The sequence below is a fragment of the Flavobacterium sp. F52 genome (genome assembly GCF_000278705.1).
GTDB classification, from domain to species: Bacteria; Bacteroidota; Bacteroidia; order Flavobacteriales; family Flavobacteriaceae; genus Flavobacterium; species Flavobacterium anhuiense.
Map to the genome: position 1 here is coordinate 57,672 of NZ_AKZQ01000040.1, position 40,556 is coordinate 98,227.

38 protein-coding genes (1 of these 38 only partly in view) are annotated in these 40,556 nt (G+C 32.6%); 18 read left to right on the forward strand and 20 right to left on the reverse strand.

All coding sequences use genetic code 11. The features are described 5' to 3' along the window. From FF52_RS23250 to FF52_RS21565, 3 genes are all read right to left on the reverse strand, one after another. On the reverse strand, positions 1-106 hold the start of the coding sequence (locus tag FF52_RS23250) for a DUF3667 domain-containing protein (RefSeq protein ID WP_008468947.1). Its footprint begins 629 nt before the window's first position; the window shows 106 of its 735 coding nt (coding positions 1-106); its start codon is at positions 104-106; its stop codon lies off the left edge, out of view. A 102-nt stretch (positions 107-208) separates the two neighbouring features. After that, positions 209-997, reverse strand: a complete 789-nt coding sequence (locus FF52_RS21560; RefSeq protein WP_008468948.1) for an anti-sigma factor domain-containing protein — start codon at positions 995-997, stop codon at positions 209-211. Further along, the gene (locus FF52_RS21565; RefSeq protein WP_008468949.1) at positions 997-1,527 is read right to left on the reverse strand and encodes an RNA polymerase sigma factor; all 531 of its coding nucleotides are present in this window, start codon (positions 1,525-1,527) and stop codon (positions 997-999) included. Before FF52_RS21565 ends, FF52_RS21560 begins: the two co-directional genes overlap by 1 nt. A 787-nt stretch (positions 1,528-2,314) precedes the next feature. On the opposite strand from FF52_RS21565, the gene FF52_RS21570 reads away from it, so the two are divergent. Continuing rightward, positions 2,315-2,902 carry a glutathione peroxidase gene (locus FF52_RS21570; RefSeq protein ID WP_008468950.1) on the forward strand — a complete coding sequence of 196 codons (588 nt, stop codon included), beginning with the start codon at positions 2,315-2,317 and terminating at the stop codon, positions 2,900-2,902. A 146-nt stretch (positions 2,903-3,048) separates the two neighbouring features. Here the strand turns inward: FF52_RS21570 and FF52_RS21575 are convergent, their stop codons facing one another. Together FF52_RS21575 and FF52_RS21580 are read right to left on the reverse strand one after the other, a co-directional pair. Then, on the reverse strand, positions 3,049-3,546 hold the full coding sequence (locus FF52_RS21575) for a GNAT family N-acetyltransferase (RefSeq protein ID WP_008468951.1): 498 nt from the start codon (positions 3,544-3,546) through the stop codon (positions 3,049-3,051). A gap of 15 nt (positions 3,547-3,561) precedes the next feature. Continuing rightward, on the reverse strand, positions 3,562-4,737 hold the full coding sequence (locus tag FF52_RS21580) for a thioredoxin family protein (protein ID WP_008468952.1): 1,176 nt from the start codon (positions 4,735-4,737) through the stop codon (positions 3,562-3,564). 177 nt (positions 4,738-4,914) lie between these two features. On the opposite strand from FF52_RS21580, the gene menD reads away from it, so the two are divergent. From menD to FF52_RS21620, 8 genes are all read left to right on the forward strand, one after another. Continuing rightward, entirely contained in the window at positions 4,915-6,576 is a 1,662-nt protein-coding gene (gene menD, locus FF52_RS21585) for a 2-succinyl-5-enolpyruvyl-6-hydroxy-3-cyclohexene-1-carboxylic-acid synthase (RefSeq protein ID WP_008468953.1), read from the forward strand. Between the two features lie 84 nt (positions 6,577-6,660). Next, positions 6,661-7,002, forward strand: coding sequence for a DUF2853 family protein (locus FF52_RS21590; RefSeq protein WP_008468955.1), 342 nt, complete (start codon positions 6,661-6,663; stop codon positions 7,000-7,002). A gap of 172 nt (positions 7,003-7,174) precedes the next feature. After that, positions 7,175-8,029 (forward strand): S1 RNA-binding domain-containing protein, encoded by an 855-nt coding sequence (locus FF52_RS21595; protein WP_008468957.1) that lies wholly within the window; start codon positions 7,175-7,177, stop codon positions 8,027-8,029. Positions 8,030-8,837: 808 nt separating this feature from the next. Continuing rightward, positions 8,838-9,671 carry a 1,4-dihydroxy-2-naphthoyl-CoA synthase gene (locus FF52_RS21600; RefSeq protein WP_008468959.1) on the forward strand — a complete coding sequence of 278 codons (834 nt, stop codon included), beginning with the start codon at positions 8,838-8,840 and terminating at the stop codon, positions 9,669-9,671. Positions 9,672-9,765: 94 nt separating this feature from the next. Beyond that, entirely contained in the window at positions 9,766-10,728 is a 963-nt protein-coding gene (gene menA, locus FF52_RS21605) for a 1,4-dihydroxy-2-naphthoate octaprenyltransferase (RefSeq protein WP_008468961.1), read from the forward strand. Positions 10,729-10,759: 31 nt separating this feature from the next. Next, the gene (locus FF52_RS21610; protein ID WP_008468963.1) at positions 10,760-11,437 is read left to right on the forward strand and encodes a metal-dependent hydrolase; all 678 of its coding nucleotides are present in this window, start codon (positions 10,760-10,762) and stop codon (positions 11,435-11,437) included. A 212-nt stretch (positions 11,438-11,649) separates the two neighbouring features. Beyond that, positions 11,650-12,888 (forward strand): tetratricopeptide repeat protein, encoded by a 1,239-nt coding sequence (locus tag FF52_RS21615; protein ID WP_008468965.1) that lies wholly within the window; start codon positions 11,650-11,652, stop codon positions 12,886-12,888. A gap of 122 nt (positions 12,889-13,010) precedes the next feature. Further along, on the forward strand, positions 13,011-14,051 hold the full coding sequence (locus FF52_RS21620; RefSeq protein ID WP_008468967.1) for an o-succinylbenzoate synthase: 1,041 nt from the start codon (positions 13,011-13,013) through the stop codon (positions 14,049-14,051). A 98-nt stretch (positions 14,052-14,149) separates the two neighbouring features. On the opposite strand, the gene FF52_RS21625 is transcribed toward FF52_RS21620, so the two are convergent. Further along, positions 14,150-14,674, reverse strand: coding sequence for a hypothetical protein (locus FF52_RS21625; protein WP_008468968.1), 525 nt, complete (start codon positions 14,672-14,674; stop codon positions 14,150-14,152). A gap of 259 nt (positions 14,675-14,933) precedes the next feature. On the opposite strand from FF52_RS21625, the gene FF52_RS21630 reads away from it, so the two are divergent. Then, a complete protein-coding gene (locus FF52_RS21630; protein ID WP_008468969.1) occupies positions 14,934-15,407 on the forward strand; it encodes a CYTH domain-containing protein in 474 nt (157 codons plus the stop codon). 1 nt (position 15,408) lies between these two features. Next, positions 15,409-16,377, forward strand: a complete 969-nt coding sequence (locus tag FF52_RS21635; RefSeq protein WP_008468970.1) for a YpdA family putative bacillithiol disulfide reductase — start codon at positions 15,409-15,411, stop codon at positions 16,375-16,377. Positions 16,378-16,484: 107 nt separating this feature from the next. Here FF52_RS21635 and FF52_RS21640 read toward each other — a convergent pair whose 3' ends face one another. Both FF52_RS21640 and msrA read right to left on the reverse strand, forming a co-directional pair. Continuing rightward, positions 16,485-18,053, reverse strand: coding sequence for a protein adenylyltransferase SelO (locus FF52_RS21640; RefSeq protein WP_008468971.1), 1,569 nt, complete (start codon positions 18,051-18,053; stop codon positions 16,485-16,487). Positions 18,054-18,231: 178 nt separating this feature from the next. Then, positions 18,232-18,765 (reverse strand): peptide-methionine (S)-S-oxide reductase MsrA, encoded by a 534-nt coding sequence (msrA, locus tag FF52_RS21645; RefSeq protein WP_008468972.1) that lies wholly within the window; start codon positions 18,763-18,765, stop codon positions 18,232-18,234. Between the two features lie 184 nt (positions 18,766-18,949). Between msrA and FF52_RS21650 the strand changes: the two genes are divergently transcribed. Beyond that, complete coding sequence (locus FF52_RS21650) at positions 18,950-20,437, forward strand: aminotransferase class V-fold PLP-dependent enzyme (RefSeq protein ID WP_035692158.1); 1,488 nt, start codon at positions 18,950-18,952, stop codon at positions 20,435-20,437. A 233-nt stretch (positions 20,438-20,670) separates the two neighbouring features. Here the strand turns inward: FF52_RS21650 and FF52_RS21655 are convergent, their stop codons facing one another. The 5 genes from FF52_RS21655 to FF52_RS21675 are packed head-to-tail and all read right to left on the reverse strand — an operon-like array spanning position 20,671 to position 23,553. Next, entirely contained in the window at positions 20,671-21,138 is a 468-nt protein-coding gene (locus tag FF52_RS21655; RefSeq protein ID WP_008468974.1) for a nuclear transport factor 2 family protein, read from the reverse strand. Between the two features lie 47 nt (positions 21,139-21,185). Next, positions 21,186-21,710, reverse strand: coding sequence for a hypothetical protein (locus FF52_RS21660; RefSeq protein ID WP_008468976.1), 525 nt, complete (start codon positions 21,708-21,710; stop codon positions 21,186-21,188). 12 nt (positions 21,711-21,722) lie between these two features. After that, positions 21,723-22,199: a hypothetical protein gene (locus FF52_RS21665; RefSeq protein ID WP_008468977.1), complete on the reverse strand. Its 477-nt coding sequence runs from the start codon at positions 22,197-22,199 to the stop codon at positions 21,723-21,725. A 6-nt stretch (positions 22,200-22,205) separates the two neighbouring features. Then, positions 22,206-22,883, reverse strand: a complete 678-nt coding sequence (locus tag FF52_RS21670) for a peptidoglycan DD-metalloendopeptidase family protein (protein ID WP_008468978.1) — start codon at positions 22,881-22,883, stop codon at positions 22,206-22,208. 4 nt (positions 22,884-22,887) lie between these two features. Next, on the reverse strand, positions 22,888-23,553 hold the full coding sequence (locus tag FF52_RS21675) for a spermidine synthase (protein WP_008468979.1): 666 nt from the start codon (positions 23,551-23,553) through the stop codon (positions 22,888-22,890). A 64-nt stretch (positions 23,554-23,617) separates the two neighbouring features. Between FF52_RS21675 and FF52_RS21680 the strand changes: the two genes are divergently transcribed. Beyond that, positions 23,618-24,169: a 1-acyl-sn-glycerol-3-phosphate acyltransferase gene (locus FF52_RS21680; RefSeq protein WP_035692161.1), complete on the forward strand. Its 552-nt coding sequence runs from the start codon at positions 23,618-23,620 to the stop codon at positions 24,167-24,169. 84 nt (positions 24,170-24,253) lie between these two features. On the opposite strand, the gene FF52_RS21685 is transcribed toward FF52_RS21680, so the two are convergent. Then, a complete protein-coding gene (locus FF52_RS21685; protein WP_008468981.1) occupies positions 24,254-24,709 on the reverse strand; it encodes a helix-turn-helix domain-containing protein in 456 nt (151 codons plus the stop codon). A 312-nt stretch (positions 24,710-25,021) separates the two neighbouring features. Here FF52_RS21685 and FF52_RS21690 point away from each other — a divergent pair, with 312 nt between their 5' ends. From FF52_RS21690 to FF52_RS21705, 4 genes are all read left to right on the forward strand, one after another. After that, positions 25,022-26,176 carry a M14 metallopeptidase family protein gene (locus tag FF52_RS21690; RefSeq protein ID WP_008468983.1) on the forward strand — a complete coding sequence of 385 codons (1,155 nt, stop codon included), beginning with the start codon at positions 25,022-25,024 and terminating at the stop codon, positions 26,174-26,176. A gap of 77 nt (positions 26,177-26,253) precedes the next feature. Continuing rightward, positions 26,254-26,733 (forward strand): Lrp/AsnC family transcriptional regulator, encoded by a 480-nt coding sequence (locus FF52_RS21695; RefSeq protein ID WP_008468989.1) that lies wholly within the window; start codon positions 26,254-26,256, stop codon positions 26,731-26,733. 91 nt (positions 26,734-26,824) lie between these two features. After that, complete coding sequence (locus FF52_RS21700) at positions 26,825-29,410, forward strand: phosphoenolpyruvate carboxylase (RefSeq protein WP_008468990.1); 2,586 nt, start codon at positions 26,825-26,827, stop codon at positions 29,408-29,410. A gap of 9 nt (positions 29,411-29,419) precedes the next feature. Next, positions 29,420-29,935 (forward strand): DinB family protein, encoded by a 516-nt coding sequence (locus FF52_RS21705; RefSeq protein ID WP_008468991.1) that lies wholly within the window; start codon positions 29,420-29,422, stop codon positions 29,933-29,935. Between the two features lie 102 nt (positions 29,936-30,037). Here the strand turns inward: FF52_RS21705 and recQ are convergent, their stop codons facing one another. From recQ to aroB, 5 genes are all read right to left on the reverse strand, one after another. Continuing rightward, positions 30,038-32,344 (reverse strand): DNA helicase RecQ, encoded by a 2,307-nt coding sequence (gene recQ / locus FF52_RS21710; protein WP_008468992.1) that lies wholly within the window; start codon positions 32,342-32,344, stop codon positions 30,038-30,040. Positions 32,345-32,488: 144 nt separating this feature from the next. Further along, positions 32,489-32,902: a hypothetical protein gene (locus FF52_RS21715; protein ID WP_008468993.1), complete on the reverse strand. Its 414-nt coding sequence runs from the start codon at positions 32,900-32,902 to the stop codon at positions 32,489-32,491. Positions 32,903-32,910: 8 nt separating this feature from the next. Then, positions 32,911-33,879: a deoxyhypusine synthase family protein gene (locus tag FF52_RS21720; protein WP_008468994.1), complete on the reverse strand. Its 969-nt coding sequence runs from the start codon at positions 33,877-33,879 to the stop codon at positions 32,911-32,913. Between the two features lie 101 nt (positions 33,880-33,980). Continuing rightward, complete coding sequence (locus FF52_RS21725) at positions 33,981-35,384, reverse strand: decarboxylase (protein WP_008468995.1); 1,404 nt, start codon at positions 35,382-35,384, stop codon at positions 33,981-33,983. A 303-nt stretch (positions 35,385-35,687) separates the two neighbouring features. Beyond that, entirely contained in the window at positions 35,688-36,755 is a 1,068-nt protein-coding gene (aroB, locus tag FF52_RS21730; protein WP_008468997.1) for a 3-dehydroquinate synthase, read from the reverse strand. A 246-nt stretch (positions 36,756-37,001) separates the two neighbouring features. Here aroB and FF52_RS21735 point away from each other — a divergent pair, with 246 nt between their 5' ends. Continuing rightward, positions 37,002-38,171, forward strand: coding sequence for a proline dehydrogenase family protein (locus FF52_RS21735; protein ID WP_008468999.1), 1,170 nt, complete (start codon positions 37,002-37,004; stop codon positions 38,169-38,171). 154 nt (positions 38,172-38,325) lie between these two features. On the opposite strand, the gene FF52_RS21740 is transcribed toward FF52_RS21735, so the two are convergent. Continuing rightward, on the reverse strand, positions 38,326-40,110 hold the full coding sequence (locus FF52_RS21740) for an ABC transporter ATP-binding protein (protein ID WP_008469001.1): 1,785 nt from the start codon (positions 40,108-40,110) through the stop codon (positions 38,326-38,328). Between the last annotated feature and the right edge of the window lie 446 nt (positions 40,111-40,556).

Here is a 40,556-nt window from a genome sequence, read left to right on the forward strand (position 1 = left end):
GCCACAAAAAATGAGCATTTATTTTATGCGTTTCTGCAGGTTGTCCGCAATTGTTGCAATAATGACCTTTGAAAATCTGATGACAATTTTTACACATTATCTCCATATAATTCTCTGATTAATTGTTTTGGAATTTATCAAATTAAAAATAACAAAAAACGCATATTAAATCTAATATGCGTTTTAGCTTTTTATGAAAGATTAAATTTTAAACTTTCCCTAAAGTATAAAGCTGTTCCATTGTTGGAGTCAAACTTCCACCGGCTGGTTCCAAAGTAATTCCGAAAGCTTCTGCTGAGTCGGTTTGGCTGACAGTAAAGATTTTCTGAGAATTTCCCTCAAAATTATCCAGCAAACCAATACTTGTTGGTGTAAGAACAGGACTTAATTTTAAAGACCAAACCTGATAAACCATTCCCTTTGGCGGAGTAGGCAATCCAGCCGCATCGATATACGTCGTTTTGGTTTCCTTATTCCAATATACTTTTGCATAAGATTTTGGCGATACTGCCTGACCGCCGAGTGTTACTCCAGTGTTTTTAATATCTCTTACAATGCTTAAGTTTTTCTCGGTCTGTTTATTCTGCTGATTTAAAAAAGCATATTCACGCTCAATTTTATTCTTTTCATTTCCAACAGTAGAGATAGCTTCTTTTGTTTTAGTCAATTCTAAAGTCTGATATCCTAAACCTAGCAATAATAATACTGCTGCAGCCCAGCCCCCATATTGAGACCAGTTTGAAGCAGGTTTCATGTCGACTACTTTTCCGTGTTTAAGTTCAAGACGAGCTTTAATTTTTTCGAAATTTTCTACAGAATGAAATGGAGAAAAACTCGAAGAAAGCGCTATTACAGCTTTTTCTATAGAAATAATTTCGTGATCTACTTCAGGATTCTTTTTAGCCAGTTCAGCAATTTCAAGATTTTCTTTTTCACTTAATAAGCCATAAACATACAGCTCTAAAATTCCTGATTCTATATATTCTTGTGCTTCCATTATATCTTCAAATAATTACGTAAATCGTTAATACAGTTTCTGTTTTGCGTTTTTATAGTTCCCAGTGGCATTGCCAATTCTTCTGAAGCTTCTTGCTGGGTATATCCTTTAAAAAACAATAAATTGATTATTTCGATACATTTTGGTTTTAGTTTTTTTACAAATTCTTGAATTCCAATTGCATCTAGTTTATGACTCAATTTATTGCTCTCATCTAAAAGATTTACGAAATTATCTGATGAAAGGTTTTTTTGGCTGTTATTAAAATCTTTAGAACGAAGTTTATCGATCGAGGTATTACGAGCGATATTAAGAATCCAGGTATAAAATCGTCCTTTACTTTCATTATAAGAATCTATGTTTTTCCAAATTTTGACAAAAACATCCTGAAGTACATCTTCTGCCTCTTCGCGATTCTTGATTAGCACATGAATGACTGAAAACAAGCTTTTTGAATACATATCATACAAATGTGTAAAAGCTTTTTCGTCTTTTTGGTAAATTAAAACTAACAGTTCTTCTTGACTCATAGATTTGGAATTTAAAGTTTAAACATTAAAAGTTAAAGTTTATTCGCTAACTGTTATAAAGGTAAATTATTTTTTTTTGATTTTTTTGATTTTTTTTTGTAGTTCAAAACCTAGGAAAATAAAGGGTTTAGAAAAAAAATGAATTTTTTCTCACTTTTTTTAAAACCAAAATAAATCCAATTACGTAAATGATTTTAATAACATGAGAAAGACCTTATTACAGTCATAAAATTTGAAATAAACTGTTGTTAGAACATTACTAAGGACTTATGGATAGCAAAATAATAGTTAAAATATTAATAGTGGGCTTAACAACAGTTTTATCACTGACCATATTTACTGAAAAAGACTTTCTAAAAGATGTCTTGTGTATTCGCGTAAATGTATGTGATTCCAAAATTTATGGCTGAGCCAAATTTGAGTATGAAAAATAACAAAACATAAATACTGTATAGTTGATGTGCTCGGACTTCCAACCGAAGATTTTTTAATATGTCTCGGCTATTTAGGATTTAATTTTACATTGATACAAGCCATTTTAAGATTTTTAAGAGACGTTTGACATATGGGGGATAAACGATTTTCGACATAACCGAGTCATCAACTATAATTTATAAAAGATTGCATAATAATTAATTCATGGTTTGATTTGTTTGTATGGGGGGAAGCCTAACGTCTGATTAACGTTAGGCTTCATTTTATTATTTAACTTTTGATTAGCAAAAATTAAAGGCCTAAAATAGTTTTTGTGAAATGGATTTTAGCTAATTTTATAAAAAATTAAAAGATGAAAAAAATACTTTTTATGCTATTTGGAGCAGCAGTTTTATCTGCAACAGGATTAAATGCTCAAACCAGTAATAACAAATTATCTAAAAAGGATAAAACCATGGCAAAAGAAACAATCTACCAATTTAAAGTAGAAGATTTATCAGGAGACACTTTTGACTTTGCGTCTTTAAAAGGCAAAAAAATCATGGTTGTCAACACGGCTTCAAAATGCGGTTTAACGCCTCAGTATAAAGATTTAGAAGCAGTTTATAAACAATATAAAGATAAAGGATTTGTGATTGTTGGTTTCCCTGCAAATAACTTCGCATCTCAGGAGCCAGGAACAAATAAAGAAATCGAAACATTCTGCCAGCAAAATTATGGAGTTTCTTTCCCAATGATGAGCAAAGTTTCAGTAAAAGGAAGCGATATGTGTGATGTCTATAAATTCTTAACTGAAAAATCAAGAAACGGTCTACAGGATTCTGAAGTGGAATGGAATTTTCAGAAATACTTAATCAACGAGAAAGGAGAATTGGTAAAAGTAATTAAACCAAAAACTCTAGTGACAGAGCCAGAAGTTATCAATTGGATTAAAAGCTAAATTAAAAAAAAACACAAATTTGAATTTTCAAATTTGTGTTTTTTTTTGAGCTTCAAAGTTGCAAAGATACAAAGAGACAGAGTTTTTAAAATAATCATTGCGAACTTTGCGCAATTCTTTGTGCCCTTTACGGTTAAGTGTTAAGGTTAAACTAAAATAAGCTGCATAAAAACCAAATCCAACCAATGGTCAAATTTATAGCCAACTTCGCGAATTGTTCCTGTAGCTACAAATCCGAATTTTTCATGAAAAGCAATACTTCCTGCATTATCGGCATCAATAGCGCCAATCATAACATGATATCCTTGTTCTTTAGCTAAACGGATTAATTCTGTCAAAAGTTTAGAACCGATTCCTTTTCCTATTATATTATCGACCACATAAACAGAATGTTCAACAGTATATTGATAGCCTATCTTTTCTCTAAACTGTCCATAACTTCCAAAACCAACCACTTCACCATCTAAATCGGCTACAATTACAGGAAGGTTTTTAGCCATTTTATCCTCAAACCATTTTGTTTGAACTTCCAAAGTCTGGATTTCATAACTATAATTGGCAGTAGTGTGTAAAATGGAATGATTTACAATTTCTAGAATTTTTTGCAAATCGTTTGTCGTTGCAGGTCTTAATATAATGCTCATCGGTAATATGAAAAATTATTTGGTATTCAATTCAGCTAATAAAGTGTCCACTTCTTTAGAGTTCCAGTCCATTTCTTTGGCAATGGCTTTGGCATTTTTGGCGTATTCTAAAGCTTTCTTTTTGTCTTTTATTTTATTGTAAAGCTTGGCTTCAAGTAAATTTCCGTCATACGAATTATTTAATTCTAAAGAGCGATCTACCCAGAAAATGGCTTTTTTTAAGCTTTCTTTATCATTAATATGTTTAAAATAAATGTTTCCGATATCTTTTAAAAAGCTCGCATCATTCCAAACCAATTTTTGGGTACCTTCGAGCGTAACTTTTTTGTAAAAGTCCCATTTTTCGGTTCTTTCTGCCAATGTCAAATCATATTTAAAAACTAGAGAATCTGTTTTTTGCAATCGAATTGATTTGGCAACTTCTCTTTGTTTGTAATAGTTTACAGTATCTAAATTGTCAACCAAAGGACGAAGCAACTCATTTACAATACTTTCAATTTTACGGTCAACTCGATTTTGAGATGCAACACCTGCAAACTCTTTCTGATGATTTAAAACATACTGAAATTCTCTAGATTTAATATCGGTTACACCATTTGCAATAACACGCCAATTTAATTCACTAACCAATTGCTTGTCTGTTTGAGTATTCAGATAAATATGCGTTGGTATTGACAATTCTGTTCTGTCTTTTCCTTTTCTTAAAGTATTTAAATAATAAAAGAACTTATCTGAATTGCTTGGATCTGCAAGAAATTGTTTTTCTAAATATGGCAATTGTGTTTTCGGATTCAAAGCATTGTTGAGCTCGTTCAAAAATTCAGGCTTTTTCATTTCGCCTTTCAATGCATAAATCAAAGTTTCATTACTATCAAGAAATAAAAAAGTTGGAAGCGATTTGGTACTGAATTTATTTTTTAATGCAGTTCCTTCTTCTTTTTCAATATTTTTATAAATGCAAACAAAGTTTTTGTTCAAAAATTCCATCACAGCAGGATCGCTCAAAACTTCCACTTTCATTAAATTACAATGCGGACACCAATCTGCATAAAGCATAACAAAAAGCGGCTTTCCTTCTTTTTTTGCATTTTCTAAAGCCGTTTTATATGGAACGTCAACAGGAACAAATTGATTCTGAGAAGTTATGGTTTGAAAAGTAACAGATAAAAAAAGTATAAATAAGAAACGCATATTAGGTCAGGCTTTTATTAATTATTCGATTTTACAAATATATTCCCTTTTTCGGGAAAGAGCCTTAATATATTCCTAATTATAATACAAATCAAGTGCGAAGTTTGTAACTTTGTAAGCAAGATGAAGAAAAATCAAAATAGAAGATTTTCTTTAAAAAAGTAATACACGACCGGAATGATTTACCCCAAAATAGCGCTTGCACAAAGCATTATCGAAATTTTATCTGCCAAAGGCATTGTCAATATTATAATTTCTCCTGGATCTAGAAATGCACCGTTAACTATCGGATTTGCTCAAAATCCAAACTTCAACTGTTACAGTATTGCAGACGAGCGTTGTGCCGCTTTTTTTGCTTTAGGAATTGCACAGCAAACCAAACAGCCAACTGCTATAGTTTGCACTTCAGGATCAGCTTTATTAAATTATTATCCTGCTTTGGCAGAAGCGTTTTACACTCAGATTCCATTGATTGTAATTTCTGCTGACCGTCCGCAGAGCAAAATTGATATTGGCGACGGACAAACCATTCGTCAGGAAAATGTTTTTGCTAATCATTCTGTTTTTAATGCTAATTTAACTGAAGAAGCATCAGAAGAGAACGATTTAAAAATCAATCTGGCAATTGAAACGGCAATTCTTAAAAAAGGTCCAGTGCATATTAATGCGCCTTTTGAAGAACCGCTTTACGAAACAACAGAAGAGCTTTCTGTACAGCCAAAAATTACAAATCCAAAGCCAGAAGCTTTTCCATTAATGATAAAAAATAATGAAGAAGTAATTTCTGTTTGGAATACTGCAAAACGAAAATTAATCTTAGTTGGAGTTAACGAAGCGAATACAATTGATAAAGAAATTATTGAAAATTTAGCTTCAGATCCATCTGTTGTCGTGCTTACAGAAACGACTTCAAATCTTCATCACGAAAGTTTTATCAATTCAATAGATACTTTAATTACGCCTTTTGATGATTTTGATTTTAAGAAATTTAACCCTGAAGTATTGGTTACTTTTGGTGGAATGGTGGTTTCAAAAAGAATTAAAGGATTTCTGCGAAAATACCAACCAAAACATCATTGGCATATAGATACTTTGCGTGCTTATGATACATTTGGTGCATTGACCAAGCATTTTGAGATGCAGCCAAATGATTTCTTTAAAGACTTGCTTTCAAAAACATCTTTTGTAAAAAGTAATTATTTTAATAATGTAAATACGGTTTACCAAACAAGATTAGAGAGAAGAAAAGACTATTTAAATAAAATCGAATTTTCAGATTTTAAAGTTTTTGAAAAAGTAATTGAATCATTGCCTAAAAACAGCATGTTGCAGATTAGCAACAGTTCTGCTATTCGTTATGCACAATTAATTGATATTGACAATTCTATTCAAGTCTTTTGCAATAGAGGAACAAGCGGAATTGATGGAAGCACTTCTACAGCAATCGGTGCATCGGTTGGAAGCGAAAAACAAACCATTTTTGTTACTGGAGATATAAGTTTCTTATACGATAGCAATGCTCTGTGGAACTCTTATATTCCTAAAAACTTCAAGATTATTTTAGTTAATAATGGAGGAGGAGGAATCTTTAGAATTCTTCCTGGTCATCAAGAAAAACCGGTTTTCAATACCTATTTTGAAACTTCGCATAAATTGACTGCTGAGCATTTGGCAAAAATGTATGGTTTAAACTATATAACAGCTCACGATATTCAATCATTAGAAAACGGAATTCAGTATTTGTACAGTTCTAATGAAGTTCCGTGTATTCTAGAAATTTTTACACCAACAACTGAAAATGACCTTATTTTAAAACAGTACTTTAAATACTTATATTGATTGAAAGAAAATATTTGTTAAAATTATTGTTTTAAAGCTTACTTAATTATACATTTGGTCTATTATTCACCAATTTATATAATTATGAGCACAAGAGAGGATTTAATTAAAAAGTACACAGCTGATTTAAAAGAAAAATGCGGAATCACAGCTGATGAAGATTTATTGACAAAGGTTACAATTGCTTGCGGTCCGTCAATTTATAATGATGACGCTTCTACAGTGGCTTCTTCGCAACAATCAGAATTGGATACAGTAAAAAATAACTTTTTAATCAAGAAATTAGGTTTAATAGATGGTCCTGATTTGGATAAGGGAATTGATGCCGTTATGGAGAAATATGGAAAATCTAACAGACAAAAGTATAGAGCGGTAGTATATTACTTGCTGACTGTACACTTTAAAAAAGAAAGTATCTTCAAATAATCTAAGTTTGATGTAACTAAAAAATCCCTTTATAAACATATGTTTATAAAGGGATTTTCTCATTTTTCCCTACAAATCAAGTTTTGTTAAAATTAATTTCTTTGTACCGCGCCAAACTTCGTACCTTTGCGTCTCAGAACTTAGCAGTTCGACTGCTTAGAAACTTATAAAAATGCTAGAAATAGGAAAATACAATACGCTAACTATATTACGTGATACCAAAGTTGGTTTATTTTTAGGAGATCCAGAAAATGATCCAGATGGAGTTCACGACGTTTTGCTTCCAAATAAATATGTGCCAAAAGTATTTGAAATTGGCGAAGAATTAATCGTTTTTGTTTACTTAGATCACGAACAGCGACCAGTTGCGACAACTTTGGTTCCATACATTTTATTGAATGAATTTGCTCTTTTACGTGTAAACTACATCAATAATGTCGGCGCATTTATGGACTGGGGAATGGAGAAAGATATTTTGGTTCCGTTTAAAGAACAGGCGCGTCCAATGGAAAAAGGGAAACGCTATTTGGTTTATTTATATATGGACAAACAGACGAATCGTTTGGTGGCTTCGAGCAAAACCAATCAATTTTTGAGTAACGATACGTTGACGGTTGAAAAAGGGGAAGAAGTCGATTTGATAGTTTCTCATATTACCGATATGGGAATCAATGTTATTATAAATGAACGTCATAAAGGTCTTTTATACAAAGATGAAGTGTATGATGATTCGATAAGAACTGGAGACAGAATGCGTGGGTATATCAAAAATATTCGTCCTGACAATAAAATTGATGTAGCACTTCAGGCTCAAGGTTTTGAAAGCATTGAACCTAATGCCGAAAAAATATTAAGCGAACTGAGAGCTAGCAGAGGGTTTCTTAGATTGAATGACAATTCTCATCCTGAAGATATTAAAACCGTTTTGAAAATGAGTAAGAAATCATTTAAGAAAGCAATCGGAGCTTTGTATAAAGAAAAATTGATTGAAATTAAAGAAGACGGGATTTATCTTGTGAAAGAATAAAAATCTAGAAATTCCAATATTTAAAATTCCAAATTTCAAGACTGATTCAACACAATCCATTGGAATTTGGAGTTTAAAATTTGGAATTTATTTTGCGCTAGCAAAATTATTATAACACAAAAGGCTGCTCATTACAAGCAGCCTTTCGCTTTTTATTCAGTTTTAAAAAAAATTGTAATTAAAAAAAAACAGAAATAAAATAATTCGAGTCCATCTCAGAACAATAGCTTTACGAATTTTAGAAATTATTCCATTGATGGGTATGTCTTTTAAATAATAAATGTACCTATCTCAAAAGCAAAAAAATAAATTTCACGGCTCATCCATTGGTTTATAAAATAACTTTTAGAAAGTGCGAATTAGTACTTTTTTCCTCTTTTCGTTATCATTTCTATACTAATTATAGATACAATTCTAACATTTAACCTTAGGTGTTACTTTTTTCTTTTTGAAGTTTCGACAAACACATAAATCATTTGCTCTTTTAATTGAGGTTTGTTTGTGAAAACCCTAAAAAAATGAGCGACAAATTTTTTAAATTTTCTCAAAAAAATCATTTTTTAGGTTAATAAATCAGTGAAAGAAAATCAATCTGGAATCATTGAAATATTTTGTATCTCATTGATTTCTAGGCTGTAAAATTAAATATTATTTTTCTAAACTAATGTTAAAAAATGTTATTTTTTGTAAGTAAATACTAATTGTTAACATTGCACATCAATTTAGCAAAGACTTAAGGCAGATTGAGTAGGTAAAGTAGTAAAAATGCTTTATTTTTACCGTATAATTATTAAAACAAAAAATCAAAATGGAATGGATTACAGCCAGAGAATTTGAAGATATAACTTATAAAAAATGCAACGGAGTAGCAAGAATTGCCTTTAACAGACCAAATGTTAGAAATGCATTCCGTCCTAAAACTACTTCAGAATTATACCAAGCTTTTTACGACGCGCAAGAAGATACTTCAATCGGAGTTGTTTTGCTTTCTGCTGAAGGACCTTCAACAAAAGACGGAGTTTATTCTTTTTGCAGCGGTGGAGATCAAAATGCACGTGGACATCAAGGATATGTTGGAGATGATGGACAGCACCGCTTGAATATTCTAGAAGTGCAGCGTTTAATTCGTTTTATGCCGAAAGTGGTTATTGCTGTTGTTCCAGGTTGGGCTGTAGGTGGCGGACATAGTTTGCATGTAGTTTGCGATATGACGCTTGCCAGTAAAGAACACGCCATTTTTAAACAAACTGATGCAGACGTAACTAGTTTTGATGGCGGTTACGGATCGGCATATTTAGCTAAAATGGTGGGACAAAAAAAAGCACGTGAAATCTTTTTCTTAGGAAGAAATTATTCTGCTCAAGAAGCTTTTGAAATGGGAATGGTAAATGCTGTAATTCCTCATGACGAATTGGAAGCTACTGCTTACGAATGGGCTCAGGAAATTCTTCAAAAATCACCAACCTCTATAAAAATGCTAAAATTTGCAATGAACTTAACAGATGACGGAATGGTCGGACAACAAGTTTTTGCAGGAGAAGCAACTCGTTTGGCTTACATGACCGAAGAAGCTAAAGAAGGAAGAAATGCTTTCTTAGAAAAAAGAAAACCAAACTTCGGTGAAAATAAATGGATACCTTAATAATTTTAGATTTCTGATTTTAAATTTTCAATCTATAATTTTAAATCAGAATATAATAATCTAAAATATATATTCTAAAATCTAAAATTAAAACATGAAACATTGGATTGAAGCCGCTAGATTGCGCACATTACCTTTATCAGTTTCCGGAATTATAGTTGGGAGCATTTATGCTTTGTCAAATCCAACCGAAACTATCAATACGCCAACTGAAGTATTCAGCTGGAAAGTTTTTGGTTTTGCCTTATTGACAACATTAGGATTACAGGTTTTATCCAATTTTGCAAACGATTATGGAGACGGAGTAAAAGGTACTGATAATGCAGATCGAGTAGGGCCGCAACGTGCTATTCAGAGTGGTGTTATTACGCCTCAGGCAATGAAAAAGGCCATTATTATTACGTCATTTTTGACTTTGCTTTCTGCAATCATATTGATCTATTTTGCTTTTGGGAAAGACAATTTCGGATATTCTATCTTTTTTCTTCTATTAGGAATCGCAGCTATTGTAGCGGCAATTAAATATACCGTAGGTAATTCAGCGTATGGCTATAGAGGATTAGGAGATTTATTCGTTTTCATTTTCTTCGGATTAGTGAGTACTTTAGGCGTTAACTTTTTGTATGCAAAAGAAGTTGATCCGCTTTTAATCCTTCCTGCGGTAGCAATCGGATTGTTAAGCGTTGGAGTTTTGAACCTAAACAATATGCGCGATCAGGAATCTGATAAAAAATCTGGAAAAAACACAATCGTAGTACAGATTGGAGCTCAAAATGCCAAAAAATATCACTTTTTCTTGATTATTACGGCAATGGTTTTGGTGGTTGCATTTGCTATTTTAAGCGATTATAACTTTGACCAATACTTATTTGTACTCGCTTATATTCCGTTGACAAAACATTTAATCACGGTTTACAAAAATCAAGATCCAAAATTATTAGATCCAGAATTAAAAAAACTGGCATTGAGCACATTTTTGCTTTCTATATTACTTACAGTGTGTATGATTTCGCTAATTTCAGACATTATTGTAAACCTCTTTTTAGGAGGAAGATAAAAACAAATGTTTAACTTAAAAAGGTAAAAAAATGAAAATTACATACTACGGACACGCTTCATTAGGAATTGAAGTAGGAGGAAAATACATTATTGTGGATCCATTTATTACCGGAAACCCGCAAGCAGCATCAATCAACCTTAGCACAATAAAAGCCGATTATATTTTACTGACTCATGCACACCCTGATCACGTTTTAGATGTTGAGGCCATTGCTAAAAACACGAATGCAGTTATTGTCTCTAACGCTGAAATTGCAAGCTACTATGCCAAAAAAGGATTCAACTCACACCCAATGAATCATGGCGGAAGCTGGAAATTTGATTTCGGAAAAGTAAAATATGTAAATGCCATTCACTCAAGCAGCTTTCCTGAAGGTTCTTACGGAGGAAATCCTGGAGGTTTTGTTATTGAAGGCGAACATAAAAATATCTACATTGCCGGAGATACAGCATTGACGTATGATATGAAATTGATTCCGCTTCGCACAAAACTGGATTTAGCGATTCTTCCAATCGGAGACAATTTTACAATGGATATTGAAGATGCTATTATTGCATCAGATTTTGTAGAATGCGACAAAGTTTTAGGATATCATTATGATACTTTTGGCTATATCGAAATCAATCATGAAGAAGCAATTCGCAAATTTTTCGATAAGGGAAAAGATTTAATGCTTTTACCAATTGGAGATTCGATTGAATTATAATTGTCATCCTGAGCGGAGTCGAAAGAAGGAGCTAATCCCGCTTTCGGCTAAATTCCCGATTAACAAAAACTACGGCTAAAAAAACCTTGTTTTTCTAGATCGGGAGATACCGCCTCTATCGGGGCTAGGGCACTCAATTCCATAAGAAAGTGATTTGGCATAATCTATGTTAATTGAATTAAAGTTTTTTAAAGTAAAAATCATTTTAATCTGTGAAATCTGTGGCAATTAAAGCATCATCACAAAATACAACTTTCAAAAAAATCATTTTATTCCTATTTATCGCAATCTCCTGTAGCGCGCTTGCACAAAAAGACGGTTATTGGGATAAAGAGCGTGCTACAACAAAAGAAATTATGGTTCCGGCACGCGATAGAATTTCTATACCAACAGAAGATTTACCTGTTGGAACTACAGAAATTGTCTATAGAATTACCCTTTTAGATAAAAATCAAGAAATGGCCAATAGCTTGGTCTCTTTATTGAAAGCAATACCAGATCCAACAGGCGTAAGTCAAGGTTCTGCGGGCGCAGTGTTCTTGATGTCGAAAATTTCAGGAGATGATGAATGCACCTATTCGATTTTTACTTCTAATGAAAACGCGAAAAAATACGTTACGGACGGTAAAATCGATAAAGCCTGTTATTCTCAGGCAGAACCTGTGAGTAAAGACGCCAAGCGTTTATCTATTGGCAAATCTTCTTGTTTAAAAGAAAATATCAGTACAATCTGGTTTGGCTTTGAAAGCAAAAACTGGCTATTAAGTCAAAAAGTAGTTCTGGAAGTAGTGCCTTGGGTAGACACAAAACTAAACCGTGGCTGGAATCAAGACAACAAAAATGAAATTATCAGTTTATGCAAAACATCTACAATGGCACAGAAAATGGCCAATTCAGATGATTTTTGCGTTTGTATTTTGAATAAGATTATGAAACAATATCGTTATGATGAGTTTCAAAAATTATTAGCTGTCGAAAAAACAAAAGTCTACAAAGATTTTGGAAACAGCTGTTACAAAGATGCTGATATATCTAAAAATGTATTCAACGATTTAAGAACACAAGTCGTGTCTTTAATTAAAGCGCAAAAATATAATGAAGCAATTCCGAAATTAAATACAATTGTAAACGAAGGCAAAGCAACTGCTGTAGATTACAGTTCACTAGGTTATTGCTACATTTTGACTAAGCAATATGCAAAAGCATTAAAAGTGCTTCAAGAAGGAGAAAAGCTGGATGATACAGAATTATTGGTCAAATTAAATTTAGCACATACTTATTTGGTAAGCGATGATTATAGCGCTGCCAAAGCGATTTACAAAAAATATCAGTCTCAAAACGTAACGGACAGTTTGAGCTGGGTTGCAAAAACAAAACTCGATTTTCAAGCTTTTGAGAAAGCAGGTCTGCCTTCAAAAGATTTCGAAAAAATCTTAAAATTATACAATTAAGTTTCTAAGTTACTGAGATACTAAGATGCTAAGTAACTTAGATGTAAGATGCTTTGTAAAGCATCTTTTTTTAACTGAGCAACTCAGCATCTTAGAATCTTAGAATCTTAGCACCTCAAAAAATGAACGCATCATATCATAAATACTTACTAGAATTTAAACGCCCGTCTGGAACTTCCCGAGGAATTATGACCGAGAAAGAAACTTGGTTTATAATACTAGAAGAAAATGGAAAAAAAGGAATAGGAGAGTGTGGCATTCTGCGTGGCTTAAGCGCAGATGACCATCCAGATTACGAAGAGAAACTAAAGTGGGCTTGCGATAATATTCATTTAGGAGAAACAGCACTTTGGAATGCCTTATTAGAATTTCCTTCCATACAATTCGGAATAGAAATGGCTTTTTTATCGCTTAAAAGTGAAAATTCATATCTTTTATTTCCCTCTAATTTTACTGATGGTACAAATTCAATTGCCATAAACGGATTAGTTTGGATGGGTGAATCTGCATTTATGAAACAGCAGATTGAAGAAAAATTGGCCGATGGTTTTAGCTGTATAAAACTTAAAATTGGAGCTATTGATTTTGATAAAGAATTAGAATTACTGCAATTTATTAGAAGCCATTTTTCTGTAGGAGAAATAGAAATCAGAGTAGATGCAAATGGTGCTTTTTCTTCAAAAGAAGCTTTAGATAAACTGAATCAATTAAAACAATTTCAGCTTCATAGCATAGAACAGCCTATCAAAAAAGGCCAAATCGTAGAAATGGCTCAATTGTGTAAACAAACGCCATTCCCAATTGCTTTAGACGAAGAATTAATCGGCGTATTTTCGTTTGAGGAAAAAGAAAAATTGCTTCAAGAAATTAAGCCTCAATACATCATTTTAAAACCAAGTTTCATTGGTGGTTTTCGTGGTACGCAAGAATGGATCACTTTAGCAGAAAAATACAATATCGGCTGGTGGATTACATCTGCATTAGAAAGCAATATCGGACTGAATGCGATTGCACAATGGACATTTACATTAAACTCAGACATGCCGCAAGGTTTGGGAACGGGGGCATTATATACTAATAATATAGATTGTCCGCTTGAAGTAAAAAAAGGTCAGCTTTGGTACAATGCTTCTAAGAATTGGGAAAAGTTATCAAGTCTCTAAAGTGCTAAGATTTTTTTATGCTCTAAAAGTTGACTAAATCTCAACTTTTGTTTTCTTGAGACTTAGAATTTTAGCACCATAGAAACTTAGTGTCTTTTTTACTCTTTTCCCCCCAACAAACTATCCTGCCAATCTTTCAATTCCTTCCATTTTCCTTGATAAGCCATTAATGCTTGTTTAGCCCAAGTACTAGGATTATGCATCGCATAGTTTTCTCCGCCGGCATCCAAAATAGCTTGTAACTTCTCTGTGGAAGCTTGCGAAAGGTTTTGCCACGTTTTTATTCCTGCCTCGATAAATAAAGATTCTATTTTTGGACCAATTCCTTCTACTATTTTCAAGTCATTTTCCTTTATTTTTTTTCCTAAAGCATTTGAGGCTAATGCAGGTTCAAACGGAATTATTTCAGGAATTACTGTTTTATTTTTCGCAGCAAGTTCTGCTTCTAATTTTAAGATTCTTGAGTTTAAATTTTTTGTATGCGCTTTGCAAACATCTAAATCAGCTTGAAGAGATGCTGAAAGAGCATTATCATTCTTAAAAGTAATTTTTCCTAGTATGTAACCTAAAATCCCGCAGATTACACCTAGTGCTATTGGTATTACAACATAAGGCACATTCATGATCGTTTTATTTTAGAGTTTAAACTATAGTAAGTTTTTAGTTATGTAAAAGATTATTTTAGACTGATAACTAGTTGTTTGACGAGGAATGAATTCTATCAAAATTACTTAAAATAATAATTGCAAGATGTTAACAATCAGTTATTTTGATGCTTATTTCAATATGACAAAAAGCATCAATTAACATATTTTTCATTTTTTATAAGTTCAAGGGCTTGATTAAAATGAGTAACTTGCATAAAAATAATCTAGAATTAAAATGGTTGAAATAGAAAGAAAGTTTCTTGTAAAATCTGACGCATACAAGAATAAAGCTTTTACTCAGAATAAAATTGCTCAAGGCTATTTGAGTTCTGCTCCCGAGCGAACGGTTAGGGTTAGAATTAAAGGACACAAAGGCTTTATAACCATAAAGGGAATAAGCCATAGCGGCGGTATGTCTCGTTTTGAATGGGAAAATGAAATTCCGCTTGATGAAGCTCAGGAATTATTAAAATTATGCGAAAAAGGCAAAATTGAAAAAACACGCTACGAAATACAATCTGGAGAACATGTAATTGAAGTCGATGAATTTTATGGAGAAAATGAAGGCTTAGTAATGGCTGAAATTGAACTAAATTCTGAGGATGAAGTTTTTGAAAAACCAGAATGGCTTGGAGAAGAAGTTACAAACGACGAAAGATATTACAACGCTTATTTAAGCAAAAATCCTTATAAAGACTGGCAAAAGTAAAATGACAGAATCAATATATGACCTTGTTATTGTAGGAGGCGGACCGATTGGGCTTGCCTGTGCAATAGAAGCAGAAAAGAAAAATTTAAAATATGTAATTATAGAAAAGGGCGCGATCGTTAATAGTATTTTTAACTATCCGCTTTACATGACCTTTTTCTCTACCGCAGAAAGATTAGAAATTGGCGGCATTCCGTTCAATTGTCTGGCACCAAAACCAGGACGACAAGAAGCTTTGGAATATTATAGAAATATTCACCGCTATTTCAAATTCAATATTAATTTATTTGAAAAAGTAACTGATATATTGAAAAGTCAAGGCATTTTCAATATAACGACCGATAAACGTAATTACGAATCTAAGAATGTTATAATAGCAACTGGCTTTTATGATATTCCGATTGAAATGAATGTTTCAGGAGAAAATCTTCCAAAAGTCCGCCATTATTATAAAGAAGCACACGAATATGCGTTTAGAAAAGTTTTGGTTGTCGGAGCCAATAATTCTTCGGTAGATGCTGCTTTGGAATGTTGGAGAAAAGGAGCAGAAGTGACAATGGTTATTCGTAAAAACGAAATTAATAACCGCGTAAAGTATTGGGTAAAACCTGATATCGAAAATCGAATTGCCGAAGGAAGCATTAAAGCTTATTTTGAATCTAATATTACCGAAATCCGTGAAAATGAAGTAGAAATTCAAACACCAAACGGAAAAGTTACAATTGAAAATGATTTTGTTTTGGCGCTAACGGGCTACAAACCGGATTTGAATTTTCTCGAAAAAATCGGAATTCAGCTTTCTAATGACGAACTGAAAATCCCTGTTTATAACCCAGAAACGATGGAAACTAATGTAGAAGGTTTATTTCTTGCCGGAGTAGTTTGTGGCGGAATGCAGACTCATAAATGGTTTATAGAAAACTCGAGAGTTCATGCTAATATGATTGTAGATTTTATAAGCTCAAAGTAAAAAGTTTGCCACGAATTGCACGAATTTGCACAAATTTTATAAGTTTAGTTTTTACTTTATAAAAAGAAATTAGCGTAAATTCGTGTAATTCGTGACAAAAAAAACTTTTATGAACTACAAGACAACATAGAACAGCCAACCTTAGTTCTAGCCCAATCTGGACGTTTTGCAAACCATTTTTCAGATTCAGGTTGTTCGTCATACGGATTTTTCAAAAGCTGAAACAATTCATCAACCAAAGAATAATCCTCTTTATCTGCAGCATCAATTGCTAATTGTGCCATATAATTTCGCAGTACATATTTTGGATTAATCTGGTTCATTTTTTCTGAACGTTCATCATCCGAAAGTTCTTCTGCATTTAATCTTTTCAGATATACAGTAAACCATTTTTGCCAAGCATCTAGAATATTTTCTTTTATTTCTTCTGGAATATAAAAAGCATATTCTATTTTTTCGAATGCTTGTTCTACAGAATCATCTTTTTTAATCTTGCTCAGATTTCTAAAAAAGATAGTCATATCCGTTTCTGATAACTGTAAAATTTCTTCTAAACCTTTAATAATTTTATCGTCAGCTTCGCTTGAAGTAAATATTCCTAGTTTACTCAAAAACATTGTTTTGTAATCCTTTTCAAAGTCAGTTATAAATGTGTCTAGGATTTTTTCTAAAGGCTCAGCTTCATTAATTAATGGATAAATAGCATTTGCCAATTGAAACAGATTCCATTGAGCAACATGAGGCTGATTTCCGAAACGATATCTTCTGTTTTGACTGTCTGTTGTGTTTGGAGTCCAGTCAGGGTCATAATTTTCCAACCAACCATATGGGCCATAATCGATCGTAATTCCATGAATCGACATATTATCAGTATTCATTACACCATGAACAAATCCAACACGTTGCCAGTGTAAGATCATTTCACGCGTTGTATCAGCCACTTTTTGGAAGAATTTCAAATATTGCTCTTTTGGTTCTCCTGTGATTTCAGGGAAATAATGTTTGATTGTAAATTCTACAAATTGCTTTAAGTTTTTCAACTCATTTCTGGCTGTTAACATTTCGTAACTTCCAAAACGAATAAAAGAAGGAGCTACTCGGCAAACTACTGCACCTTTTTCATAAGCTGGGTTTCCGTTATACAAAATATCCCTTAAAACCTGATCTCCAGATAGAACAAGTGAAAGCGATCGAGTAGTGGGAACTCCCAAATAATGCATTGCCTCGGCACATAAATACTCTCTTATCGAAGAACGTAAAACAGCCAAACCATCTGCAGTTCTTGAATAAGGAGTTTTTCCAGCGCCTTTTAATTGCAGAGTATAAAACCTATTGTTATTTTCAACTTCTGTTAAATTGATAGCACGGCCATCGCCCAATTGTCCTGCCCAATTTCCAAATTGATGCCCTGCATAACACATGGCATACGGCTTAGTTTCCGGAAGAATCTCTTTTCCAGAAAAAACATTTAAAAACTCTTCTGATTGAATTTCATCTTTAGAAATACCAACTAATTCAGCAACTTCTTCAGAAGCGTGAATCAATTTTGGATTTGAAGGCTGTGTCGGATTTACGTACGAAAACAGCGTATTTTTTACCTGACGAATTTCATTTGTCAAGTCAGGATCTGCTGGTAATTCGGCAGTAAATCGATTATTTATTTTTAGATTTTTCATTTTGTTTTCTTTCTATATGCCACAGATTACAAAGATTAAAAAGATTTTCTGTGTTATCTATTTGCCACGAATTGCACAAATTTTCACGAATGTTTTTTCAACTAAATCCAAAAATTAGTGGAATTTTGTGCAATTCGTGGCAAACAAAAAAAAATTTAATCTGTGACAAACTTAAAAATTAGCCAATTAGCATATTAGCGTACATTTTTTTAAGCTTTTGAATTTTTGGATCAATTACCACTTGGCAATATCCAGCTTCTTGATTTTCATTATAATAGTTTTGATGATAATCTTCGGCTTCGTAAAAAACTTCAAAAGGTTTTAATTGCGTTACAATTGGATCTGCATAAGCAGGTTGCACTTCTTCTAAAACTTTTTCTGCAATTTCTTTTTGCGTATCATCGTGATATAAAATTATGGAACGATATTGTGTTCCGCTATCGCCTCCTTGGCGATTTAAAGTTGTTGGATCATGACTTGTCATGAAAATGAAAATTAAGTCATGATATGAAATTATGTCAGGGTTGAAAGTCACTTGAATCACTTCGGCGTGTCCAGTTCTTCCTGTACACACTTCACGATAAGCAGGATTCTTTATAAATCCGTCTGAATAACCCGATTTTATTGATTCTACACCTTTTAATCGCTGGATTACAGCTTCTATACACCAAAAACATCCGCCACCAAAGGTAGCTACTGATAAATTTCCCATAAATAATACTTTCTTTAAAGTTTAATGCCTATTAATTCGATAGGATATTATGATAATTTATTAAAAAAAAGTTGTTTTAACTAAAAATACTAAACGGTAATATAGTGTTTGAAGTTTACTATTGATAAATTCGCAATTTTATAAAAAACTATATATATTTGCAGTCAAACACAAGGCACAACTAATGAATAGCAAAAATAGTACCATGACACTGGAAACTTATTTTCAGGAATTTAGAAAGAATATTGTCGGTATAAATCAAGAATTTACTTCGCCTTATGGCAGAAAATCAATAATTTACACAGATTGGACTGCCAGCGGAAGACTATATCGTCCGATTGAAGAAAAACTATTAAATCAGTTTGGTCCTTTTGTCGCTAATACTCATACCGAAACTACTGTATCTGGTACTGCTATGACAAAAGCATATCATCATGCCAGACATATTATTAAGCGTCATGCCAATGCAAACAACGATGATGTTTTAATTACGGATGGAACTGGAATGACTGGAGTTATCAATAAATTTCAGCGTATTTTAGGTTTGAAAGTTCCTGAGAATTTAAAGAGTTTTACCAATGTTCCTGCAGAAAAAAAACCTATTGTTTTTATTTCTCATATGGAACACCATTCTAACCAAACTTCATGGTTGGAAACTATTGCAGATGTTGAGATTATTCCGTCTTGCGAAAAAGGTCTTTTTAATTTAGAGAATCTTGAAGCTTTACTAGAAAAATATAAAGATAGAACTATCAAAATTGCTTCTATTACTGCCTGTTCGAATGTTACGGGTTTAAGAACTCCTTTTCACGAAGCGGCAAAGTTAATGCATCAATATAATGGTGTCTGTTTTGTTGATTTCGCTTGTTCTGGTCCTTATGTGGAAATTGATATGCACCCAGCTGATCCAGAAGCTTATTTGGACGCCATTTTTATGTCACCTCATAAATTCCTTGGCGGTCCTGGAACTTCAGGCGTTTTAATTTTCAATAAAAAATTATACAATAACATGATTCCTGATTGTCCAGGCGGAGGAACAGTAAGCTGGACAAATCCGTGGGGAGAGCATAAATATATTGATAATATTGAAGATCGTGAAGATGGCGGAACACCTGGTTTTCTTCAAGTCATCAAAACTGCGTTGGCAATTGAGCTAAAAGAGGAAATGGGAATTGAAAACATTATGGAGCGTGAACATGAAATTGTCGATTATGTTTTCTCTGAATTGGAACCAGTTTCGAATATCAAAATTTTAGCTGGACAACACAAAGAACGTCTTGGGGTAATTTCATTTTTCATTGATGATCTTCATTTTAATTTAGGGGTTAAAATCTTAAACGACCGTTTTGGAATCCAAACTAGAGGAGGATGTAGTTGTGCAGGAACTTATGGCCATTACTTATTGCATGTTGATCAGGAAACTTCAAATAAATTGGTCAACGAAATTACTATTGGTGATTTGATCAAAAAACCAGGATGGATTAGAATGTCAATTCACCCAACTACAACCGATGAAGAAATTGCTTTTGTTTGCAAGAGCATAAAAGAATTAGCGGCCAATCATAAAACTTGGGCTTTGGATTATTCTTATGATAAAAATCGAAATGAGTTTATTCATAAAGACGCTACTTCGTTTGAAGACGAATTGGTTGAAAGCTGGTTTAAATCTTAGATTTTACTAAAAAAGTCAATAAAGATTTTTTAGCCACAGATTATACTGATTAGCGCAGATTTTATTAAATCCTTTTAATCTTTATAATCTGTGGCTAGTTTTTTAACGCAAAGAGCGCAAAGATTTTTTTTAAGCTTTCTTGATTATCTGTGTGGTTATTGAGGTCGCAAAGTTATAAACTCGACAGGTTTAAAAACCTGTCGAGTTTGTTTTTTTAATTTTTTAAAAGGAAATTAAATCTTTTGAAATTGTTTCAGCGCAGAAAGAGCTTGCGATTGTACTTTTTTCTGGAAAAAACCAGTCCAGCCTAATAAATAACCGGTAAGTCCAAAGGCTTGTTTAGACCATTTCCAGACATCAAAATTATCGGTATGTTTGATAATTAAGCCGTCTTGAAAGATAAATTCGGCTGAAATTTTATTAATGACTTTTCTGTTTGTTTTGCTAAAATTGTAAGTAGCAATCCAATTTGCAGAACCTGTTGTGTCGTCTGCCTTAACATTTGAAAATTCAATTTTTAAGTTGCCTTTACTTTTTAACAACAGCATTTCCCACATTTTAGAAACCTGTTCTTCTTTTAACAAACCAAAAGCTGGATCTATAAAATGAACTTTCGGATGATAGCATTCGCTCATGGTTTTAGCGTCGGCATTCGCGAAAGCGGTATAAAATTTTGTAATCAAGGCTTCATTTGAGTTCATAAAAAAATATTTATGTTAAATATAAGATTTATTATATTAAAAAATCACTATAAATCACTAATTTCTTTAGCTGTATCAAATGTTTTTTTAGATTTATCAAACGCTGTAGAGAAATATTTCACTTTGCTATAAGCTGTAAAATGCCCAGTTAGATTTCCTGAGATATCTGGTCCGCCTGCAATGATGAATCTTATCGCATAAATATCTGTCTTTTTAAGCTTCAGCCATTCTGCGGGTGTAAAATAATAGTAAGCAGTTGTTTTGCCGTCTGCCGATTCTTTTACATTTTTATCTGTGCAAGCAATGACATCGGCATTTGTCAAATCAACGTAAACGCCTCCAGCAATTTTTGCTTTGTCGCTCGCCGTAGAAATGGTTAGTTTTAAAATACCGCCTTTTGCTGTTTTAGCTATCTGTACATTTATCTCACCAGAATACGCATATTTTTCGCAGATAAATGTATATTCTTGTGTTGCGGGATATGGCGCAGAGCCTTTTACGCTCATAGTTTGCTGTGCAGAAGCAAATGTTGAAATAAATAATAAAAGAAGAAGCGGTAGTTTAAAATTCATAAGTATTATAATTTATTGATCGGCTAACTTGGCATCAAATTTTTCATCCCAATCCATAGATTTTATGGCAGAAATGAGATTGTCTTCATTTACAAAGATGCGCAATTCTTTATTGGCAACTTTTTTGGTGTACAAAGCATGATAGCGGTAAATGACTTCATGTTTGGTTTTGTAAACTCCATCTAATTTTAAATCTATAAAACTTCCGTAGTATTGTCTAAATCTTTGGCAGGTTTTGGTTAAACGCTCTTCTGTTGTGTTTTCCATAACCGATTTAGTTACTTCCGTTTCATTAAAAGGTTTAAATTTTGAAGTATTACAAGTTTCTAAAACTCTCTTCCCTAAATCATAGGCTTTTCGCTGCTGATTTGCATTTACTTCTGCTGTAGAAACTTTTTTAATTTTTAAATCTTCAGTATCTCTGCTAACGGTTTTAGATTTACATCCAATTAATAACAACAAACATATAATCAATCCTGCTTTCTTCATAACTATTTAAGTAATTTTTAATAATAAGTTAGGATCGGGACAATTTTCGATATAGAAGTTTAGGTCTTTTGTGTTGCAGACTCCAGGATAGTCTCCCCAATAATCTCCAATGTTGTGGATAATCTGAAAATGGACATGAGGTGCATAATCGCCATTTACAGAGGCTCTTCCTAAGGTTGCAATTTTTTCGCCTTTCTTAAAATTGTCTCCGACATTTAAATTCTCTATACTTTCTAACGACAAATGTCCGTATAAAGTATAAAATTTTTCATTTTCTACTTCATGTTCCAATATAATAGTAGGGCCATAGTCGCCCAAACCAATATTATTTTTAAAACTATGCACTGTACCGTCAAGGGCTGCAAGTACAGCAGTTCCAGCTTCTGCCCACAAATCTAATCCGATGTGAATATTGCGTTCGGGTTTTGAGGCATCTAAAAAAATGGGACTTCTTTGATATAGAAATCTCCCTTCTATATAACCTCCAAATGCAACTTTGGCGTTGTTTTCTTTTAAGAAACTTGAAATATATTTTTCAAAATCTTCTGAAGTATCTAATTTCTGATTTACCAGTTCTTGATTCGAAACCGATAAATTTAAAGGTACATATTCAGAAAGATTGATTGAGGTATCAATAACTTTAGTAGGTGGTAAGGCGTTTAAGATTGAGGCAAGGGGTTTCATAAAATTAAGCTACTTTATTTATAATTATTAATTCGTTATGTACTTCTATGCGAGGCAGCATTTTTGCTTTAAACATTTTCGGATTTACTTCGGCAACATATTTTCTGTTTCTAACATTGTGAGCTTCGTCCAATATCATGGTATTGAACAAAACAAAACCATTATCTTTTAAAATGGTACAAACTCTATCAACAAAAAACTTTTCAAACAAAAAATTCGGCATATGCGTATCTTCAAAAATGTCTATAATAATGAGATCGTATTTGTCTTTTGTCTTGAGCACAAATTCAAATGCGTCATCAATAACAACTTCTAACTGCTTAATTTGATTAAGATTAAAATACTCATTGGCAATCTGAATCATATCAGGATCGATTTCAACTCCTGTAATTTTTTCTTTGTATGCAATCTCGTCTACTAAAGTTTTAACCACACTTCCACCGGCAACTCCCAATAGCAGAATATGTTCCATTTCTAAGATTTTATCGTAACCAATATTTCGAAGTCCATACCTTAATATACGTTGTAGACTTCCGTATGAATAATTTGTGTTTTCAGTATCTAATACTAATTCGCCATTTGCCCATGTAACTTCGATCATTTTGCTTCTGGCTGATTTTTTCTTAAATATTTTTATTGGAATTATATAACTGAAAAATTTTCGAATCATTTTTTATGCTTTTACTCAAATTTACCATTAAATCTTTTATTTTGCACCAAATATTAAATCTTTCATGAAAAAACTATTATACAAATTCATCTTTTACAAGCTAATGGGCTGGAAGATAGTGGGAATGGAAAATGCTGAAATAAAAAAATGTGTATTAGTAGTAATGCCTCATACCAGTAATCATGACTTTTATATAGGTCTATTAACTCGTGGCATATCTGGATTGCAGATGAATTTTGTAGCAAAGAAGGAGTTATTTAAATTCCCCTTTGGTTTTTATTTTAGAAATGTCGGCGGAGAGCCGCTAGATCGTACTGGAGGATTGAATAAAGTGGATGCGATTGCTTCTATTTTTGATAGAAAAGAAATCTTCCGTTTGGCTGTCGCTCCAGAAGGAACCAGAAAAAAAGTTAACGAAATAAAAACAGGATTTTATTTTATCGCGCTTAAAGCGAATGTGCCAATTGTTCCCGTTGCTTTTGATTGGGATAAAAAAGAAGTCAATATTGGCAAACCATTTTATCCGACTGGAAATTACGAAGCCGATTTTGAAATTTTGAAAAAGCATTATGAAGGAGTTGAAGGTAAAATTCCTGAAAATGGCATCAAACTGTAATTTTTGAGAATTTTTCTAAACTCGTGAGAATCGCGTATTTGAAAAATTTCTTGACAAAGATTCAAATACACGCTAATTTTTGCATTATGGAGAATAGGCCTTAAATGTGCCGTTTTTATAGAATAAGACGATTTTTTCAATTTCACCATCTTCCAAATTGAAATTTTCGTTGTTTAGAACAGGAGATTTTTTGGTTTCTCTTTTTTCTTCTTCAGAATTTATTTCTATACCTGAAAATAAATCATTTTCCACATTCTGATTCGATAGAATAGGAGAAGATGATTTTTGAGTTTCAACAGCTTCTTCACTATTACTTTTAGGGAAAGTTCCTCTCCCTATCAAAATCCAATATAAATCTACATCTGGAAAAACTTCTAGAATTTTCATTACAAAATCTAAACTTGGCTTATTTCTTCCTGATAAAAGATGAGACATGCTAGAACGTTGCACACCAATTTTATCGGCAAAAGCAGATGCGTTTAAACCATAATATTCCAATACAGATTCAAGTCTTTTTACAAAATCATCTATGTTTACCATTGTAAATTCGTGCTTTAAATTCTTCCATTTACAAATGTAAACAAAAAGAAAGAGTATTTGGATATCATTGTTGTAATTTTAATTAGAGTTCATTTTTATGTTAAATTTAAAATTTAGATAGATAATTGCAACTAACTGAAATTTATTTATTTAAGTGTTTATCTATAATGTAAAAATATCAATTGAAGCAAGTTATAAAGATTAATGTTAAAACTCTTCAAAAACTGTTTACAATTCTAAATTATTATTTTTTTAATCAGTTTACAATTGTAATAATAAAGATGTTTACTTTTGTAAACTAATCGAAATACAATGAATTTAGAACAGCTTTTTACACAATACAAGGAACAGTCCATATCTGGCAGATATCTAACTTTAGATCATATTAAACCACTTTTAGATAAGTTAAATACAAATGGTCAAGTACAGATTATTGGCACATCTGTTTTAGGAGAACCTATATATAGCTACCAAATTGGAACGGGTAAAACGCGAGCATACCTATGGTCGCAAATGCACGGAAATGAAAGTACAACTACAAAAGCTTTATTTGATTTCATTAATTTACTGAATGACGATACCGATTTTGCTAAACAAATGCTGAATACGTTCACATTTTACTGCATTCCAATGCTTAATCCGGATGGAGCAAGACTTTATACTAGAGCAAACGCAAACGAAATTGACTTAAATCGTGATTCGCAAGATTTGACTCAACCTGAGAGTAAAGTGTTACGCCAGATTTTTGAAGAATTTAAACCTGATTTCTGCTTTAATCTTCACGATCAGCGTACCATATTTGGAGCAGGAACAACAGGAAAACCTGCAACAGTATCTTTTTTAGCCCCATCTTATAACGACGAAAGAGATGTAAACGATAATAGATTAAAAGCCATTAATATAATTGCAGGAATCAATGAAGAACTGCAAAAATATATTCCTGGACAAGTTGGACGTTTTGATGACTCCTTCAATATTAATTGTATAGGAGACACTTTCCAGTTTTTAGGCGTGCCGACCATATTATTTGAGGCAGGACATTTTCCAAAGGATTATGAGCGAGAAATCACGAGGAAGTTCATATTTTTCTCGTTAATTTTAAGCTTCAAACTGATATGCGAAAACGATTTAGTTGACAATAGATTTTCCGAATATTTGAATATTTCACAAAATAATGTGGTTTTTTATGATTTTATGTATAAAAATGTCAAAATAAATTATGATGGTATCGAAATTATTACGAATTTTGTCGCACAATACAAAGAAGAATTAATCGAAAATAAGATTCATTTTAACGCTTACATAGTTGAAGTAGGCGAATTGGAAAATTATTTTGGTCATTATGAATACGACGCAAAAGGAGCAGAATATTCGGACGATTTTCAAAACTTTCCAAAAACGGGTCAGAAAGCAAATTTTTATTTAAATAAAAATGTTAAATTTGTTAACGGATTAATAAAAAGTTAATTTTTATGTGAATTTGTTGTTTTTTATATATAATTTTATACTTTGTAATAGCAATTAGTAATATTAATTAAACAATTATGAGTAAATTTCGTTTAGATGAAGTAGATCACCAGATTTTAGATATGTTAATAGACAATACGAGAGTTCCGTTTACTGACATTGCAAAAAAACTTTTGATATCTGCTGGTACAGTACACGTTAGAGTTAAAAAGATGGAAGATGCCGGTATCATCATGGGATCTTCATTAGCCTTAGATTACGATAAATTAGGTTATTCATTTATTGCTTATGTAGGGGTTTTTCTTAATAATACATCTCAAACTAAATTTGTATTAGAAAGAATCAATCAAATTCCATTCGTAACTGTAGCTTCTGTAACTACAGGAAAATTCAACATCTTTTGCAAAATTAGAGCAAAAGACACTAAGCACGCGAAAGAAGTTATCTTTATGATTGACGATATTGATGGTGTTTACAGAACAGAAACAATGATTTCATTAGAGGAAAGTATAAACGATAAGAAGCGTTTGATGCATACTATTTTCAAAAATATGTAAGAACTTTTCTTGAATGCTATATTAAAATATACCTCAAGTTTATTCTTGGGGTTTTTTTATGACTAATTAACCAACCAACTATAACACGATTATGTATACGTTGCCAAAAATTGAGCGTTTTAATCAAGACGTTCTCTCAAAATACCACATTTATAATAGTGTTTTTATAACATTACCCTTTGATTCTATAGATAATACTGGAGTTTTACTTCCTTTATTTACAGAAACTTGCGAAACGGGCTTTAAAAAACAAGAAACACCAAAAGAAATTGTTGATTTCTTCTCAAATAAATATTTGAATAACGCTTCTGAAGAGGAAAAAATCGATCTTATGTTTCGATTTATTCAATATATTGAACGCCAGATTGTATTGTTTGATGCTATTGAAGACGCAGCTTTTCCAGAAGTTAACAACATGGAGGGACGCGGGTCTCTTCGCGACATCAAAGAAAAATCGGACGCTAAAGAAAAGGATGAAGAATTAAGCGAATTTCTAGAAAGTTTTAATGTTCGTACCGTTTTAACAGCGCATCCAACTCAGTTTTATCCTGGTCCAGTTTTAGGAATTATAAATGATTTGACAGAAGCAATTCGTCAAAATGATTTGCTGAAAATTAAACAATTACTAGCTCAGCTTGGAAAAACTCCTTTCATTCAAAAAGAAAAACCAAATCCTTACGATGAGGCGGTAAGTTTAATTTGGTACCTTGAAAATGTATTTTATGCAACTGCAGGAGAAATTGTGCATTACCTGCAAAAAAATATTTTAGAAGGAAATCCAATTCATAACCAATTAATCAAACTTGGTTTCTGGCCAGGAGGTGACCGTGATGGAAATCCTTTCGTTACTACAGATATTACACTTAAAGTGGCAGATCGTTTACGTACCTCAATTTTAAAGTGTTATTATGTAGAAATGAGAAATCTAAAGCGCAAGCTAACTTTCTCAGGAGTAGATGATTTAGTAGCAGAACTTGAACATAAACTTTACCGTTCTGTATTTTATTCTAAAGGAGATATTTTTATCACTTTAGATGAATTACTAACACAACTGAATAAAATTAGAGCTATAATTATTGAGAAACATCAATCTTTATATTTGGACGAATTAGATGCGCTTTTGGTAAAAATAAATTTGTTCGGATTCCATTTTGCGACTTTAGATATTCGTCAGAATAGTAAAATTCATAATGCAGTTTTCAAAGATGTTGTCAATTATTATTTGAATTCTGGCTCAGATATTTTTCCTAAAAATTATTTCGAATTGACGGAAGATCAAAAAATCAATGTTTTATCGAAAGTTAAAGGAAAACTTAATCCAGCGGATTTTGAAAATGAAATTACTAGATATACTTTAGAATCTGTTCAGGCTATTAAAACAATTCAGCAAAATAATGGAGAAGAAGGAGCAAACCGTTATATCATTAGTAATAACGAAAGTGCCCTGAATGTTATGGAGACTTTTGCCATGATTCGTTTGAATGATTGGGAAAAACCAACTGTAGATATTATTCCGCTTTTTGAGTCTGTAGACGATTTGCAAAATGCGCATACTATTATGGAGCAATTGTACACCAATCCAGAATATGCGAAACATCTGAAATCGAGAGGGAATAAACAAACTATTATGCTTGGATTCTCTGATGGAACAAAAGATGGCGGGTATTTAATGGCTAACTGGAGCATTTATCAAGCTAAAATTTCGTTGACCAAAATTTCTAGAGAATACGGAATTAAAGCGATTTTTTTTGATGGACGTGGCGGACCTCCAGCGCGTGGCGGTGGAAAAACACATAAATTTTACGCTTCTCTTGGTCCAAAAATTGAAAACAATGAAATTCAAATTACAGTTCAAGGTCAAACGATCAGCTCTAATTTTGGAACTTTAGATTCTTGCCGTTATAATATTGAAAACTTATTGAGTGCTGGTGTTACAAACCAAGTATTTAGTAAAGAGAAAAATGAATTGACAGCAGAAGAAACTCAAATCTTAACTGATTTGGCTAATTTGGGTTATGATAAATATTTAAGCTTCAAAAATCATCCGAAGTTTATTCCGTACTTAGAAAAAATGAGTACTCTGAAATATTACTCAAAAACTAATATTGGAAGCCGTCCTTCAAAAAGAAGCAAATCTGAGTCATTGGATTTTGCTGATTTAAGAGCAATTCCATTTGTGGGTTCATGGAGCCAGTTAAAGCAAAACGTTCCAGGATTCTTTGGAGTGGGTTCTGCTTTAAAACATTTTGAGGAAACTGGACAATGGAATAAAGTAAGTGATTTGTATCATAATTCTTTATTTTTCAAAACATTGCTTGAAAATAGTATGATGTCATTAGCAAAATCATTTTTACCATTGACAGCTTATATGAAAAATGATCCTGAGTTTGGTGAATTCTGGCAGATTATCTATGATGAATTCTCAGAAACAAAACGCCTTTTATTGAAAATTGCTGGGCATAAAACATTGATGGAAAATTATCCTGATGGTATTGCTTCAATTCAGATTAGAGAGCGCATTGTTTTACCGTTATTAACTATTCAGCAATATGCTTTATTGAGAATCAACGAATTAAACAAAGCAGAAACTCCAAACGAAGAATTGGTTAAAGTTTATGAGAAAATCGTAACAAGATCATTATTTGGTAATACGAACGCAAGTAGAAACTCAGCTTAAAATATAAAAATGAAAGCAGCAGAATTATTAGAGAATGAATATTCAGGTCATTTTGGTACTTATATCAAAGCGGCTGGAGATGGAATTTTGATTGAAGATTTAGAAATTTCGCTTCACGAGTTTATCCGATTTGTGCAAAATATTCCAATGGATAAATTTGATTATCGATATGCAGAAGGAAAATGGACGATAAAAGATATTATTCAGCATGTTATTGATACAGAACGAATTTTTGCCTATCGCGCTTTACGTTTTTCAAGAAATGATAAAACGCCTTTGCCAAGTTTTGAAGAAAATGATTATGCAGACAATACAGATTCAAATAGCAGAAGCATTCAAGATTTGCTTACTGAATTTTCAGCTGTAAGACATTCAACTTTATTGTTTTACAAAAGTTTATCTGAAGAACAGCTAAAGCGAATTGGAACTGCTTCAGGAAATCAGATTTCCGTTCGTGCTTTGGGTTTTGTCATGATTGGACATCAGAAACACCATCATAAAGTTTTTGAAGAGAGGTATTTGTAAAAAATAAATATTTAAAAATTTAAAATCCCAAAATCCATATCGTTGGAGTTTGGGATTTTTTATTGATTTTACATTTTGTAAACCCGACAGGTTTTAGCCAAATTATTTTAAATCAAGTTTTTTTAATCGTGAAGTAATTGCTCCATTATTTCTTCCTAATAAATCAGCAATTTCTTTAATACTTTTTCCTTCATTAAAAAGTTTCGTAAGTTTTAGATCTTCTTCTGCATCCCATTTTTTATAAGCTTCAGCATGAACTAAACGTATTTCGTCAACAGAATATGCTTTCTCTTTAATTTTATTATTCTTTTTTCTCTCCAAAAAAGCCAAACCAAATCGAATTTTATCATAAGACATTTTTTCTTCAAAATAATCGAAGTAAGGTCTTAATGCATTTGGATTTTCCAATTCTGTTTGAGCTTTTTCTATTTGAAGAATTTCATCTTCAGAGACAAACTGACTTAGATCTAAATCATGGCCATCAACGTATAATTTTGCTAAATGCGAAATAATTGTTGTTGGATTCAAATCTCGCTGTTCTGCTATTTCTTCTACTGAAACTCCATTTTGAAATAATTCCAGCGTTTTTTTATAAGTATTGTCTTTTTTCTCTTTTTTGACAACAGACTTATTTCTTTCAAATTCAATAATGGCTTTGATAAAATCTGCTCCGTATTTTTCTAGTTTTGCTTTTCCAACACCTTCAACAGCAAGAAATTCTTCGTCGCTCATTGGTCTTAAGATTTCCATTTGGCGTAGGGATGCATCACTAAAAATCACATAAGCAGGAACTTCTTCTTCCTGCGCAATTTCAAAACGTAATTTGCGAAGTGTCTCAAACAGAGAATTTTTAGATGCTTTTGGTTTTGCCTCTTTAGCTTCGCTTTTATCAATTGTTTTCTTAACAACTGTAGTAAGTTTTACTTTTTCGCCTTCAAATAAAACTTTTTTTGCAAAAGGAGTAAGAAGAATTTTATTATGCTGATGAAAGGCAATTTCGCAATAGCCTAAATTAATCAGTTGAATTAGGTATTGATTCCAATCGTACCAAGAAACATCAGCGCCAATTCCGTACGTTTTCAGCTCTTGATAATTTTTTTCGTAGATATACGCGTTTCTCGAGCCTCTCAAAAAATCCACAATTACAGCCAAAGGCTCAGATTCTTTTAAACGTACAATAGCAGACAAAGCTTTTTGCGCGAGAATCGTCCCATCGAAAAAAGTTGGCGGATTTTTACAAATATCGCAGTTTCCGCAATTCTCAGTAACCAATTCGCCAAAATAAGACAGTAGAATTTTTCTACGGCAGCTTACAGCATCTGCGTATTGTTTCATACGGTCTAATTTTGCAAGCTGAATATCAGAATTCAACCCTTCTGATGCAAATTTTTGCAATTGAATCACATCTGCATAACTCTCAAACAAAACGGTTTCGGCAGGAAGACCGTCACGTCCGGCACGTCCAATTTCCTGATAATATCCTTCTATATTTTTTGGAAGATTGTAATGAATTACCCAGCGAACATTTGATTTGTCAATTCCCATTCCAAAAGCAATCGTTGCACAAACCACCTGACAATCATCATTTATAAATTGATCCTGAGTTTTTGCTCGCGTTTCATTATCTAAACCAGCATGATATGCTTTCGCTTCAATTCCATTTTTTCGTAATTTTTCAGCAAGCTCTTCTGTTGCTTTACGGCTCAAACAATAAATAATTCCCGATTCGTTAGGCTTGTTTTCAATAAAATCAATTATTTGTTTCACCCGATCCAAAGCTGGACGAACTTCAAGACTTAGATTTTTACGATCAAAAGAAGCTATGAATGTTTTCGGATTCTTAAGATTCAATTGTTTGGATATATCTGTTCGAGTCGCTTTATCAGCTGTAGCTGTCAATGCCAAGATTGGAGTAGAAGGGAAGCGACTTTTTAGGTATCCTAAATTTGTATAAGCCGGTCTGAAATCATGTCCCCAAGACGAGATACAGTGCGCTTCATCAATTGCTATTAGACTAATATTCAATTCGCTAAAAGCCATATCTAAATAAGAAAGACTTTCTGGTGCGACATAAACTAACTTAAAGTGATTTGATTTTAAGTTGTCGATATAATATTGCTGTTCTTGCGATGATTGTGTACTATTAATATAACAAGCAGAAATTCCGTTTGTTTTCAAACTATCAACCTGATCCTTCATTAAAGCAATCAGTGGCGATATCACAATAGTGATTCCTGGTAAAATTAAAGCAGGAAGCTGAAAACAAATTGATTTTCCTCCGCCTGTTGGCATAATTGCCAATGCATCTTGTCCAGATAAGATGGTATTAATTATAGTTTCTTGATTGGGTCTGAATTTTTCGAAACCAAAGTTCTCTTTTAATGTAGCGTGTAAAATTTCTGAAGTCATAGGCATGTACTTTTTTTGTTTGAGATTTAAATGTAAAAATAATCCTATAAAAACAAAAATATAAGTTTAGTAATTTGCAATTCTCTTGTTATAAAAAAAGGAACTCCAAACAGAGTTCCTTTTTTTTATTAGAAAGAAAATGAATTAATCTTCATCATCTTCGTCTTCTTCATCATAGTCAGTATCAGCTTTGTCGTCATCATCATCGTCATCATCGTCGCCACCATCGGTATCTGGTTTGTCAAGATTATCATCGTCATCATCATCGTCACTAATATCATCATCAAGATCTATACCTTTAACTGGCGCAATTGCATCTACATCAACATCTAAATCGTCATCTTCATCGTAGTTTTCAATTCTATCAGCAAGTTTAGTACTAATTTTTACTAAGTAAATTGTATCTTCAGTACGAACTTCAACAGCTTCAACCAATTCGTTTTTAGCATTTCTAAAACGGATTACATCCGAATCATCATAACCATCAGGAAACTTTTCAACCAAAAGATTTAAAATTTCGTTGGTAAGTTTGGCGTAGTCTACTATAACTCTTTTCATAAATTATCTTATAAATCTAATAAGTATGCAAAAATTAACGGAGCAACAATTGTAGCATCCGATTCAATAATAAATTTTGGGGTTTTGATGTCTAATTTACCCCAAGTGATTTTTTCATTTGGAACTGCTCCAGAGTAAGAACCATAACTAGTTGTTGAATCTGAGATTTGGCAGAAATAGCTCCAAAATGGCACATCATGCATTTCCATATCTTGATATAGCATTGGCACTACACAGATAGGGAAATCACCCGCGATACCACCACCGATTTGGAAGAATCCAATTCCGTTTGAACTGTTTTTTGAATACCAATCCGCAAGGAAAGTCATGTATTCAATACCAGATTTCATAGTAGACGCTTTTAAATCTCCTTTAATTACGTATGAAGCAAAGATATTCCCCATTGTACTATCTTCCCATCCTGGAACGATAATTGGTAAATTTTTCTCTGCAGCTGCATACATCCAGCTATCTTTTAGATCAATTTCGTAATATTCTTCTAAAACGCCAGACAACAACATTTTATACATAAATTCATGTGGGAAGTAGCGCTCACCTTTATCGTCTGCCTCTTTCCAAATTTTGTAAATGTGTTTTTGTAAACGACGGAAAGCTTCATGCTCAGGAATACAAGTGTCTGTAACACGGTTTAATCCTCTTTCTAATAAAGCCCATTCGTCTTCTGGTGTCAAATCACGGTAATTAGGAACTCTCTCGTAGTGAGAATGAGCTACTAAATTCATGATATCTTCTTCTAAGTTTGCTCCAGTACATGAAATAATATGCACTTTGTCTTGTCTGATTACTTCGGCAAAAATTTTACCAATTTCTGCTGTACTCATTGCGCCAGCCATACTTACCAGCATCTTTGCACCATCAGCTAATTGCTGTTCGTATGCTTTTGCAGCATCTACTAACGAAGCAGAGTTAAAATGCAAATAATGTTTTTCAATAAACTGACTGATTGGTCCTTTCATTTTTTTGTTTTTTTTTTTGAATTAAAAAGTTTAACCTTTTTGGATGTTAATGCAAATTAAGAATTTTTTAAGAAAAATTATAACTTAATTTGCCGTTTTTTTTACACCTTTTTTTTGTAGCCTAAAATCTTTAAAACATCGTCTGAAGTCTGTTGTTCTGAGAACACTTCGGTTGCTAGAATTCCATTTTCATCACGATCAATTAAAATATGTTTTGGCTGCGGAATCAAACAGTGGTGCAGACCGCCGTATCCTCCAATTGTTTCTTGATAAGCGCCAGTATTAAAGAAACCAATATATAAAGGCTTTTCTTTGTTGTATTTAGGCAAATAAATGGCGTTCATGTTTTGTTCAGAATTGTAATAGTCGTCACTATCACAAGTAAGACCTCCTAGCAGAACCCGCTCGTAAGTATCATTCCAACGGTTAATAGCCAGCATGATAAAACGTTTATTTATAGCCCAAGTATCTGGTAAAGTGGTAATGAAAGATGAATCGATCATATTCCATTTTTCTCTATCATTTTGTTGTTTTTGATACAAAATCTGATAGATTGCACCACCGCTTTCACCTACAGTAAACGATCCAAATTCCGTAAAAATATTTGGAACATCAACTTCGGCTTCATCACAAGCAATTTTAATCTGATTGATAATTTCATCAATCATATATTGATAATCATACTCAAAAGCAAGTGAGTTTTTGATAGGGAAACCACCGCCAATGTTTAGTCCGTCTAGTGTCGGACATTCTTTTTTAAGAGCAATGTACACTTTGATACATTTTACAAGCTCATTCCAATAGTATGAAGTATCGTTAATTCCGGTATTGATAAAGAAGTGAAGCATTTTCAGCTCTAATTTATCATTCTCCTGAATTTGTTTTTTATAGAACGAAACTATGTTTTTGTAACCAATACCTAATCTTGAAGTATAAAACTCAAATTTAGGCTCTTCTTCAGCAGCAATACGAATTCCGATTTTGAATTTCCCTTTAATTTCTGCCTGAAGCAAATCTAACTCTTCATAATTATCAATAATAGGAATAGTATTTTTATGTCCGTTATTGATTAATCTTGCAATGTTAGTAATGTATTCGTCTCTTTTAAAACCGTTACAGATTACATACGTGCTTTTGTTGATTTTACCGTTTTCTAATAAATTCTCCACAATATTAACATCAAAAGCAGATGAAGTTTCGATGTGAATGTTATTCTTAAAAGCTTCATTCATAATATATTCAAAATGAGAGCTTTTTGTACAATAACAATAGTAGTATTTTGCGTCGTATTTATTCTTTTCCATCGATTTTCTGAACCACGCTTTCGCTTTATTGATGTTTTCAGAAATCTGAGGAAGGTAAGTAAACTTTAATGGCGTTCCATATTGCTCAACCAATTTCATCAAATCGATATTATGAAACAATAGGTTGTCTTTGTTTAGTTTAAATTCCTCTTGTGGAAAGTAGTATGTTTGGTTTATTAGATCAGAATATTTTGTATTCATTTATTTGTCAATGTTAGAGATTGTAATTATAATTTAATTTTAGGTTTTTTGGGACTTAATCTTAAATTCAAACTCTAATATTGGCAAATATAATAGGCAGTTTTTCATGCTCCGCTTTTGTACATTGGAATACATCAAAACAGAAAGGACTTTTACTATTATAGAAACGATCCAACATCCTTAATAAAGAACTGTTGAGTCTGTTTCTGTAAGAGCTGAAGTGCCTCTGCTGGTTGTTTGTTTTCATGGCGCAAATGTAAAAAATAATATATACCAAATGCAATGCTTTTGATTAAAAAAAGTTTAAGATTTATAATCCTCAAACGCTTCTAGAATCAATTTATTTTCAACGGATTGGTTAATTTTTATTTTTCCGATTCCTTCAATTAATGCAAATTGAATTAAACCGTATTCATTTTTTTTGTCGTGAATTAACAATTCTAAGATTGGATCAATGTCAATTTCCTCAAAAATTACATCATCATAAATATCTTTTATTACAGTTTTAATTTCACGGTATTCTTCTGCAGAAATTAATCCTTTTTGAAGCGAAATATAACTTTCTAAGATCATTCCAACCGCAATTGCCTCTCCGTGCAATAAAGTTGTTTTATTTTCACTTTCCAAGAAATACCCTTCGATTGCATGCCCTAAAGTATGCCCAAAATTCAAGGCCTTGCGAATATTTTTCTCCGTTGGGTCCTGAATAACAATTTCATTCTTAATTTCGACAGAACGATAAATCAGTTGATCTAATTCATCAAAAACAATTGATTTCAAATCTGAAAACTGTCTCCAGTACGGAGCATCATATATTAAACCGTGTTTTAGCATTTCTGCCAAACCAGAACGCATTTCGCTTTGCGGTAAAGTTTCTAAATATTGTGTATCAATTAACACCATTTGAGGCACATTGATAACTCCAATTTGATTCTTAAGATTTCCTAAGTCAACTCCTGTTTTTCCTCCAACAGAAGCATCAACCATAGATAATAGAGTAGTAGGAATATTGATAAAATCTACGCCTCTTTTGAACGTAGAAGCAACAAAACCTCCTAAATCGGTCACAACTCCGCCACCTAAATTAATGATAAGTGATTTTCTGTCTGCTCCAAGCTCTGTCAAAATATTCCAGATCTCAATACAAGTTTCTATATTTTTATTTGCCTCTCCAGCTTCAAACTCAATTATTTCAATCGCTAAATCGGTTTCTAAAAGCGGAATAAATTTAGATAAACAATACTCATTGGTCTGATCATCAACAATTATAAATATGTTAGAATATTTACTTTCTCTTAAGTGTTTATTTAAAGCTACGTAAGCATTCTCATTAAAATGTACGAAATAATTATTGGCTTGAATAGATTGCATAATTCTTTAGTTAATTGAAAGCGCAAAATAAGGCATTTTAAACGTAATAATATTCAAACTTTCTGGCTATTTTGTTTAAAATACGGGTTTGCATCTTTAAAATTAAGATAAAATTTTACAACAAATAAACATTTACTTCATAAATTAATATTTGCGGTGTCCTCGTTAACAATATTAAAAAATATGATATCGTTTAGTGAAAAATATTCAAAACACTCTCTATATTTGCATAAAAAATAAATTTTAATGGAAAAGATATTCGATAATACACAGGTTGCATTTTCACTAAAGAGTGACACTGAACTTGATAGAGCTTATTTTCTTTTCAAAATGATTGACAGCGAACCTTTAGTAAGAATAGGTACTGCTGTAACTAATTTTGCAATTAAAGCTCATTTACCAGTAGAAGGATTAATTAGAGCAACTGTTTTTGACCATTTTTGTGGTGGTGTAAACGAAAACGACTGTCTTACTGTAGTAGACAAAATGTTTACAAAGGGAGTTTCTTCTGTTTTGGATTATTCGGTTGAAGGAAAAGAAGAAGAGGAGCAGTTTGATGCCGCATTGGAAATGACTTTAAGAACAGTAGATTTTGCTAAAGAGCGTTTAGCAATTCCATTTGCTGTTTTCAAACCAACAGGTTTAGGACGTTTTGAATTGTATGAAAAATTGGGTGAGAAAAAAACTTTAACTCCAGCAGAGCAGGCTGAATGGGATAGAGTAGTAGCTCGTTTTGACAAAATATGCAGTGAAGCGCACAAGAAAGATGTTGCATTATTGATTGATGGTGAAGAAAGCTGGATGCAGGACGCTGCCGATGATTTGGTAACTGATATGATGCGTAAATACAATAAAGAAAAAGCAATTGTATTTAACACTTTGCAGATGTACCGCTGGGATCGTTTAGATTATTTGAAAAAACTTCATGAAGTTGCTAAAGCTGAAGGTTTCTATATCGGAATGAAATTGGTTCGTGGCGCTTATATGGAAAAAGAGAACAAAAGAGCGGAAGAAAAAGGTTATGTTTCTCCAATCTGCGTATCTAAAGAAGCTACAGACGTAAACTACGATAGTGCTGTACAATATATGTTAGAGCATATTGATAAAATGGCCATTTTTGCAGGAACTCATAACGAATTAAGCTCATACAAATTAATGGAAATGATGGCTCAGAAAGGAATCGCTAAAAATGATCCTAGAATCTGGTTCGGACAATTATACGGTATGAGTGACAATATCAGCTACAACTTGGCTGAAAACGGTTATAATGTTGCTAAATATTTGCCATTTGGACCTGTAAAAGATGTTATGCCATACTTAATTCGTCGTGCTGAAGAAAATACTTCTGTAGCAGGTCAAACAAGCCGCGAATTATCTATGATTAAAGCTGAACGTAAACGCAGAAAAGGGAAATAATTTTAGTTTTCCGTTTTCTGTCTCAGTTTACAGATATAAAAAAACTCCAATCTTTTTAGATTGGAGTTTTTTTTGTTGCTGAAAATTAAACCCTGTCGGGTTTGAACTATCACTTTAACTTGGAATTTGAAATTTTAAAAATTGAAATTTTCTTTTAAGAGTTACTAAACTGCAAGTTGCTTAAATTCTTATAAATTCCGTTTTCTAAGTTTATTAATTCTTGGTGTGTTCCTTCTTCAGAGATTTTTCCGTTATCTAAAACTAAGATTTTATCAGCATTTCTGATTGTTGAAAGCCTGTGAGCAATAATAATGCTTGTTCTTCCTTCCATCAATACTTCTAAAGCTTCCTGAACCAGTTTTTCACTTTCGCTGTCTAAAGATGATGTAGCTTCGTCTAAAATCAAAATGCTCGGATTTTTAAGCAATGCTCTTGCAATCGCAATACGCTGACGCTGTCCTCCAGAAAGTTTAACTCCGCGTTCTCCAACCAAAGTTTCGAATTTCTCAGGAAAACTATCCACAAAATTGAAAGCATTGGCTTGTTTTGCCGCTTGAATAATTTCTTCATCAGTCGCATCAGGTTTTCCGTACGCAATGTTTTCTCTAATTGTTCCTCCAAACAAAATCACATCCTGAGGCACAATACTCATATTGCCGCGAAGATTTTCTAAGTCATAATCGTAGATGTTTTTTCCATCAACACTAATTTCCCCAGAAGTAATATCGTAGAAGCGAAGCAAAAGAGAAGAAATAGTCGATTTTCCGGCACCACTAGGTCCAACAATTGCTATTTTCTGACCAAATTCTGCCGAAAAATTTACATCTTTCAGAACTTGGATTTCCTGACGTGTAGGATAGCTAAATGCCACATTTTTGAATGCAACATTTCCTTTAATTTTCTCTTGATTTTTATTTAAATCTGAATTGATTTTCTCAGGACTTTCGTCTAATAATTCAAAAACGCGTTCTGTAGCACCAATTGCTTTTTGAATCTGCGCATATAATTCGGCAATTCCACCAAAAGAAGCGCCAACAAAAGTTGAATATAATACGAATGAAATCAATTGTCCAACACTCATTTCTCCGGCAATGCTCAAACGAACTCCGTACCAAACTACAGCTACGATAGCACCAAATAGACAGAAAATGATAAAAGAAGCAAAATAACCACGGTATTTGCCGCCTTTAATAGCCAATTTCACTACTTCGCTAATTTTTCCTTTGTAACGAGCAATTTCATACCATTCATTAGCAAAAGCTTTCACAATACTAATTCCTTGCATCGTTTCTTCAACAATTACTTGGCTTTCGGCAACCTGATCCTGAACTTTTTTTGAATACTTTCTAATAAATCTCCCAAAAACAACCGCTGCAATAGCCACTAATGGAACTACCGAAAGCATTAATAAAGTTAATTTGAAACTTTCTGTTGCTAAAAGAATAATTCCGCCTATGATTAGAATAAACTGACGTAAGAACTCCGCAATAGTTGTAGTTAAGGTATCTTGAATCTGTGTAATGTCGGCACTAATACGGCTATTTAACTCTCCAACTCTTTTTTGCGAAAAGAAAGTCATGGGCAGCTTTACCAAATTAGTGTATAAAGCTAAACGCAAGTTGGCCAATGTATTTTCGGTAAAGTTTACAAATAATGAAAGTCTGAAAAATGAAAAGAAAGATTGTAAAAACAGAATAACGATTAAACCTAATGCAATTTGATTGGCTTCGTCGCCGTTTTTGTTTTTAACGCAATCTACCAGCATTCCCATTAGTTTAGGAAAGGCAAGGGCAGTGGCACCAGTTAGTAAAAGAAAAATCAAACCAATGAAGAATTTCCATTTGTGATGTCCTGCGTATGTAAAAATTGTTTTTGCTTTATTAAGTGAAGTAGCCGTTATTTTTGATTTAGGCAAATCATTTTCTTTAAATCGTGCCATTAGAATTTACTATTTTTAGGTATACAAATGTATAACTAACTCGAATCACTACAAAGCAATATTAAGAATTAGAGTTCTCAATTTAACTTTTTAACGAAATTATAAGAAAAGAGTAAAAAAACTTTACTTTTTAAAGGTTTGAAAATAGCTTTCTAAATAAAAACACGAAAAAATATTTCATTTTTTTTCTAAAAAGGCTTGCAAATACAAATCTAGATGTACATTTCCACTCGCAATCACAAACGATAGCAACCTAGTAGAATAGAGCGATTAGCTCAGCTGGTTCAGAGCATTCCGATTTTTAATCGGAAGCGGTCGAAGGTTCTAACTTCCCGATTGCACTTACAGAAGTTTGATAAACAATGAAGTAAAAAATATTTTGCTTTTTTTTCTAAAAAAGGCTTGTAAAAACAAAATCTAGCTTTATATTTGCACTCGCAATCACA

Excerpts from the sequence above, each read along its gene's own strand:
- menD (WP_008468953.1), top strand. The coding sequence starts at position 4,915 with ATGATTTACCCCAAAATAGCGCTTGCACAAAGCATTATCGAAATTTTA.
- FF52_RS21700 (WP_008468990.1), top strand. The coding sequence starts at position 26,825 with ATGTATACGTTGCCAAAAATTGAGCGTTTTAATCAAGACGTTCTCTCA.
- FF52_RS21590 (WP_008468955.1), top strand. The coding sequence starts at position 6,661 with ATGAGCACAAGAGAGGATTTAATTAAAAAGTACACAGCTGATTTAAAA.
- FF52_RS21620 (WP_008468967.1), top strand. The coding sequence starts at position 13,011 with ATGAACGCATCATATCATAAATACTTACTAGAATTTAAACGCCCGTCT.
- FF52_RS21595 (WP_008468957.1), top strand. The coding sequence starts at position 7,175 with ATGCTAGAAATAGGAAAATACAATACGCTAACTATATTACGTGATACC.
- FF52_RS21725 (WP_008468995.1), bottom strand. The coding sequence starts at position 35,384 with ATGAATACAAAATATTCTGATCTAATAAACCAAACATACTACTTTCCA.
- menA (WP_008468961.1), top strand. The coding sequence starts at position 9,766 with ATGAAACATTGGATTGAAGCCGCTAGATTGCGCACATTACCTTTATCA.
- FF52_RS21690 (WP_008468983.1), top strand. The coding sequence starts at position 25,022 with ATGAATTTAGAACAGCTTTTTACACAATACAAGGAACAGTCCATATCT.
- FF52_RS21610 (WP_008468963.1), top strand. The coding sequence starts at position 10,760 with ATGAAAATTACATACTACGGACACGCTTCATTAGGAATTGAAGTAGGA.
- FF52_RS21655 (WP_008468974.1), bottom strand. The coding sequence starts at position 21,138 with ATGAACTCAAATGAAGCCTTGATTACAAAATTTTATACCGCTTTCGCG.
- FF52_RS21630 (WP_008468969.1), top strand. The coding sequence starts at position 14,934 with ATGGTTGAAATAGAAAGAAAGTTTCTTGTAAAATCTGACGCATACAAG.
- recQ (WP_008468992.1), bottom strand. The coding sequence starts at position 32,344 with ATGACTTCAGAAATTTTACACGCTACATTAAAAGAGAACTTTGGTTTC.
- FF52_RS21685 (WP_008468981.1), bottom strand. The coding sequence starts at position 24,709 with ATGGTAAACATAGATGATTTTGTAAAAAGACTTGAATCTGTATTGGAA.
- FF52_RS21740 (WP_008469001.1), bottom strand. The coding sequence starts at position 40,110 with ATGGCACGATTTAAAGAAAATGATTTGCCTAAATCAAAAATAACGGCT.
- msrA (WP_008468972.1), bottom strand. The coding sequence starts at position 18,765 with ATGGGAAATTTATCAGTAGCTACCTTTGGTGGCGGATGTTTTTGGTGT.
- FF52_RS21720 (WP_008468994.1), bottom strand. The coding sequence starts at position 33,879 with ATGAAAGGACCAATCAGTCAGTTTATTGAAAAACATTATTTGCATTTT.
- FF52_RS21665 (WP_008468977.1), bottom strand. The coding sequence starts at position 22,199 with ATGAAGAAAGCAGGATTGATTATATGTTTGTTGTTATTAATTGGATGT.
- FF52_RS21735 (WP_008468999.1), top strand. The coding sequence starts at position 37,002 with ATGGAAAAGATATTCGATAATACACAGGTTGCATTTTCACTAAAGAGT.
- FF52_RS21625 (WP_008468968.1), bottom strand. The coding sequence starts at position 14,674 with ATGAATGTGCCTTATGTTGTAATACCAATAGCACTAGGTGTAATCTGC.
- FF52_RS21580 (WP_008468952.1), bottom strand. The coding sequence starts at position 4,737 with ATGCGTTTCTTATTTATACTTTTTTTATCTGTTACTTTTCAAACCATA.
- FF52_RS21680 (WP_035692161.1), top strand. The coding sequence starts at position 23,618 with ATGAAAAAACTATTATACAAATTCATCTTTTACAAGCTAATGGGCTGG.
- FF52_RS21575 (WP_008468951.1), bottom strand. The coding sequence starts at position 3,546 with ATGAGCATTATATTAAGACCTGCAACGACAAACGATTTGCAAAAAATT.
- FF52_RS21570 (WP_008468950.1), top strand. The coding sequence starts at position 2,315 with ATGAAAAAAATACTTTTTATGCTATTTGGAGCAGCAGTTTTATCTGCA.
- aroB (WP_008468997.1), bottom strand. The coding sequence starts at position 36,755 with ATGCAATCTATTCAAGCCAATAATTATTTCGTACATTTTAATGAGAAT.
- FF52_RS21675 (WP_008468979.1), bottom strand. The coding sequence starts at position 23,553 with ATGATTCGAAAATTTTTCAGTTATATAATTCCAATAAAAATATTTAAG.
- FF52_RS21650 (WP_035692158.1), top strand. The coding sequence starts at position 18,950 with ATGAATAGCAAAAATAGTACCATGACACTGGAAACTTATTTTCAGGAA.
- FF52_RS21600 (WP_008468959.1), top strand. The coding sequence starts at position 8,838 with ATGGAATGGATTACAGCCAGAGAATTTGAAGATATAACTTATAAAAAA.
- FF52_RS21660 (WP_008468976.1), bottom strand. The coding sequence starts at position 21,710 with ATGAATTTTAAACTACCGCTTCTTCTTTTATTATTTATTTCAACATTT.
- FF52_RS21695 (WP_008468989.1), top strand. The coding sequence starts at position 26,254 with ATGAGTAAATTTCGTTTAGATGAAGTAGATCACCAGATTTTAGATATG.
- FF52_RS21560 (WP_008468948.1), bottom strand. The coding sequence starts at position 997 with ATGGAAGCACAAGAATATATAGAATCAGGAATTTTAGAGCTGTATGTT.
- FF52_RS21640 (WP_008468971.1), bottom strand. The coding sequence starts at position 18,053 with ATGAAAAATCTAAAAATAAATAATCGATTTACTGCCGAATTACCAGCA.
- FF52_RS21565 (WP_008468949.1), bottom strand. The coding sequence starts at position 1,527 with ATGAGTCAAGAAGAACTGTTAGTTTTAATTTACCAAAAAGACGAAAAA.
- FF52_RS21705 (WP_008468991.1), top strand. The coding sequence starts at position 29,420 with ATGAAAGCAGCAGAATTATTAGAGAATGAATATTCAGGTCATTTTGGT.
- FF52_RS21715 (WP_008468993.1), bottom strand. The coding sequence starts at position 32,902 with ATGAAAAGAGTTATAGTAGACTACGCCAAACTTACCAACGAAATTTTA.
- FF52_RS21635 (WP_008468970.1), top strand. The coding sequence starts at position 15,409 with ATGACAGAATCAATATATGACCTTGTTATTGTAGGAGGCGGACCGATT.
- FF52_RS21670 (WP_008468978.1), bottom strand. The coding sequence starts at position 22,883 with ATGAAACCCCTTGCCTCAATCTTAAACGCCTTACCACCTACTAAAGTT.